A 54,810-nucleotide genomic window follows, 5' to 3' on the forward strand; every position below is an offset into this window, starting at 1 on the left:
GCTGGCGTGGCCAGCACGGCGATGCGGCCGGTCTGGCTATTGGCTGCCGCCGGTTTGATGGCCGGTTCCACACCGACGATGGGAATCGGTAATTCCTTGCGCAGCAGCGAGACCGCAGCGGTGGTGGCGGTGTTACAGGCCACGACCAGAATGCTGGCGCCCTGGCTGACCAGAAAACGGCCGATCTTGAGACTGCGTGCGGCAATTTCGCGTTTGCTGCGGCTGCCGTACGGGCAGTAAGCCTGATCGGCCAGATAGGTTACCGGCCAGTCGGGCAGGGTGGCGGTCACGGCCTGCCAGATGGATAACCCGCCAGGCCGGAGTCGAACATTGCAATCATGTTCTGGTTCTAGTTGTTCTGAATGACGATCTTGGGGAATTTGCTGGAAAAGTCCTGCGCTTTTTCGCCGACACGAATGGCCACGCGGCGGGCAATCGCCTTGTAGAGATCGGCCACTTTGCCTTCCGGTTCGGCCACCACGCTCGGCTTTGTAAGCATCCACGGCCTGACGGATGCCGATATCCAGCGGTAGCGAACCCGAGGACTTCCACGCCATAGTCGGCAGCCATCTTGGTCGCGCCGCCTTCGCCGAAAATGTGTTCGGCATGACCGCAATTCGAGCAGATATGGATCGCCATGTTTTCCACCAGCCCCAGAATGGGCACGCCCACTTTCTGGAACATGGTCACGCCCTTGCGCGCATCCAGCAAGGCAATATCCTGCGGCGTGGTGACGATTACCGCACCGGTGACCGGTACTTTTTGCGCCAGCGTCAGTTGTACGTCACCGGTACCCGGCGGCATGTCGATGACCAGATAATCCAGATTGTCCCACTGGGTATCGTTGAGTAGCTGCTGCAAGGCCTGGCTGACCATCGGGCCACGCCACACCATGGCCTGATCGTTGTCGACCAGATAGCCTATCGACATGGTCTGGATGCCGTAGTTTTCCACCGGTTTCAGATGCTTGCCATCCGGTGTTTCCGGACGTTGGCCTTGCAGTCCCAGCATCAACGGTTGCGAAGGGCCGTAGATATCGGCATCCAGCAAGCCGACCCGCGCGCCTTCGGCGGCCAGCGCCAGCGCCAGGTTGACGGCCGTGGTGGATTTACCGACGCCGCCCTTGCCCGATGCCACGGCGATGATGTTTTTCACGCCCGGCAGCAACGGCACGCCGCGCTGCGCCGCATGGCTGGTGATCTGGCTGCTGACCCGAATCTCCAGTTGGCGACCTTCGGCCAACGGTGTCAGGGCGGTTTCAAAGGCCGTCCGTACCGCGGCGAACTGGCTTTGGGCCGGGTAGGCCAGTACCACGTCCAGCGCCGGGTGTGCTCGCTTATCTGGATGTTCTTGACGTTCTTGGCGGCCACGTAACTCTTGCCGGTATGCGGGTCGGTCAGCGCGTTCAGCGCCGCCAGAATGGAAGTATCGGTCAGTGCCATGATGTCGGATGGGGTATCAGTGTCGGACTTGTTGCCGAACAGTCGGGTCAGTTTGGAAAGCATGCTGGTTGGGGCCGGTGGACATACCCGACTATCTTAATCGATTTTGTCGCCGACCGGCTGGCCCGTTTGCGCACCTCTTGCGGCGGGCCGCCCGCTGTCCACACCGCTTGGACGTTGCCATCGGGCAATGGTTCGCCGCATGTACCCGCCGTTTCGGCCAACCTTGAGCCGATCAAGACGGTAGCCGTGACCGCAAGCGGCCTGAGGCCCTATAATCGTGCGCTTGAGATTGCCAACAGAGATAGACTGATGACCAAACGCAAGATTCTGGTGACGAGCGCGCTGCCTTATGCCAACGGCGCCATTCATCTGGGCCACATGGTGGAGCACATTCAGACCGACGTGTGGGTTCGCTTCCAGAAAATGCGCGGCCATGACTGCCATTACGTTTGTGCCGACGATACCCATGGCACGCCGATCATGCTGGCTGCCGAAAAACAGGGGATTTCGCCTGAGGCGCTGATCGAACGGGTCAAGGCCGAGCATCTGGCCGATTTCACCGGCTTCCATATCGGTTACGACAACTACTACAGCACCAACAGCCCGGAAAACAAACATTTCTCGGCCCACATCTACAACACGCTCAAGGCCAGCGGCAAGATCGTGTCGCGCACCATCGAGCAACTGTACGATCCGGAAAAGCAAATGTTTCTGCCCGACCGTTTCGTCAAGGGCGAATGTCCCAAGTGCGGCGCGGCCGACCAGTACGGCGACAACTGCGAAAAATGTGGCGCCACCTACAGCCCGACCGAACTGAAAAATCCGTACTCCGCCGTTTCTGGCGCCAAGCCGGTACTGAAAACGTCCGAACACTATTTCTTCCGTCTGGGCGACTGCGCCGATTTCCTCAAGGAATGGACGGCAGGCGCCAGCGTGCGCGGCGATGGCGTGACCCAGCAGCACCTGCAACCGGAATCCCTCAACAAGATGAATGAGTGGATCGAAGGCGGTTTGCAGGACTGGGATATCAGCCGCGATGCACCGTACTTCGGCTTTGAAATTCCGGGGGCACCGGGCAAGTATTTCTATGTCTGGCTGGATGCGCCGATCGGCTACATGGCCAGCTTCAAGAACCTGTGTGACCGCATCGGCGTTGATTTTGACGACTATCTGCGGCCGGATTCCGATGCCGAGATGTACCACTTCATCGGCAAGGACATCCTGTACTTCCACGCCCTGTTCTGGCTTAAGCCATGCTGCAATACGCCGGTTATCGCGCCCCGACCGGCGTGTTTGCCCACGGCTTCCTCACCGTCGACGGCCACAAGATGTCCAAGTCGCGCGGCACCTTCATCACCGCCAAGTCCTATCTCGATTGCGGGCTGAACCCGGAATGGATGCGTTATTACATTGCTTAAGCAAACTCAATGCCCGTATCGAAGATATCGACCTGAGTCTGGACGACTTCGTGGCGCGTGTTAACTCCGATCTGGTAGGCAAATTTGTCAACATCGCCAGCCGTGCCGCCGGTTTCATTACCAAACGTTTTGGCGGCCAATTGTCCGAGCGCGTCAGCGAAAGCGCGCTGGCAAGCCCAAGCTGTATGGCCGCACAGTGCGAACATCCGTTGTTGCAGCAGCTCTCCGCCAGCAGCGCCAGCCGGCCGCTGCGTACGAAGCGCGCGAATACGCCAAGGCCCTGCGTGACATCATGGCGTTGGCCGACGAAGTGAACGCCTATGTCGATGCCAACAAGCCGTGGGAACTGGCCAAGCAGGAAGGGCAGGATGCCCGGTTGCAGGACGTCTGCACGGTGCTCATCAACGCCTTCCGTATTCTGGCCATTTACCTCAAGCCGGTATTGCCCAAGTTGGCCGAAAATGTGGAAGCCTTCCTCAATATCGCACCGCTGCAATGGGACGATGCCCAAACGCTGCTGCTGGGACACCGTATCAACGCTTATCAGCACCTGATGCAGCGTATCGACCCGACACTGATTGAAAAACTGATCGAAGCGAACAAGCAAAGCATGGAACAAACTGCACCGGAAACCGCCGCCACCTATGAGCCGCTGGCTGAAACCATCAAGATCGATGACTTTGCCAAGCTCGACCTGCGCATTGGCACCGTGCTGGAGTGCAAGCTGGTAGAAGGCTCCGACAAGCTGCTGCAATTTACTGTCGACCTCGGTTTTGAAACGCGCAACATCTTCTCCGGAATTCGCAAAGCCTATGCCGAACCGGAAAAACTGGTCGGCCGTCAGGTGGTTGTAGTGGCCAATTTGGCCGAACGCAAAATGCGTTTTGGCATCTCGCAAGGCATGATTGTTTGTGCCTCGGGCACCGATGACAGCGCGGGCTTGTTCCTGTTGGACGTGGATGCCGGTGCCAAACCGGGGATGCGTATCAGCTAATAGCTTGATGGCCGTCAAGTTTGGCCGCAAAACAACGCCCCACAAACCGCCATGGCTTGTGGGGCGTTGTTTTTTATGAAATTCTAGCCCGTCATCGACTTGTCATTAACTGTTGCTACAGTAGCGGCCATGACAACGGTTGATATAAATTTTTAGTGCATATTTTTTATAACGTGCTATCTTAATAGATCAAACAGTTATTTTTGATAAAAAGAAAAAGGAAATCGAAAAAATGGAAATCTCTCAATTGAAACCCGGCCATACGGTGCTGGAACATAAAGAATGTGGTGAACAAGTGCATTACGAAGTAGTCAGCATCCGCCGGGTCGGGCGCATGTTCGAAGTCACCTTCAAGTCGGTGATGGGGCTGGCCAGTGCGTTGTATCCGGCCAATGCCTTTATTCCGGTAGCCGCCTGATCGCGCAACATCTTCTGCTTAAGGCTTGCGAGCCTGCCAATCAAATCACCCCGCCATGCTGCGGGGTTCTGTTTTTCTGCGGCAGCTGGTGTGGTTTACCCGGTGGAACGATAGGCAAAAAAATGGGCCGCAAAAAAGCGGCCCGAAGTTCCGTGATGAACACAATGGAGAACGACAACAAAGCACTTGCTAACAACAATCCGTCACGCTAAAAGGAGTGTGGTCTATCCGTCTCGGAAGTTTCCGGTGACGCTGCGATTGGGGTCGATTCAGCGTCGGACGAGATCACGGAATCAAGACTAACCGGACTTTGTTGGCGAGGTGTGTCGCCAGATGGCCGCTCTGTTAATAATTGTGTCGTGGCGCCCGTCCAGAAAACCCGGCTATTGGGTTGACAGCACCAGATCGAGGCGGTATTATCCGCTCCTCCTTACGAAACATCTGTTTCGGCAAGACAAAATTCAGACGCGGGGTGGAGCAGTCTGGTAGCTCGTCGGGCTCATAACCCGAAGGTCGTAGGTTCAAATCCTGCCCCCGCAACCAATAAAGCAAAGGCTTATCGCATGGCGATAAGCCTTTGTTGCATTCCGCCTCGGGTTTTGTGGCTTTAGGTCCGCTCAGTTCGGTTTGATCGCTACCTTCAGCACACCGTCCCGTTGATGGCCAAACAGATCGTAGGCGGCAACGATATCATCCAGCTTGTAGTGATGTGTCACCAGCACGCCCAGATCGACACGGCCGGATTCCACCACATTGAGCAGACGGCGCATGCGTTCCTTGCCGCCGGGACACAGCGCGGTGTTGATCTTGTGATCGCCCAGCCCGGCGGCGAAAGCCGACAGTGGAATGGTCAGATCACTGGAGTACACGCCCGTGCTGGACAAGGTGCCTCCCGGTTTCAGGCTGCGCAGTGCCGATTCAAACGTAGCCTGTGTGCCCAGCGCCTCGATCGCGGCATCCACGCCGCGGCCCCCGGTAATCTTCATGATTTCATCGACTACATCGCAGCTCTTGAAGTTGAGCGTGACATCGGCGCCCATGGTTTTGGCGATTTCCAGACGGTGGTCGTTGCCATCCACGGCAATAATGGTGGTGGCGCCCATTAGCCGCGCGCTTAAGAGTGGCGCACAGGCCGATCGGGCCTTGGGCAAAGATCACGACGATATCGCCAATCTTGATATTGGCATTTTCCGCGCCCTTGAAACCGGTGGACATGATGTCCGGGCACATTAGCACTTGCTCATCGCTCAGGCCGTCGGGGATGGGGGCGAGGTTGGCCTGCGCATCGGGCACCAATACGTATTCGGCTTGCGTGCCATCAATCAGGTTGCCAAACCGCCAGCCAGCGGTGGCCTTGTAGCCGTGGCAGCCGCATTGCCCGCTGGGGACCAGATAGCTGCCGTCTTGCGACGGGTAGCCATCCTGACTGGCGTAGGAGGTGAAACTGGGGCAAATGGCGCTTAGCGATGACGCGCTGGCCTTCGGTGTAACCCTGTACGGCACTGCCCAGCTTTTCGATCACGCCGACCGGTTCGTGGCCAATGGTCAGCCCTTTGGCCACCGGGTATTCGCCCTTCAGAATGTGGATGTCGGTACCGCAAATCGTGGTGGTGGTAATGCGCACCAAGGCGTCATTCGGCCCGACGTCGGGAATGGGTTTGTCGGCTAATTCAATGCGACCGGGTTCAACAAATACGGCAGCTTTCATCATGGCGGACATGAATGTCTCCTCTGCTTAGTGGGCTGGCTGGGATGTTCGGCCAACCTCTGGTTTGCCTTGGCGCTGGCCGTACGCACGCTTGGGCCGCTGCACCGGTATCAAGATGTCACTCCACGTTTTCCTAATATTCTAGATAACTGTAGTTGATAGGTGGCTTGATGTGAGGAGGATTTGGCTGAGGGCTGCCAATTGCTACAGATCTGGCTCTGTGTAGCTGAGTGAGGGAATGGATTTTGTTGGTGATCAAGCCGAATGGCGGTGCGAAGGGTACGGCATGAGTGTGTGTCTATAGTTAAGTGTAATAAACCCGCGTACGCCAGAATAAGCAGGAGACAGCGACATGCCATCATCCAGATTGCCCGTCAGTAGTGACAGTGATGAAGCGATTCGTGAATGGGCGCGGCAGATGGGCAAAGCCAATATGCCCAAGGCTTTTGTTTATCTGGGCGATGCGCCACGCCCGGGGCAGCAGCTGATGGCGGTGATTCACTATGATCGTCCCGGGCAACCGGTGGAAAGGATATGCAAGCCGATCACTGAACTGCCGCCGGGCAAGGGCTAACCGGTTTTCCTTTGCAGTGCTACGGCGACGGCAGAACCGGGCGGGCGCAGCATCTGGTCGACGGTGTTATTCCCAATAGCCCGTGCTGGTATAAACCGAGCGTAGATGCTCGATGAACAGCCGGACCCGGCTGGGCAGGTATTTGCGTTGGGCCACCACGGCATACACCGGGTAATCCGGCGATGAATAGCGATCCAGTACCGTCACCAGTCGTCCTTGGGTTAGGTCGTCCTTCACTTCCCACAACGAGCGCCACGCCAGCCCCAGTCCTTGCAGTGCCCAGTCGTGCAGGACGGCACCGTCGTTGCATTCCAGCGTGCCACGCACTTTCAGGTTGACCAATTGCCCATCCATCTTGAAGGTCCAGCCGCGGCTTTGGCTTTCTCCCAACGACAGGCAATCGTGCTGATCCAGATCGGCCGGGGTTTTGGGCATGCCGTGTTGTGCCAGATAAGCCGGAGATGCCACCACGACGCGGCGGTTTTCGGCCAACCTGACGGCCACCAGCGAGGAGTCTTCCAGATCGGAAATCCGGATGGCGCAGTCGATGCGGTCGCGGGCGAGGTCGACCAGCCGGTCGGATAAGTCCAGCGTGACGCGGATATCCGGATACAGGCGCTGAAAGCTGGCCACGTGTGGTGCCACATGGCGGCGGCCAAAGTAAGCCGGTGCCGACAGCCGCAAGTGGCCGCGTGCACGCGCGCTACCGCTGGCGACCGCCGATTCTGCCTCGCGCAAATCCAGCAAAATGCGCTGGCAATCTTCGTAAAAAGCACTGCCTTCCTGAGTCAGGGCGATACGGCGGGTGGTGCGCACCAGCAGTTTCACCCCCAGCCGGTGCTCCAGACTGTCCAGTCGACGGCCGATGATGGCTTAGCACGACGTTTTCCTGACGGGCCGCCGCTGATAGACTGCCAAGATTAACGACAGAAACAAAAGTTTCCAGCTGCTTCAGGATGTCCATTGGCTAACAAAAAGTAAAAAATGTTATGGCATTTTAGCGCTTTTTCCGCCACATCGACATCAGTAAACTGGCTGCCATACCTTTAGTAAACCGGCGCGCTGTCTGCGCATTGATTAGTGAAGAGAACCACGTTATGACCGCACGTACTCAGAGCCATCGTCTCCAAGTTGCTTCTAACCTGCACGCCTTCATCGAGCAGGAAGTTTTGCCGGGTACCGGCATCGAATCTGCTGCCTTCTGGCAGGGTTTTGATGCGCTGGTGCATGATCTGGCACCGAAAAACCGCGCCCTGTTGGCCGAACGTGACCGTTTGCAAACCGAAATCGATGCCCGGCACCGTCAAAACCCGGGCCCGATCGCTGACATGGCCGCCTACAAGGCATTCCTGACCTCCATCGGCTATCTGCGTCCGGTACCGGCCGACGTCAAGATCGAAACCAGCAACATCGATGTTGAAATTGCAGCACAAGCTGGCCCGCAGTTGGTCGTTCCGGTGATGAATGCCCGTTATGCCCTGAACGCCGCCAACGCGCGCTGGGGTAGCCTGTACGATGCCCTGTACGGTTCCGATGCCATCAGCGAAGACGACGGCGCCACCCGTGCCGGTGGTTATAACTCGGTGCGCGGCGCCAAGGTGATTGCTTTTGGCCGCGACTTCCTCGACCAGTCCGCGCCGCTGGCGCAAGGCTCGCATCACCAGGCTACCGCTTACACCGTGAGCAATGGTCAACTGGTGGTAACGCTGCAAGACGGCAGCAACACCGGTCTGAAACAGCCGGAACTGTTTGTTGGCTATAACGGCGATGCCGCTGCACCGACCTCTCTGTTGCTCAAGCATCACGGCCTGCATTTTGAACTGCAGATCGACAAGAGCAACCCGGTTGGCGCGCAGGATCTGGCTGGTGTCAAAGACATCGTGATGGAAGCTGCCATTACCACCATCATGGACTGCGAAGACTCCGTCGCCGCCGTCGATGCTGACGACAAAGTGATCGTATACCGCAACTGGCTGGGCCTGATGAAGGGCGATCTGGCGGAAGAAGTGTCGAAAAACGGCAAGACTTTCACCCGTCGCATGAACCCGGACCGCCAGTACAAGGCGGCTAATGGTGGCGAATTGTCGCTGCATGGCCGTAGCTTCATGTTTATCCGTAACGTTGGCCACCTGATGACCAACCCGGCGATCTTGGATGGCGAAGGCCGCGAGATTCCGGAAGGCATCATGGATGCCGTCGTGACCACGCTGATCGCCCTGCATGACCAGCAGCGCAAGGGTAACTCGCGCACCGGCTCGATCTACATCGTTAAGCCGAAAATGCATGGCCCGGACGAAGTGGCCTTTGCCAACGAACTGTTCGGCCAAGTAGAAAAACTGCTGGGCCTGCTTAACTTACACCGTCAAGCTGGGCATCATGGACGAAGAACGCCGCACCAGTGTCAACCTGCAAGCGTGTATCGCTGCTGCCCGCCATCGCGTGGCCTTCATCAACACCGGTTTCCTTGACCGTACCGGTGATGAAATGCACACCGCCATGGAAGCCCGATGATCCGCAAGGGCGACATCAAGAAGTCCAAGTGGATTGCCGCCTACGAACGCAGCAACGTACAAGTGGGCCTGAACTGCGGTCTGCGTGGCCACGCCCAGATCGGTAAGGGCATGTGGGCCATGCCGGACCTGATGGCCGAAATGCTGAAGCAGAAGATCGGCCACCCGAAAGCCGGTGCCAACACCGCCCGGGTTCCGTCCCCGACCGCTGCTGTGCTGCACGCGCTGCACTACCATGAAGTCAACGTTGAAGAAGTTCAGCGTAGCCCGGAAGGCCAGACCATTGACGTGCTGGATGATCTGCTGACCATTCCGGTCGCCGCTAACCCGAGCTGGTCGGCCGAAGAAATTCAGGAAGAGCTGGACAACAACGCGCAAGGTATTCTGGGTTATGTGGTGCGCTGGATTGACCAGGGCGTGGGTTGCTCCAAGGTGCCGGACATCCACAACATCGCCTTGATGGAAGACCGCGCTACGCTGCGTATCTCCAGCCAGCACATTGCCAACTGGCTGCGTCACGGTATCGTGACCGAGGCGCAAGTGATGGAAACCATGCAGCGCATGGCCGCTGTGGTGGATCAGCAGAACGCCGGTGATGCTGCTTACAAGAACATGGCTGGCAATTTCGACAGCTCCATCGCCTTCAAGGCAGCGTGCGATCTGGTGTTCAAGGGCTGCGCCCAGCCGTCTGGCTACACCGAACCGTTGCTGCACGCTTGGCGTCAGGTAGCCAAGGCTCAGTAATCCTGCCTTGGATAACCAAGTTGCAAGCGCCCCTGTGGGGGCGCTTTTTTATTGACCGCGAACAGGGCCAGCCGTACTGGTGGAGGGTGAACCCGGGCTGGGCTTGCATGGCACATGGCGGTTTCGGCCAACCCCGGTTGGGTTTCCTGTTTGCATATTTTGATCAAGCGCTTGTCTGATTAATGGTATGGTTACTGTCTGGGCGGTTACACCCGTGGTGTGATGACGCCATGCACAAACGCGAGTTACAGCGTACACAAGAGGGAGCAACTAAATGAGCAATCGTGAAATCGTGGTATTGAGCGCGGTACGTTCTGCCGTGGGGACGTTTGGCGGCGGGCTGAGCCATCTGGAGCTAAGCCGAGCTGGGTGGTCTGGTGATGAAGGAAGCGGTACAGCGCTCCGGCGTGGACCCGCAGCAAATCAACTATGTCACGGTGGGTAACTGTATTCCGACCGAGGCGCGCTATGCCTATGTTGCCCGTCTGGCATCGATTCAGGCCGGTTTGCCGATGGAATCGGTGGCCATGGCGGTGAACCGGTTGTGCAGCTCCGGTTTGCAGGCCATTGTCTCCAGCGCTCAGGCGATCATGCTGGGCGATTGTGATTATGGTATTGGCGGTGGCGTGGAAGTGATGTCGCGCGGTGGCTATTTGCTGCCGCAACTGCGCAACGGCGCCCGCATGGGTGACGTCAAGGCGCTGGACATGATGACCAGCACGCTGACTGACCCGTTTGGCGTTGGCCACATGGGCGTAACGGCAGAAAACCTGGTGGAAAAGTGGGGGCTGACGCGTGAAGAGCAGGATGCTCTGGCGCTGGAATCGCAACGACGTGCCGCCGTGGCCATTGCCGAAGGCCGTTTTGTCTCGCAGATCGTGCCGATCGTGACGCAGACCCGCAAGGGCGAAATGGTCTTCGATACCGATGAGCATCCGCGCGAAACCTCAATGGAAGCACTGGCCAAAATGAAACCGGCCTTCAAGAAAGACGGTTCGGTGACGGCTGGCAACGCCTCCGGCATTAATGATGGCGCTTCGTTCTTTGTGCTGGCGGCGGCCGATGCCGCGGCGCAGGCCGGTTATGCGCCGATGGCGCGGCTGGTGTCGTATGCCGTGGCCGGTGTGCCCAACCACATCATGGGTGAAGGCCCGATCCCGGCCACGCAAATGGCATTGAAACGTGCCGGGCTGTCGCTGGCGCAGATGGATGTGATCGAATCCAACGAAGCCTTTGCGGCTCAGGCGTTGGCCGTGAGCAAGGGGCTGGGGCTGGATCCGGCCAAGACCAACCCGAATGGTGGTGCCATTGCGCTGGGCCATCCGGTGGGCGCGAGCGGGGCGGTGATTGCCACCAAGGCGCTGTACGAGTTGCAGCGTATTCAGGGTCGTTATGCGCTGGTGACCATGTGCATTGGCGGCGGTCAGGGTATTGCCGTGATCTTCGAGCGGCTCTGATCTGCACGTTGGTAGCGTTAAAAAGCGGCCCGGGTGGCCGCTTTTTTCATGCCTGTTCGTCCAGTTGCTGTCGCAGCCGTTGGCGCAGGGTCTCCACGCCCTGATGCAGGCTGGCGACAAAGTGCTCGACCAGCGGTGAGGCCGGGCGGTGCAGCGGGCGGATCATCTGCACGGTAAACGGGATCGACTGGCTCAAGCGCCGCATCACCAAGCCTTGCCCGGCGTAATCCAGCGCGGAGAGCGGGTTGACGATGGCGATGCCGATGCCTTGACGCACCATGGCGCAGACTGAGGCGGCACTATGCGTTTCCAGCACCAGCCGCCGTTGCACGCCATGCCGGGCAAACAGCTCATCCACCTGCTGGCGGTAAATGTCGGTGGCAGACAGGCTGATGAAAGGTTGGCCGAAAAAGTCCTGCGGTTGCAACACGGCATAGGCCGCCAGCGGATGGTCTTGCGGCAGCACGCACACCTCGTCTTCGCAAAACAGCTGGCTGGCGCTGGTGTCGGCTGGCGGATGGCTGCTTTCGGTCAGGCCCAGATCATGGCGTTGGGCTGCCAGCCATTCTTCCAGCAGCGGCGACTCCTGTGGCGTGATGCTGATGCCAACATTGGGATAGCGTTGCAAAAACGGTTGGCACACGGTGGGCAGCAGCGATTGGGAAAACTAAGCAGGCAGGCAATGGCTAACTGGCCCTGTTCATGCAGGCGGATCGACTGCGCCGTGCTGACGATGCGTTCCAACCCAAAATAGGAGCGCTGCACTTCTTCAAACAGCAGCAAAGCCTGTGCCGTGGGGCGCAGCCGCCCGCGCCGCCGCTCAAACAGTACCAAGCCGGAGAGTTGCTCGAACCGCGCCAGTTCACGGCTGATGGTGGGCTGTGAGGTATGCAGCAAGGCGGCGGCGTCGGTAACACCTGCTTAAGCCGTCATGACTGCGCGGAAGATTTCGACATGGCGGAGGGAAATGCTCATTGCCGGGTTGGCCGAAAAGGTAAAGCCATATCATAAATGAAAGAGATGGCGATAAATTGATATTTTATTTTTGTACCCGGCGACGGCATGATGCAGGCTGTTATTCGACGATTCAGGATCTGGTGACATGAACCCGTTCTCTTCCCAGCAGTTGGCCACGTTGGCCGAAAAATATGGTGCCCCGCTGTGGGTATACAGCGCCGAAGTGATCCGTGAGCGCATCAGCCAGCTCAAGGCCTTTGACGTGATCCGCTATGCACAAAAGGCTAACTCCAACACCCACATCCTGCGCCTGATGCGTGAGCAGGGCGTGATGGTGGATGCAGTGTCGCTGGGGGAAATCGAGCGGGCAGCCAAGGCGGGTTATCAACTGGCATCCGGTGAGCCGTCCGAAGTGGTGTTTACCGCCGACGTGCTGGATCGCGCCACGCTGCAACGCGTGGTGGCCGACAACATCGTGGTCAATGCTGGCTCCATCGACATGCTGCACCAGCTGGGCGAATTGTCACCCGGCCATCGCGTGTGGTTGCGCGTGAACCCGGGCTTTGGTCATGGCCACAGCAACAAGACCAATACCGGTGGCGAAAACAGCAAGCATGGTATCTGGCATGGCGATATCCAGCAGGCGCTGACGGTGATCCGCCAGTACGGCCTGAAACTGGTGGGCTTGCACATGCACATCGGTTCCGGCGTGGATTACAGCCATCTGCAGCAGGTGTGCGGGGCCATGGTGCAGTTGGTGGCGAGTCTTGGTGAAGACCTTGAGGCGATTTCTGCCGGTGGTGGCTTGTCGATTCCTTATCGTCAGGGCGAGCCGCGTATCGATATCGATCACTACTTCACGCTGTGGGATGCCGCGCGCAAACAGATCGAACAGCAACTGGGTCATGCGGTACGGCTGGAAATCGAACCGGGTCGTTTCCTGGTGGCCGAATCGGGTGTGCTGCTGACCGAGGTGCGCGCTGCCAAGAACATGGGACGCCAGCATTTTGTGCTGGTGGATGCCTACTTCAATGACCTGATGCGCCCGTCGATGTATGGCAGTTACCACGAGATTTCGGTACTGGGGCATGACGCGCAAGAGCCGTTGCTGCCAACCGTGGTAGCCGGGCCGTTGTGTGAATCCGGTGACGTGTTTACCCAGCAGGAAGGTGGCGTGGTGGAAACCCGACTGCTGCCGGAAGCAAAAGTCGGCGACTTGCTGGTGCTGCATGATGCCGGGGCGTATGGCGCCACCATGTCGTCCAACTACAACAGCCGCCCGCTGTTGGCCGAAGTACTGGTGGACGGAGCGCAGGATCGTCTGATCCGCCGCCGTCAGACCATTGGCGAGCTGCTGTCGCTGGAGGATGTGGCCGCCTGAGCGTTGCCGGGGCCGTGCACACAAAAAAGCCGGGAACATTTCCCGGCTTTTTTTGCGTTTTGTGGCTCCGTATCAGGTGGAGCCATGGCCGCGTGGATTATTTCATCATCATGTTGTTGGTGATGTTGACCACGCCCGGCACGTCCTGTGCAATGGTACCGGCCTTGACCATTTGCTGGTCGTCGGTCATGGTGCCTTCGATCGTGATATCGGCTTTCTTGGCGGTGACTTTCAGGTTCAGCGCCTTCAGTTCCGGATCATTGTCCAGCGCCTGTTTTACTTGGGCGGCCAAGGCTTCACCGGTGGCTGTCGCCGCAGCGGCAGCTTGTTCGGCGTGGGCTACGGTAGCCATGAACGAGCCGGACAGTGCCAGCGTGGCCAGCAGAATGGAACGGACAGCCATGCGTTTCATCGATATCTCCTTAAGTCATTCAAGCAGCGTTTTATTCTGGCGATAGCCAGTGATTGGGTAACTTTGAGCGACATGGTAACGGGCTTTCGTTGCAGATTTGTTGCTGCCCAATGAAACGTCAGCTTTCCGCGTGCTACCACAGAAAAGTGGAGACGAACGCGGCGAGGGCGGCCGATCGCAGTAGAATATCCGCCTTGATCATTGTCGATGCCGTCGCCCCGGGCGGCGGATAGCATGCCCAGAGGCTAAACCCATGCTGAAACGATTGTTGTGGCTGTTGCCGGTGAGCTGGCTGGCCGCCTGTTCCACGACGCCGCTGCATTCCACCGGCGGTGCCTACCCTACCGATTTCTCTCGCTTGCCCGGCTGGCAAAGCAGCGTCATGGGCGATACCTTGCAGGGCTTGCAACAGAGCTGTCGTGCCACCGGCAAACGGCCGCAATGGGCGGCTGTCTGTCAGGAAGCGGCGCGGCTGCCAAACGATGACGCCAATAGTATCCGGCAGTTTTTTGAAACACGTTTCAATGCCGGCAAGTGCGTGATGGCGCCGGGGATAGCGGCCTGATTACCGGCTATTACGAACCGCTGCTCAGCGGCAGCCGGGTGCGTAGCGAGCGCACGCCGTATCCGCTGTATGGGGTACCGGCCGATCTGGTGACGGTGGATTTCCCGGCAGCGGCGCGCGGCAAGGCGCTTCTGGTGGCGCGCCGGGTTTCGGCCAACCGTCTGGCGCTGGTCATGGGGGCTGACAGCGCGGGGCCGGGGCAGGTGGAAATCCATCCGGCGGATTTTGTCGTGGATAACCGCACCAGCTTACCAAGGGCCGCTTGGTTGGCAACCGACTGCTGCCGTATTACCGGCGCGACGAGATTGAACAGGGCAAAGGGGTGGATACGGCGCCGGTTCTCGCCCTGGGTGGAAGACCCGGTCGAGCTGTTTTTCCTGCAGGTGCAAGGCTCCGGTCGCATTCAGCTGGAAGATGGCAGCTTTCTGCATGTGGGCTATGCCGACCAGAATGGTTACGGTTACCAGTCCATCGGCAAATGGCTAGTGGAGCAGGGCGAGCTGACACTGGCCAATGCCTCGATGCAGGGCATTCAGGACTGGATCAAGGCCCATCCGCAGCGCCAGCAGGAGTTGTTCAACGTCAATCCGAGCTATGTGTTCTTCAAGCCGCTGCGTGGCGATGACAGCGGGCCGATCGGTTCGCTCGGGGTACCGCTGACCGGTGGTTACAGTATTGCTGTCGATCCGAAATACATTCCGCTGGGAACGCCGGTGTATCTGGTTACCACCGGCCGTTGTCACAGCAGCCGCTGGCGCGGGTGGTGCATGCGCAAGATACCGGCGGGGCGATTCGTGGCGCGGTGCGTGCCGATTTCTTCTGGGGCTATGGGACCGAAGCGGGCATGTACGCCGGGCGCATGAAACAGTCTGGCAGTTTATGGATGTTGCTGCCCAAGGGGATGACACCGTGCCTTCCGCCAGTTGAGCACGAGGTTGTGCCACAACGAAAACAGGGCCGCTCACGCGCATGACGTGAGCGGCCCTGTTGCTGTCAGGGTTGGCCGAAAGGCTTAGCGGCGTTGCAGCTGCATCAGGATGCGAACCACGTACCAGAACAGCAGCGCTACCGAGGCAAACAGATGCAGGGCCGCACCGGCGGGGCGATCGGCCGGGTAGTCACGGATGATGCGCGAGGTATCGAACAGGATCATGCCGCTTACCAGCAACAGCATCGCACCGGAAAACACAATGCCCGTGGTGAAGCCGAACAGCACGCTGCACACGATCACCCCCAGCGCCACCAGGCTGCCGATGGCTAGAATCGGGGCGAGGAAAGAGAAATCGCTCTTGGTGCTGAAGGCGGTATACGTCAGGCCACCGGTCAGCATCAGTGTCAGCAGGCCAGCGGTAGGGACGATGGTCGGGTCAACCATATAGGCCAGCGTCAGCAGCGGGGCAAAGATCAGCGCCTCCGCCAGCACATACAGCCCCAGACCGATGGCCCGGGTGCTGTTGCTGGCGGCATTTTCCGACAGGTGTGTGGCCAGTTTGGCCACCAGCATGAAAGCGCCCAGTACCAGCAGCCAGCTGTAAGACGTTTTGGACAGCGCCTTGATCATGACCACGCCAAGGCCCGAGGAAACAAAGGCGGCGCAGAGCACGGTAAACAGACCCAAGGCCCCGGCCAGATACAGATAGGTGCGGCGGATGAAGGTGGCGCGATCAACGACCGGCGCCGCCTGTACGCTTAAACGAAGGAAGGTTCAAACGGCATCGTGTGTTCTCCTTGGAAAGGGATCAAGTCCCGTTGCGGCTGACGCTACTCCTGTCTTGCGCCGCTGGCAATCAGGCGCGGGGCGGATGACTGGAGTGGCAGCCCAATGGCCGCGAGTCGCGCCCCTGCCATAAGTTGGCCAAAGCCCCCCAGCGTGTCGCCATGAACAGAGCATGGCCACTGGGGCGCTGATCGGGCTGGCGTGGTTAGCGCATCTTGTGACCACAATGGCCGCAGAATACGTCGTCCGCCTCAGCTGGTGCATGGCAGGCCGGGCAAACCGGCGCAGCCACTTCCGCCGCCGCTTCGGCCGGTGCGCAAGCTGTGGCTGGCGCGCTGCGTTGGGCCACGCGTTCTTCCATGCGCTGGCGTGCTTCGTCCATCTTGCGTCGAGCCTGCTCCACGCGCTGTTTCACCAGCGCATCGCTGGCTTCCAGATTCAGCCCTTCAATGGCGGACAGATAGATCTGGCAAAAGCCCTGTAAACCGATCAGCCCCGGCAGGATAAATGCCACGGCCAGCAACAGTGAGGTGCCGATCATCCCGGCCAGCAGATAGCCGTTACCCTCGCCCATGCCGTTCGCCATCATCAGCAGCGACGTCATCATGCCGCCGCCCATGCCGCCCATACCTCCGGTGTGGCCAAGGCCGAGAATGCCCGAGCGGCCATGCCACCCGTCATGCTCAGGCCGAAGAGCAATACGCCACTGATGATGAAGCTGGTGACGCCAATGATCAGCATCAGCACGATTTCCTGCAGCATCACCGCCAGCAGGCGTTGCCGTACCACTGCCAGCAGGTTGCTGACCACTTGCAGCACGCTGGCGCCATGCCAGACGGCGGAGGCGGCCAGCGGGAAAAACACATAGGCCAGCGCGAAGAAGGTCAGGCCCAGCAGCAGGGTGGTCAGCGGCATGATGAAGGTAAACAGCAGTGGCCCTACGCCGGGAATCTTGCAGATCAGGAACAGGATGGCAACGGCCAGCAGCAAAAGCAGCAGTCCCACGGCCGCCACCAGCGCCACGCCCAGCAGGCGATGGCTACTTAACAGCGAGGCCATGACGGCTTCCAGTGGCGGGCGTGAAACGCCATTACGGCTGGCATCCATCAACATGATCCCCACCGCATTGCTGCCGTAAAACAGGGTGGCCAGCGCCAGCAGTCCGCCCAGCCCGATGGCAAAGCTGCTGTGCATCATGGCGAACAGGCCAAAGATCAGGGTACTGCCGATCAGGGTGCTGGCGTACAGCAAGACGGCACGCCAGTTGCCGACCGCTTCGGTGGCGTTCAACAGTGAACCGGTGGATTTAAGCTGCTCGGACATTCTCATGGAGGACTCCTGTGGTCTTGGGCGGATTATTCCAGGCCCATCTGGCGTTTGAGTTCTTCTTTCTGGCGACGGATGTCATCACGCAACTTGCCGTTGCCATGGCTTTGACGGGCCGGGGCGTGTGCGTTGTCGGCGGTTTCGGTTAAGCATTGGTGGTTCTGGCGCGGGCGCCGCCGCCGTTTTGTGCGCTTGCGAGGGGATGGATTATCCGGGGCAACGTCCTGCGACGGCATCGGCGGTTCCGGATTGGCTGGCACGCGCTTGGCGACTGGCGCCGACGCTACCGCTGGTGCACTGGCTACCGGCGTGGGCAGCGAGGATTTGTCGATAATGTGGGTACCCGGTGCCATTTCCATCGGTTGTCCTGCCGGGGACGATGCCGTGCTCTTGCTATTAGCTGGCTTACTTGGGCTGAGGACGCCACTTAACAGCAGGCCGCCCGCAATGGCGAGCACGGCCAGCAGCACACTACCCCAGAGCAGTAGCGGACGCCGCCGTTTCGGCGCTGGGGTTTCGGCCAACTTGGCGCTGTCCGGGATGTACGATGCCAAACGTTCGGTCTCGGCCGTGGGGACGGAGAGTTTAAGCTCCGGCTCTGCCGCGGGTGCGGGAGGCGCAAGCTCTGCCGGAGTCATGGCCTCGACGGGCGACGTGGCGGCGTCAGTTTGCTGTGTTGGGAGCGGTTCTTTGAGCTCCGATAGCGGCGGCGTCGGGCTTGTTATTGGCTCGACAACAACATCAATCGTCGTTTCCGCTGGCGTTGGCTCGGGTGCGGTGATGACGGCGGCGGCGATAGCCGACGCGCTCTCCGGCTGGGCCGTGGTTTGTTGCTGTGGCTCGGCAGCCTCAGGTTCCGCTATGACGGGGGTTACGTCCAGCGGGTCGTGATGGGCTGGTGCCGCGCTGGCGACTTCGGGTTCGGCCAACGCTGGGGCAATGTCGGCCGGTGTGTTGGGCCGCAGGTCATGACCACATTTTTTGCAAAAATGGCTATCGGCTTTGTTGGCGGTGCCGCAATCCGGGCAAGGTGTGGTGGCGACGGCTGGGCTGGCGGAGAGGGCGGTGCCGCAGCTACGGCAAAAATGCGCATCCTCCCGGTTTTGAGTATGACAGGCTGGGCAAGTGGCCATAATAAGGTCCTTGTGAGCATGGGCCGGGCAGGTGGTGGCTGCCCGGGCGTGCTGGCAGGGGTTAGTTGTTGAACAGTTTCTTGCTGAACTCGACCACGCTGTTGACCAGATCGCCCAGCGGATCGCCGATATTTTCTTTGCGCTCGCCCAGAATGATGATTTCCGTGCGGCGGTTTTGTTGCCGCCCGCTGGCGGTGGCGTTGCTGGCAATCGGGCGGTTCATGCCGTAGCCGACCGCCTTGATGCGGTTTTTCGCCACACCACGATTCACCAGTTCTTTCATCACCGACAGGGCGCGCAGCTCCGACAAGTCCTGATTCAGTTCTGCGCTGCCGGTGTTGTCGGTATGGCCTTCAATCACCACGTTACGGTGGGTTTTGGTCTGCAGAATGTTGGCCACCTTGTCCAGAAACGCCGCGCCACCCGGCTTCAGATCGGCCTTGCCCGGATCAAACAGGATTTTTTCGCTGGAGCGGATTTCCACCCCGCGCCGGGTTTGTGTGACGGTGATGTCTTTTTGTTGTGGCTGCACCGCGCAGGCGCTTAACAGCGTGGCGGTCAAAAGTAGCGGGATCAGGCGCGACCGGGTCATGTCAGGGCTCCATTTCGCGTACGGGTTATGACGGTGGGGCAGTACATTATCATGAAACAGTGACAGTAATGGTGACGCCTGCTGCGGATGGCGGAGTTGATCTAGCCTAAATGTTGTGAAAAAACCGCCACCTGTGTGCCCGGGCTGCGGAAAGACGGTGCCATGACCACGCGTTGACGTGCTTGTCCGGCCTGCGCCTTGCGCCGATAATCGCTTAGCCGTTTGATTGTCTCTGTTGCATCATGACCGTACACACTTTGTCGCATTACTCCCCGCCGCCGGATCGGGGGTTAAGCGTGATCTATGCCGATGACTGCCTGGTGGTGCTGGATAAGCCGTCCGGGCTGTTGTCGGTGCCGGGGCGCGGGGAAGATCGTGCCGATTGTCTGGCCAGCCGCGCCCAGGGCACGTTTTGCCGATGCGCTGATCGTGCACCGGCTGGATATGTCCACGTCCGGCCTGATCGTCATGGGGCGTGGGCCGCAGTGGCAGCGCGCACTGAGCGTGGCGTTTCAGGACCGGCAGGTGCACAAGCGTTATCAGGCCGTGGTAGCGGGGCTGCTGTCACCGGAAAGCGGCGTGGTGGACTTGCCCTTGCTGACCGACTGGCCGAACCGGCCGCGGCAAAAAGTGGATCATGAACTGGGCAAGCGCGCGCAAACCCGTTATCGCCTGCTGGCGCATGACGTGGCCGCGGCTACCAGCCGGGTGGAGCTGGAGCCGATCACTGGCCGCACGCATCAGTTGCGTGTGCACATGCAGCAGTTGGGCCATCCGATTCTGGGTGATGATCTGTATGCCGACGAGGTGGCCTGTTTAGCAGGCGCCGCGGCTGTTGCTACATGCCTGCCTGTTGGAGCTGGCACATCCACGCAGTGGTGAGCGGCTGGTGTTGCAAAGCCCGGTACCGTTTTAACGGCGGAGAGGGTTGGCCGAAAGGTTTTCGGCCAACCTTATATGGCTATGCTATTGGCGGGCGGTGCGCAGATTCGGGCCTGCCACGGCACCACAATTAGTGCGGAACGGATTGATGTCCAACCCGCCACGCCGGGTATAGCGGGCGTATACGGTGAGCTGCTGCGGCTGACACTGACGCAGCACATCGGCAAAGATACGCTCCACGCACTGCTCGTGAAATTCGTTGTGCTGGCGGAAGCCGATCAGGTAACGCAGCAGGCTTTCGCGCTCGATGCGTGGCCCGCGATAACTGATTTGCACGCTGCCCCAGTCCGGCTGGCCGGTGACCAGGCAGTTGGACTTGAGCAGATGGCTGCACAGCGTTTCGCTGACCAGTTCCGCCGGATCGGCACGCAGCACCTCCGGGCAGGGCGCGTAGTGCGCCACTTCAATATCCAGTTCGTCCAGACTCTCGCCAGCCAGTTCGGCCATTTGCAGGCTGGCAAATTGCGCGGGTAGCAACAGGCTGACGCTCACCGGCACGCCGGCGGCCTGACTCAGGTCCGCTGTCAGCCGTTGCTGTAACACCTCAACGCTCTCCAGCCGCGTCTGGTTGAAGCTGTTCAGATACAGCTTGAACGATTTGGATTCGATCAGGTTCGGGCTTTCGGCCGGAATGCGAAATTCGGCAATCGCCACCTGTGGCTTGCCGCGCGCGTTGAGCCACGACAACTCATAGCCGGTCCAGATATCCACGCCACTGAATGGCAGCGTTGCCTCGTCCAAGCCGATTTCCTGACGCTTGAGCTGGCGGGCAATCGGAAACAGCAGCGAGGGATCGTAGGTGTCCCGGTAGCTGACGGTCTTGCCCAGCGGCGAGTGTTCTGGCGTCGTGGCAGCAGGTGTCATGTTCATCTCCGACAGGTTGCAAGGTTGGCCGAAAACCGGGCGCACTCAGTTTTCACGCCGCATGAAATCGCGTGGGCGGAATCCCGTGCCAAACAGCGTGGCAAAATAGGTCAGGGCGCTTACCACGATCAGCAAGGTCAGCCAGCTCGCGCGTTGCCAAGCGTGTCCGTGCCAGTTCACCGGCAGCAGCCATTGCAGCACCAGCAGCGTGGCCACCATGGCAAGGATGGCCAGTACCATCTTGCCCAGAAACCCCGTCCAGCCCGGCTTGGGTTGATAGATGCCGTGCTTGAGCAATGTGGTCAGCAGCAACCCGGCATTCAGGCACGAGCCCAGACCAATCGACAACGACAACCCGGCGTGCTTGAGCGGAAAGATGAACGCCGGGTTCATCAACTGCGTGGCCACCAGCGTGATCACGGCAATGCGCACCGGGGTCTTGATGTTCTGGCGCGCGTAAAACCCCGGCGCCAGCACCTTCACCAGAATCAGCCCCAACAGGCCGATGGCATAGGCCACCAGCGCCTGCTGCGTCATGGCGACATCGTGCATGCCAAATTTTCCATACATGAACAGCGTATACAGCAGCGGCCCGGACAGCACCCCCAGCCCCACCGTCGCTAAACACGGCCAGCAGCAGCGACAGCCGGATACCCCAGTCCAGCAGCGCACTGAACTGTTCGCCCGAATCATTGGCCGCGTGTTTGGACAGCGATGGCAGCAAAATCGTACCCAGCGCCACGCCCAGCACCCCGGTGGGAAACTCCATCAGCCGGTCGGCGTAGTACATCCACGACACGCTGCCTTGCGGCAGAAACGACGCAAAGGTGGAATTGATCAACAGCGAAATCTGGGCAATGGAAACGCCGAAAATCGCCTACCCCATCTGCCGGATCACCCGCCACACCTCGCTATCGCCCCAGACCAGGGCGCGGCCGCGGTAGCATGTTGATCTTCTTCAGATACGGCAACTGCCAGACCAGCTGAATCAGCCCGCCCACAAACACCGCCCAGTGCCAGCACCATCACCGGCGGGTGAAAGTAGTGCACCAGAAACAGCGAGAACAGAATGAACGACAGGTTAAGAAACGTCGGCGTGAAGGCCGGGATCGAAAACTGGTTCCAGCTGTTGAGCAGGCTTAGGCGAGCGACGACAGCGAAATGAAAAAGATATAAGGAAAGGTAATGCGCAACAAATCGATGGTAAGCGCCGCCTTGGCCGGGTCACGGTAAAAGCCCGGCGCGGAAATCCACAAGATCAACGGCGCCGCCAGCATGCCCAAGGCCGTTACCAGCAGCAACACGGCACCGAGCGCACCGGAAACCTTGGCAACAAAGTCGCGGGTTTCTTCCTCGCTGCGTTTGTGTTTGTATTCGCCCAGAATCGGCACAAACGCTTGCGAGAACGCCCCTTCGGCAAAAATCCGTCGCAGCATGTTGGGCAGTTTGAACGCCACAAAAAATGCATCCGTGGCAAGGCCCGCGCCAAATACACGGGCGACGATGGCATCCCGGGCAAAACCCAGAATGCGAGAAATCAGGGTCATGCTGCTGACCGCAGCCAGCGCCTTGAGCAGGTTCATGTATACTTTTCAAGCTAAGAGCGGGTTAGGCAAGCGCGCTAGTTTACGCTGGCCGCTTTGTTGTTGCAAAACCCCCCTTTAGAGATTAGAATCGCGGGTTTCAGATTCCGCTCATCAGGAGAAAGATTCATGGCTAACAGCGCACAAGCTCGCAAGCGTGCACGCCAGGCCCTTAAGCAGCGCGCGCACAACGCCAGTCTGCGTACTGCGTTCCGTACTGCAGTAAAGAAAGTGCTCAAGGCAATTGAAGGTGGCAACAAAGCTGCTGCTAAGGAAGTGTTCCGTGCTTCTGTTAAAGTTATTGACCGCATCGCGGACAAGGGCGTGTTCCACAAAAACAAGGCCGCTCGTCATAAGAGCCGTCTGTCTGCCCAGATCAAGGCTCTTGCCTGATCTAGCATCGCGCGATTAGTCGCAAAGGCTCCGCCAGTGGCGGGGCCTTTTGTTTTTCTGGCGCTGGTGTGGGTTTCGGGCGATCAGCACTACCGCCCGTGGTGGTTGCTGTGTGAAGTTGCAGGCTAGGGTTTTAAGCCGGTGTGGTGCCGGTGTGCCAACAAGTTGGCCACCGCGCTGGAGGCGAGCCGGTCGTAAGCGTTGTCGGCCCGGCTGGTAAGTACAATCGGCACTCTTGCGCCCATGACGATGCTTAAGCACAGGCTGCTGCGGCCAGATAGGTCAGTTGCTTGGCCAGCATGTTGCCCGCTTCCAGACCGGCACCAGCAGGATGTCGGGATCACCCGCTACGGCGGAAACAATCCCCTTACTTTCGGCTGCAACGCGCGAAATGGCGTTATCAAACGCCAACGGCCCATCCAGAATGGCGCCGCGAATTTGCCCCCGGTCTGCCATCTTGCACAACGCCGCGGCGTCCAGCGTCGAGCGCATGTGCGGGTTGATGGTTTCCACGGCGGCCAGAATGGCAACTTTAGGGACGGCAATTCCCAGTGCATGACACAGATCGATGGCGTTCTGGCAAATATCCGCCTTGGCGCTGAGGTCTGGCTCAATGTTGATAGCGGCATCGGTGATATACAAATGCCGCGGGTAGCTGTCGACTTTCATGATGAACACATGGCTGAGGCGCCGTTCGGTGCGGAGGCCACAGCGGCGATCCAGTACCGCGCTCATTAGTTCGTCGGTATGCAGGCTGCCCTTCATCAGCATGGCGGCGCGGCCTTCGCGTACCAGCGCCACCGCCTGTGCGGCGGCGGCGTGGCTGTGTGGTGCGTCGATCAGGGTGTGGTGGCGCAGATCCAGGCCGTGTTGTGCCGCCAGTGTGCGGATCTTGCTTAAGCCGGGCCAACCAGAATGGGGCTGGCAATGCCTTGTTCTGCCGCTTCCAGTGCGCCTTGCAAGGCTTCATGGCTGCACGGGTGGACAACGGCCATTGGCAGCGGCCCATGCTGCTGCGCGGCGGTTAGGAAGTCGGCAAACGCGCCGTCATCGTGCTCCATGCGGTGTCCTCCTGTGGCTGGCGGTCAGTGCAACCGTCTGCGTGACCGCCATGCCGCTGTCAGTATCAGGCCATGATGTTGAATCCGCCATCTACATAAATGACCGGCCGGTGATCGCGCGCGAGATATCGGAAATCAGGAAGGCGCAGGTTTGGCCAACATCTTCGATATCCACCAGCTTGTTTTGTGGCGCACGGGCAATGGCTTCGTCGATCAGTTGATCGAAGTGGGCAATGCCGGACGCAGCGCGGGTTTTCAGCGGGCCGGGCGATACGGCATGCACGCGGATGCCTTTGGGGCCCAGTTCATGGGCAAGGTAGCGCGAGGTGCTTTCCAGCGCCGCTTTGACCGGCCCCATGATGTTATAGTTTTCCACCACCTTGTCTGCACCATAGTAAGTCATGGTGATCAGTGAGCCACCGTCTTTCATCAGCGGTTCGGCCAACTTGGCCATCTCCACGAACGAGAAGCACGACACATGCATGGCTTGCAGGAAACCTTCGCGCGAGCAGTCGACCACGCGGCCGTGCAGGTCGTCCATCGGGCAGAAGGCGATGGAATGGATGAGAAAATCCAGCTTGCCCCAGTGGGCTTCCACGTCGCGGAACACGGCTTCCAGCTGGCCCGGCTCCTCGACGTTCAGCGGCAGCACCAGCGAGGCCTCCAGCTGGTCAGCCAGCGGCCGCACGTATTTCTCGGCTTTGCTGTTGAGATAGGTAACGGCCAGCTCGGCGCCCAGATCGCGCAGTACGCGGGCGCAGCCATAAGCAATGCTGTTGTCGTTGGCGATGCCGACGATCAGGCCTTTTTGCCAGTTAGAGGTGTGTGTGGATGATTCATGTGGACCCCGTCAGTTTATGGTGTGTAATGTGCAATGATTGAGCGTGACAGCAAGATATTGCGTCAACGTGAAAACGGTATTTTTGTAATGCCGGAGCAGTCGGCTATAATCATGAGCTTGTCGGCAACCCTCTTGAGGATTTGTGCGGTTGTCCGCATCTGTCACGTAAGGCTAGGCAGTTGCTTAACGTAGCAATAATTATGCCTTTATGTTGTTGTCAATTGTGACGCGAGAGTAAATCCATGCCAATTTACGAATATCATTGTGATTCCTGTGGTGTTGCCAAGGAACACTTGCAAAAGATGAGCGACGAGCCGATTGCGGTTTGTCCGGAATGTGGTAGCCATGATTACCATAAATTGGTGTCCGCCGCCGGTTTTCAGCTGAAAGGTTCCGGCTGGTATGTCACCGATTTCAAAAATGGCAATTCCGGCGGTTCGTCCGGCGGCGGCCATAACTGCGGTTCTGGCTCCTGTGGGTGTGCGTAACCCTTCATGAAACCACTCAACATGACCCTCAAGGGTTATCTGGTGGCTTAGCCTGCTGATCTGGCTGCCGCTGGCGGTAACCCTGTGGGTGCTCAATCTGATTATCAGTACGCTGGATCAGACGCTCAATCTGCTGCCGGTAGAATTGCGCCCGGAAAGCCTGTTTGGTTTTCACATTCCCGGTCTGGGGGTGGTGTTCGCGCTGTTGCTGTTGCTTGGCTCCGGCATGCTGGGGGCCAATGTGCTGGGGCAGCGGCTGATCCGCTTCTGGCACGGCCTGCTGTCGCGCACGCCGGTGGTCAAGTCCATCTATAACAGCGTCAAGCAGGTGAGCGATACCCTGCTGTCTGATTCTGGCCGAGGCGTTCAAGAAAGCGTTGCTGGTGCAGTTTCCGCATCAGGGCATGTGGACCGTAGCGTTTCAGACCGGCCAGTTGCTTAAGCGTCCGTTCAGCTCAGTTTGCAGCCGGAGTGTCCGGATGACGAGATGGTAGGGGTGTATGTTCCGACCATCCCCAACCCCACCTCCGGCTATTTTGTCATGGTACCGAAGAAGGCCACCCGCGAGTTGGACATGACCGTGGATGACGCCCTGAAGTACGCCATTTCCATGGGGATGGTGGTGCCGAGTGTGCCGGGCCGTGAGCCGGTTGAGCCTCACCATGCTGTGCGCAGTCTCCGGAACTAGGCGTCACCCTGCCGGTTCCCCATGTTTTTACCATTTAGAACGACCAGATACCGAATCCAAGAAAAGGGTTAACCCAATGCGCACCGATTATTGCGGACTCATTGACAAAAAATTTCTCGGCCAGACCGTTACCGTCAAAGGCTGGGCACACCGTCGTCGTGACCATGGCGGCGTGATCTTCATCGACCTGCGTGACCGTGAAGGTCTGGTGCAGGTTGTCATTGATCCGGATACCCCGGAAGCGTTCAAGACCGCCGATTCCACCCGCAACGAATACGTGTTGTCGGTGACCGGTATCGTGCGCGAACGTCCGGCTGGTACCACCAACAGCAATCTGATCTCCGGCGAGATCGAAATCCGCCAAAGAGATCGAGATTCTCAACAGTGCCGCGACCCCGCCGTTCCAGATCGACGACGAAAACATTTCGGAAAACGTGCGTTTGCTGAACCGTGTGATCGACCTGCGTCGTGCGCCGATGCAGCGTAACCTGCGCCTGCGTTATCGCGTGGCAATGAACGTGCGTAATTATCTGGACAAGCAGGGTTTCATCGACATCGAAACGCCGATGCTGACCCGTTCCACGCCGGAAGGTGCCCGCGACTATCTGGTGCCGTCGCGCGTGCATCCGGGCGAATTCTTCGCCTTGCCGCAGTCGCCGCAGCTGTTCAAGCAATTGTTGATGGTGGCCGGTTTCGACCGCTACTACCAGATCACCAAATGCTTCCGTGACGAGGACTTGCGTGCCGACCGTCAGCCGGAATTCACCCAGATCGACACGGAAACCTCGTTCCTCAACGAGAACGAGATCATGGACATCACTGAAGGCATGGCTCGCCATATCTTCAAGGACGTGCTGGATGTGGAACTGTCCGAGTTCCCGCGCATGACCTACAACGATGCCATGTTCTACTACGGTTCCGACAAGCCGGATCTGCGCGTATCGCTCAAGTTCACCGAACTGACCGATCTGATGAAGACTGAGGAGTTCAAGGTGTTCCGTGCTGCCGCCGACATGCCCAACGGCCGCGTGGTGGCACTGCGCGTACCGGGCGGTGCCAAGCTGTCACGCAAGGACATCGATGCTTACACCCAGTTCGTTGGCATCTACGGCGCCAAGGGCCTCGCGTACATCAAGGTCAACGACAAGAGCAAGATCAGCAACGACGAAAACAGCGGCTTGCAGTCGCCGATCGTCAAATTCCTGTCGGTCAATGCGCTGAACGAAATCATGGCGCGTACCGGTGCCGATAACGGCGACCTGATCTTCTTTGGCGCGGACAAGGCCAAGGTGGTGAACGAAGCCATCGGCGCATTGCGCATCAAGATCGGCCACGAACACGGCTTGCAGGATGGCTATTTCGTCAAGGAATGGCGCCCGCTGTGGGTGGTGGATTTCCCGATGTTCGAATACGACGAAGACGACGATCGCTGGACCGCGTGTCACCATCCGTTCACCAGCCCGAAACCGGGGCATGAGGACCTGATGGAAAGCGATCCGGCCAACTGTCTGGCGCGTGCTTACGACATGGTGCTCAATGGTTGGGAAATCGGTGGCGGTTCCATTCGTATCCACCGTGCCGACGTGCAGGAAAAAGTGTTCGCCGCGCTGAAGATCAGCCCGGCCGAGCAACAGAACAAGTTTGGCTTCCTGCTCGACAACCTGAAATTTGGCGCTCCGCCGCATGGTGGTCTGGCCTTTGGTCTGGATCGTCTGGTTACGCTGATGGCCGGTGCCGATTCCATCCGTGACGTGATTGCCTTCCCGAAAACGCAACGCGCCCAGTGTCTGCTGACCAACGCGCCGAACGCCGTGGACGACAAGCAGCTGAAGGAATTGAACCTGCGTCTGCGCCAGAAGGCCGAACAGCCGTCTGCCTAATTGTCAGGTTGGCCGAAAGTACCCAACGGGCTCCCTTTGCGGAGCCCGTTTTTATTTGGCGATACGCCAGTGCTTGCTTGAAATTGGCGGTTAGCGACCTAACCTGAGTAGAGTATGCCGATGCGCTGGCGCACATTGCCAATCTTTATTGTCATGATATGGATTTACAATTGGCGCAATCGTGCCGACTTGTTTTAAATCGTCGCTTGTTCGACACGCTCCTGTGCCCGACAGGTGCCTGTTGTTATCTTGAATACCCGATTAAGGAGATGTCCATGGCCGTACTCGTTGCAAAAAAAGCCCCGTTCTTTGATGGCGAAAAATCCTTCTCCGCCGTGCTGGGCGATGGTCAGATCGTCGACAACTTCAACTTCAAGCAAGCCACTGCTTAAAAGTATGCCGTGGTGTTTTTCTACCCGCTGGATTTCACCTTTGTCTGCCCGTCCGAACTGATCGCCTTTGATCATCGTCTGGAAGAATTCAAGAAGCGCAATGTGGAAGTAATCGGCGTGTCCATCGACAGCCAGTTCACCCACAACGCCTGGCGCAATACCCCGGTAGAAAAGGGCGGTATCGGTGCGGTTGGTTACACCCGGTGGGCGACCGGGCCATGATCTGGTCAAGGCCTATGATGTGGAAAGCGAAGGCGGTGTGGCCTTCCGCGGTTCCTTCCTGATCGACAAGGACGGCGTGGTACAACACCGGGTAGTGAACAACCTGCCGCTGGGCCGCAATATCGACGAAATGCTGCGTATGATTGACGCGCTGCAGTTTGTTGAAGAAAACGGCGAAGTTTGCCCGGCTGGCTGGAGCAAAGGCAAAAAAGGCATGAAGGCCGACACCGCTGGTGTGGCTGCTTATCTGGCTGAGAACGCCAAAGAATTGTAAGCCTGCTGTTGGCCGGAAATGTCCGGTCATCTCGCCAAAAAGCCGTACCTTGAAGGGTACGGCTTTTTTGTGGTGTAAACAGGGCGCAGGAATGCTCCAGACTTCGGTGCGGTCTAGTGTAGTGGCAACTTGGCCTTGACCGTGCGCATCATGTCGGCCTGACGTTCGGCCTTGGGGTGAATGCCATCGGGCTGGAACTGGTTAAGGTTTTTTTCGAAGCTTACCACCAGCAGCGGCACATAGGCCGGGCGGTTACGGCGCGCCAGTGTATCGTAGACGGCGCGGAACTCTGCGGTATATTGCGGGCCATAATTAGGCGGCAGCGCCATGCCAACCAGCAGCACCTTGGCATGGGCCTGCCGGGATAGCGTTACCATTTTTTGCAGGTTGCTGGCGATACGAGCCGTGGGCAGGCCACGCAGCCCATCGTTGCCGCCCAGTTCCAGTACCACGACGTCGGGTTTATGCTGACGCAGGGCTTGCGGCAGACGAGTCAGACCACCATCGGTGGTTTCGCCGGACTGGCTGGCGTTGATGACGCGATGGCGCGCCGCAAGATCGCGTTGCAGCAATGTGACCCAGCCCTGTCCCGGCTGCAGACCATACCCCGCCGACAGGCTGTCGCCAAATACCAGAATGGTGGCTGCCCCTGCTGGCGCAATGGCCAACAGTGCGGTCAGTAATCCGATGCGTACACTAACTGAAAGCATATGAGTCCTATCGATAACAAGGCGATATTGTCCGCCGTAGAGTTGGCCAAGGAAATACATTATCAGGGCGAGCCGCTGACGATTTTGCGTTCGGCCAGCCTGACGCTGTACGAAGGGGGAGAGCGTGGCCATTCTGGGAGCGTCTGGCTCCGGCAAGTCCACCTTGCTGTCCTTGCTGGCCGGGCTGGATCACGCCAGTTGCCGCGAAGTTTCGTTGTTCGGCCAACCCTTGTCTGGTCTCAACGAAGATCAGCGCGCGTTGCTGCGCCGGGACAAGGTCGGCTTTGTGTTCCAGAATTTCCAGTTGATGCCGCAACTGACCGCGCTGGAAAACGTCATGCTGCCGCTGGAGCTGGCTTAGCCGCAAGGATGCGCGCGAAGCGGCACAGCACATGCTGGAGCGCGTGGGGCTATCGCACCGGCTGCAACATTATCCACGTCACCTCTCGGGCGGCGAGCAGCAGCGCGTGGCACTGGCTCGCGCGTTTGTCATCCAGCCGGGCATTCTGTTTGCCGACGAACCCACCGGTAATCTCGATCCGCATTCCGGGCGTCAGATCATTGATCTGCTGTTTCAGCTCAACGCCGAAGAAGCCACCGCGCTGGTGCTGGTGACGCATGATAACGAATTGGCCAGCCGCTGCGATGCCATTTACCGTCTGGTGGACGGCAAGCTGGTTGGAGCGCGGGCATGACGTTCTGGGGGCGACTGTTGCTGGCCCTGCGCTTTGCCCGGCGCGAACTGCTGGCCGGTGAACTGACGGTCTTGGCGCTGGCTCTGGTGGTGGCCGTGACGGCGATGACCAGTGTGGGGTTTTTCTCCGATCGCGTCGCCCGCGGCCTGACCACGCAGGCGACACAATTATTGGCGGCTGATCTGGTGCTCAGCAGTAATGCGCGTTAACGCCGGTCCGGCTGCGTCAGGAAGCTGTCCGGCGCGGGCTGGCGGTGGCCGAACAGATTACCTTTCCCTCCATGGTGTTTGCCAATGGTCAGGCGACTCTGGCCACCTACAAGGCCGTCAGCGATCACTACCCGCTGCGCGGACAGGTGACGATCGAGCTGGCAGGCAATGGGCAGCAAAGCGGAGCCTTGCACCCGGCACCCGGCACGGCCTGGGTGGACCTGCGTCTGGCCCAACGACTCAAATTGCAGATCGGCGACACCCTCACGGTGGGGAACGCGCAGCTGCGTCTGGTAAGCTTAAAATCATCCGTGAACCGGACGGCAGCATGGATGTGTACAACTTCATCCCGCGCCTGATGTTCAACCGCGCCGATCTGCCCGCCACCGGCCTGATTCAGGAAGGGACGCGCGCACGCTGGCGGCTGATGCTGGCTGGTGAGGACCGTCAGGTGGATGCGATCCGCCAATGGCTGGCACCCCATCTACCTGCCGGTGCACGGCTGGAAAATGTGGAAGATGCCCGGCCGGAGGTGCGCACCGCACTGGAGCGGGCACGACGTTTTCTTGGCCTGACGGCCATGCTGACGGTTTCTCTGGCGGCGGCTGCGGTGACATTGGCCGTGCGACGCTATCTGGCACGCCACTGGCAATCGGTGGCGGTGTTGCGCTGCATGGGGCTGACCTCGCGTGAGGTGGGCGGGCTGTTTGTCAGCGTGTTTGTGCTGCTGGGGCTGTGTCTTAGCCGTGATCGGCGCCGTGCTGGGCTACGCGGTGCAGGCGGGCCTGATGCAGTTGGCCATCAGTTGGGTGGGCGAGGTACTGCCGCAGCCGGGGATACTGACCTGGTTGCTGGGGCCACTGGCGGCCCGGCGTTGCTGGGCGGATTGGCCTTGCCGCCATTGTTGGCCATTCGTCAGGTGACGCCGCTGGCGGTCTTGCGCGATGAGCGTCCGGCCCGACGCCCGGGCTGGCTGGCCCCGCTCTTGGCCATGCTGGCCTTGTTGGCGCTGGCGGCCTGGCAGGTGGGCGATGCCCGCTTGGCGGGCTGGCTGCTGGCGGCAATGTTGCTGTTCTTTGCGGCGGTGGGCGTGTTGGCCCGTGCCGTGGTGGCCTTGTTGCGGCGCCTGCCATCGGGCGGCACGGTGGGCTGGCGTTTTGGTCTGGCCAACATGGCGCGCCGTCCCCGGTTGGCGGTGGTGCAGATGGTGGCGTTGGCGGTGGGGTTGATGGCGCTGTTGACCCTGACCGTGGTGCGTGGCGACCTGATTGATGCCCGGCAGCGCAGTATTCCCGCCGATGCGCCCAACAAGTTTGTGATCAATATCCAGCCACCGCAAAAAGCGGCGTTGCAGCAAGCGTTTGTGCAGAGCGGACGACGGGCACCGGAATTGTCGCCCATGGTACGGGCGCGGCTGTTGGCGATCAACGAGGTGCCGGTGCATCCGGCAGCGTACGGCGACGAGCGGGCGCGCAGGTTGGCCGAACGGGAATTCAACCTGTCCTGGCGTGATACCCTGCCGCCGGGCAACCAGCTGGCCGCCTACCAGTGGTGGTCGGGGCACCGGCCGCCGCCGCAGTTTTCCGTCGAGCGCGGGCTGGCGGAAACGCTGGGGATTCGGCTGGGCGACACACTGGCGTTTGACATAGCCGGTACCACCTATCGGGCGCGGGTAACCAGCCTGCGCGAGGTGCCGTGGGACAGTTTTCGCGTCAATTTCTTTGTGCTGGCGCCGCCCTCCTTGTTTGCCAATCAGCTTAGCCAGCTGGATTACCAGTTTCCGCCTGCGCCCGGATGGCGAGCCATTCATCAACCAGCTGGTGGAACAGTTTCCCAACCTCACCGTGATTGATGTTACCGATATTCTGGAGCAGGTGCGGGCGGTGGTGGACAAACTGAGCCGGGCCGTGGAGGCGATGTTTGTGCTGGCGCTGGCTGCGGGTGTGTTGGTGTTGTGGGCCGCTCTGGCGGCCACGCGCGACGAGCGGCTGTTTGATGTCGGGCTGATGCGTGCGCTGGGCGCCTCGCGTCAGCAGGTGACCCGTGTCGTGTTGGCCGAGCTGCTGTGGCTAGGGGCGCTGGCCGGTTTGCTGGCAGCATTGGGCGCCATGGGCATTGGTGCGTTGGCGGCTGCCAAATTGTTCAACCTGCCGTGGAGCCTGAACCCGTGGCTGCTGCCCTTAGCATGGCTAGTGGCATGGTGGTAGTGGCTGCGGCGGGCTGGCCGCTGGTACGCAAGGTGACGCACACATCGCCGATCAGCGTGCTGCGCAGCATGTAGCGGCCGCATCGGGCGCTGGTGTTAACAAGGTTGGCCGAAACACGAGCCAGCAAGGGGATTGAGATGGATGAACAAGTGTTGGCTGCTCTGGTGAAATGGCCGAATGTGCTTAAGCGGTATTTGGCTGGTTGCGGCTGGATGGTCGCGGCCAATGGTGGCTACGCGAGCAGCGGCTGGCGCATCCGGCCATGGTCGAGTTTTTTCACCGCAATTACAGCCGTGATGCAGCGGGGTGCTATTACGTCCAGAACGGCCCGCAAAAAGTGTATGTCAGTCTGGAGGTGGCGCCCTTCGTGGTGCGTCGTGCGGCCGATGGCTGGAGTGTGTTGCCCTATAACCAGCAATTGGTGCCGCGTACTGCCTACATGACGCCGGAAGGACAGCTGTTGCTGGAAATTGGCGGCGAACTGGCATTGCTGGACGACCGAGATCTGGTCTGGCTGGTGGAGGAGGCGCTGTCTGATTGGGATGGCGAGCTGGCGACGTTACCCGCGCAGTTGCGGTTGCCTGAAGGGGGGCTGCCGCTACAGTCGGCGCCGCTCGCGGCGCTGTTGGCCGACTACGGCATCGTGTCACAGCCCGTGCCCTGATTGCGGTGTACTCGAGCAAACAGCCCGTACCCAGCCTTGTCAGCGGCCGGATACGGGCTGTTTGGATAAGGTCAGCGTGAGGCTGATTATTTGGCGCTACTGTCTTTCACGCACTTCTTGACGAAGCTGGTCTTGGCGGCACCGGCCAGTTTCTTTTCGGCCGCTTTGGCATCGCAGCTGGCCTGGGCATTGTTGGCCTTGGCATCCTTTTCGCACTTCTTGATGAAGCTGGCTTTGGCGGCACCGGCCAGTTTCTTTTCGGCCGCCTTGGCTTCGCAGGTGGCATCGGCCGCCGACGCTACGTTGGCCGAAAACAGGGTAAGCAGAGCCAGCAGGGCAATGTTGCGCATCGTCGTTTTCCTTTTCAAAGTGGGCATTGAGTGATCCATGCGGTAAGCTGGTGCAGCCGTTTGGTGCGAATCACCGTGTCAGACAATAGCATAGAACATCTGGCCGCCAGTAGGCAGGGCTTCTTCAGACGACCGCACCGTTGGCCAGCACCTGTGCCAGCCGCAAGGCATTTTGCCGGTTCCACTGATCAATGCGTTGTTGCAGGCTGGCATTGGCCGGTTCGGCGTTGGCAATGCTGTTGGCGCCGCTGTCGGCCAGATCCGCTTCACCGGCCAGCAGTTTGCCAGTAAGCGCATCTTCCAGTTGTCCCATGGCGAGAATTTCCAGCAGATAGGCATCCATGCCGGTGCCTCTGTGTGCCAGCGCCACCACCTTGTCGATGGCGTGCGTGGCGTCGTTGTCCAGCAATGAACCATCGCGCTTGAGGCGGCTGACTGCCAGCCGCAAGCGTGCCACGCCCGGTGCGGGATGGTCGGTAATGCTTTGCTGATGTTGTGCCAGTGCCCGGCTCAGGCTGCGACGGTAATACTGGTTGAGCGGATGGCTGGCTTCGGTTTCCAGTAGCTGCCAACGACCTTGTGGGCTGCGATCGAGGATGGCCAGTGGCGCAATGATCAGGCTGTGGTAGCGTTTCAGGTCGGTCCCCGGCGTGAGGTAAACCATTTGACCGGGCGTATGCAGTGAATGCTGAAAGGCGCCTGGCGGCAGCGATAGCAGTCTGGCCGACTGGTTTAGCTTGCGCCAGACTGGCCAGTGAGCTCCGAGGCCATCAGCGCACAAGCCAGGTTGTGAAGCGGTTTCATGGTGCGTTCCGGTTTGGGAAATGGGGGATTGACCGGGCCGAGTCGTCGTCGTTCCCGAAATTTTATGCCAAACGCAATAATTAACAATTTGTAAAGAAAAAGCCAGTGCGCGTGACCGTGGCGATGTCGGCTGCTGGCGCTTGCTGGTATCATTCCACCTTATTCTTCCGTGGTTTCTGCCCGGTACAACCAGCCTGTTTCTAGCTCTCCGATGAAAATGTTTTCCCGTTTCCTGATGGCCCTTGTTGCCGCTGCCCTGTTGTGGCTGGGCTGGGTCGTGGTCGTTCCTGTCACCGTGCCTCACGCTCCTTACAAGCTGACGGTGGGCCCTAATCGCACGTTGAACCAGGTTGCACATGAACTGGAAAAAGAAGGGGTCATTCGCAATCGTCAGGTGATGGTGTTGCTGGCGCGCCTGAGTGGCGCGGATCGCAAGATCAAGGCGGGCCTGTACCTGTTCAACGATAGCGTCTCGATGCTGGATGTGCTCAAACGCCCGGCCGAAGGCCATCCGGATGAAGCCAGCCTGACCATCATTGAAGGCTGGACCTTCCACCAGTTCCGTCAGGCGGTGGACAAGAGCCCGGACTTGCAGCATCTGGCGCGCGGCTGGTCCGATGCGCAATTGATGCAGGAACTGGGCGTGACGGCCGATCACCCGGAAGGGCTGTTCTTCCCCAGTACCTATCTGTTTACCGCTTACCCAGTGATATCGAACTGTATCGACGCGCCTATCGCACCATGCAAACCCAGCTGGATGAGGCTTGGGCCGGGCGACGGGGCGATTTGCCATACAAGACGCCGTATGAGCTGTTGACCATGGCCAGCCTGATCGAGAAAGAAACCGCGCGCGAGGCCGATCGGCCCATGGTGGCGGCGGTATTTGTCAACCGGCTGGTGAGCGGTATGCGCTTGCAGACAGACCCGGCCGTCATCTATGGCATGGGGCGCAGCTATCGCGGCAATATCAGCAAGTCTGATCTGCGCCGTGACACCCCTTACAACACCTATACCCGTGGCGGCCTGACGCCCACGCCGATTTCGCTGCCGGGCAAAGCCTCGCTCGATGCCGCCGCTCATCCTGCCGACTCGCGCGCACTGTATTTTGTGGCCCGCGGCGATGGCAGCTCGCATTTTTCCGAAACACTGGATCAGCATAATCAGGCTGTGCGCAAATACATTTTGAAGAAAGAGCGCTGATGAGTGCCACGCATAATCCAATCCAGCCGCGCGGCCGCTTCATTACGCTGGAAGGCATCGACGGCGCGGGCAAAAGCACCCATCTGGCGTTTATCCGCCAATGGTTGGCCGAACAGCGGATCGACGCGGTGTTTACCCGCGAACCGGGCGGTACGCCGATTGGCGAAAAGCTGCGCGGCTTGTTGCTGGATGTCGACACCGCCGTCACGCTGGATACCGAAACCCTGCTGGTGTTTGCCGCGCGTCAGGAACATATCGCCCGGGTGATTCGCCCGGCGCTGGCAGCCGGTCAGTGGGTGGTGTCCGATCGCTTTACCGACGCCACCTTTGCCTATCAGGGCGGCGGGCGCGGTGTACCGCTGGCGCGCATTGCCCAACTGGAAGACTGGGTGCAGCAAGGACTGCAACCGGATTTGACCTTGCTGTTTGATGTGCCGCTGGAGGTGGCCGCGCAGCGCATGGCCGACAGCCGGGTGCTGGATCGTTTCGAGCAGGAACAGGCCGATTTCCACGCCCGCGTGCGTGCTGCCTATCTGCAACGGGCCGAAGGTTGCGCCCGCTTTGCCGTGCTGGATGCCAGTCGTGCGCTGGCGCCGATCCAGCAGGATATTGCTGCGCGGCTGCAGCAACTGGTGGGGCAGGTCTGATGCTGTACCCCCGGCAGCAGGACGACTGGCGACGGCTCAACGCCGAGCGTGAGCGTTTGCCCAATGCCCGGCTGTTTACCGGCCCGGGCGGCACCGGCAAGCTGGAGTTTGCCGAGCATCTGGCGCAATCGTTGCTGTGCGAACAGCCGCAGGCCGACCATCAGCCATGTGGCCAGTGTGAAGCCTGTCGCTGGTTTGCCCATGGCTCGCATCCGGATTTTCGTCGCCTGACGCCACATGGCGAGGACGAGGCGCCCAGCAAAGACAGCAAGCCGACGCGCAAGCTGCCGGTGATCAAGATCGAGGCGGTGCGTGAGGTGATCGACTTTGCCCATCTGACCGCGCACCGTGCCGGTCGCCGGGTGGTGCTGGTCGAGCTTACGAGGCACTTAATCCGGCCGCCGCCAATGCCTTGCTCAAGATTCTGGAAGAACCGCCTGAGCAAGTGCTGTTTCTGCTGGTGGCGCAGGCGCCGCAACGTTTGCTGCCCACCATCCGCAGCCGTTGTCGCCAGTTTCCGCTGTCGCATCCGGATCATCGCCAAGCGCTGGCCTGGGTTGAATCGCAGCAGATTGCCAACCCGGCCATCGAACTTGCACGCCACGGCGGTGCGCCGCTATTTGATCACGACCCGGCGCTGGCCAAACTGCGCGGCCAGTTCATTGATGGCCTGGCATTGCCCACCTTTGGTACGGTGCTGACGTTGGCCGAAGCGGTGGACAAGGCCAAATTGCCGCTGGCGCTGCCCATTACCCGGCTGCTGAAATGGCTGCATGACCTAGCCGGTTTGAGGCTGGCAGGGCATATCCGTTATCATCCCGACCAGAAGGCGGTGCTGGCCGATCTGGCGCAGCGGGCCGATCTTGCCCAGTTGATGCGTTGCCAGCAGGCGCTGCTGCAGTTGGCGCCATTTGGCCAGCACACGCTGAATACGCGATTGCAACTGGAAGCACTGTTGATGGAATACCTCAAGGTGTTCAATCCGGGACGACCCGGTTGACTGCCGTTTTGCCGGGGGCGAAGCACGTATGGAGAGCACGACCACTCGTCAGGAAAACCGTCCCGGTGTGCTGTCACTGCACATCAAGGAACGCAGCGCACTGTTTGCCGCCTATATGCCGTTTCTGCGTAACGGTGGCATTTTCATTCCCACCAACAAGGAAATGCAGTTGGGGGAGGAGGTGTTCCTGCTGTTGACGCTGATGGACGATCCGCAAAAAATCGCCGTGCAGGCCCGTGTGGTGTGGATTACTCCCGCCGGTGCCAACAACAGCCGCACGCAAGGGATAGGCGTCGAGTTTGTCGCCAGCGATGTCGGCAAGCAGGCCAAGGACAAGATCGAAACCTTGCTGGGCGGCGTCTTGCATTCCAGCTTACCAACCCACACCATGTAACCGTTACCCGCTTTCTCCATTGTTTCACCCCGGTCCGCACTGTGACCGGGGCGTCTTGTCAGGTATTGCCCCATGCTTGTTGATTCACACTGCCATATCAACTTTCCCGATCTGGCGGCACGCCTGCCGGATGTGCTGACCAACATGCAGCACAACGGCGTCAGCCATGCGCTGGTGATCAGCGTCAGCCGCGACACGGCGGCCGAGGTGTTAGGGTTGGCCGAACAACATGCCAACCTGTATGCCACGGTCGGCGTACATCCGGATGATCCGGAAAATGCCGAATTCAGCGAGGATGAATTGGTAGCGCATGCCGCCCATCCGCGAGTGGTGGGCATTGGCGAAACCGGGCTGGATTATCACTGGTGTGAGGGTGACCTCACCGGCAGCATGAGCGTTTTCGCACTCACATCCGCGCCGCGCGCCGCGCTTGCCGCTGATTATCCACACCCGTGATTCGGCGCAGGATACCTTGCGCCTCTTGCGCGAAGAACAGGCACAGGAGTGTGGCGGGGTGATGCACTGCTTTACCGAAAACTGGGAGATTGCCCGAGGCCGCGCTGGACTTGGGTTTTTACATTTCGTTTTCCGGTATCGTCACCTTCAAGAACGCCGCGCAGATCAAGGACGTGGCGCAGCGTGTGCCGCTGGAGCGCATGCTGGTGGAAACCGATTCGCCTTATCTCGCGCCAGTGCCGTTCCGTGGCAAGACCAATGAACCCGCGTATGTGAAGCATGTGGCCGAACACATTGCCGAATTGCGCGGCGTGTCGTTTGACTCCATTGCGCAAGCCACCACCGACAACTTCTTCCGGCTGTTTGCCAAGATTCCTCGCCCATGACCGGTTCTCTTGTCCCCGCTGTCAGCGACCATCTGGAGCTGACCATTCTGGGCTGTGGCTCCAGTTCCGGCAGCCCGGCGATCGGTTGTCACTGCCCGACCTGCGCCTCGGACAACCCGAAAAATACCCGTAGCCGCTGCAGCGCCTATGTGCGGTTGGGCGAGCAGGCACTGGTGATCGACACCGGGCCGGATTTGCGGCAGCAAGCCCTGCGCGAGGGGCTGTCCCGCATCGATGCGGTGCTGTATACCCACCCGCACGCCGACCACCTCAACGGCATTGATGATCTGCGCGCCTTTTGCTATGTGAAAAAAGGGCCGATTACGCTGTACGGCAACGCCTTTACGCTGGACAACATCCGCAGCCGCTTTCATTACGCCCTGATGCCGCCGTCACCGGTGTGGGACAAGCCGGTATTGGTGCTGGAAGAAGTGGCACAGCGCTTCGATTTTCATGGTGTTGCCGTTACGCCCATCCCGCTACAGCATGGCAAGTGGCCGTGTCTGGGCTGGCGCATAGGCAACGTGGCGTGGCTGACGGATCTGTCGCACATTCCCGACGACAGCCTCGCGCTACTGGAAGGGCTGGACGTGTTGTTCCTCGACTGCCTGCGTCACGATCCCTACCCGTCGCATCTGGGCGTGCAGCAGTCGTTTGAGTGGGCGCAGCGCATCGCCGCCCGCCGCACCATTCTCATCCACATGACGCATCAGCTGGAATACCGGGCCTTGACCGCCGAATGCCCGCCGGGCATTGAGGTCGGCTACGATGGTTTGACCATCCGCGTGCCGCTGTCGGCTGGCGCAGAGTAAGGTTGGCCGAACCACTGCGTGCCGGTTCGGCCAACTTGCACGGTTTCCCGTTGTTTGGCGCTTAGTAGTAATTCAACCCCATGGCGGCTTTCACTTGCGCCAGAGTTTGCGCCGCTGCCTCACGCGCCTTGTGGGTGCCATTTTTCAGAATTTGCATGATGGCATCCGGGTCGCGCGCCAGCAGCTCGCGTCGCGTGCGGATCGGCTCCGTGGTTTCTTGCAGACGCTGTTCCAGCTGCTGCTTGATCACGCTATCGCCCAGCCCACCGCGCTGGTAACGCTGTTTCAGATCTGCCACCAGCTCGGTATCCGGTTCAAACGCATCCAGATAGGTGAATACCACGTTGCCCTCCACCTGTCCCGGATCGCTCACGTGCAGGTGGTTGGGGTCGGTATACATCATCTTCACCGCATGGCGAATCTGGTCAGGGTTGGCCGAAAGCGGCAGGGCATTGCCCAGCGACTTCGACATCTTGGATTTGCCATCAATGCCCGGCAAACGGGCGCTACTTTGTGGTACCAGCGCGCGGGCTTCCACCAGCACCTCACCGTCCACGCTGCCATTGAAACGACGCACGATTTCGTTGGTTTGCTCGATCATCGGAATCTGGTCGGCCCCCACGGGCACGATGGTGGCCTTGAACGCGGTGATATCAGCCGCCTGCGCTGCAGGATAAGTCAGGAAACCGGCCGGAATGTCGCGTTCGTAACCGCGTTGCTTGATCTCGTCCTTGATGGTTGGGTTGCGTTCCAGCCGCGAAACGGTGACCAGATTGAGGTAGTAGGATGCCAGTTCCGACAATTCCGGCACCAGACTCTGAATGAAGATGGTGCTTTTGTCCGGGTCAATGCCAACCGCCAGATAATCCAGCGCCACCTGCAGCACGTTATCGCGCACTTTCAGATAGTTGCCCATGTTGTCGGTCAGTGCCCGGGCATCGGCCAGCAACAGAAACTGGCGGCAGTGGTCTTGTAGCAGGACACGGTTTTTCAGCGAGCCGACGTAGTGGCCAAGATGCAGCTGGCCGGTGGTTCGGTCACCGGTCAGGATGATGTCGTCGGGCTTGATGGTGTCAAGAATACTCATGTCAGTCTCCGCAAAAAATAATGGCTAGAGACTGTCGGTAAGGCGGAACAAACAAAAAACCCGGTGCCGCCTTATCGGCAGCCTCCGGGTTGATGATGCGCAACCGCCGGTGCCGCCTAGTGAAGGCGCCACCACCAAAACAGGAATACGGTTGCGGATGCAGATTTCATGCCGGTTATCTGACCACGTGACGGGCCATGGCGTCAAGCGCTGGCCGTATCAGAAGCGGCGCGTGAGCATTGCCTTGTGCATGATGGTGGTGGCAATTTCTTCCACCGACTTGTGCGTGGTGCTGATGAACGCCAGACCATGATGGCGGAACATCGCCTCCGCTTCATTGACCTCCACCCGGCAATTGTCGACGCTGGCATATTTGGAGTCCGGACGGCGTTCCGAACGGATGTAGTGCAGACGCGCCGGGTCGATGGTCAGGCCAAACAGCTTGTGGCGGTACGGAAGCAGCATCTTGGGCAGCGTCGGGCTGTCCAGGTCTTCCGGCGTGAGCGGGTAATTGGCTGCCTTGATACCGTATTGCAGCGCCAGATACAGGCAGGTCGGGGTTTTACCCGAACGGGAAACGCCCACCAGAATCACATCCGCTTCATCCAGATCCTTGAGTTTGACGCCGTCGTCATGGTTGAGCGAGAAGTTTACCGCCGCCATGCGGTGGTCATAGCGCTCTTCATTGAGCATGCCGTGTACGCGGCCGACGGTGAGCGAAGCACGCTGCCCCAGTTCCTGCTCCAGTTCGCCGATGAAGGTTTCGAAGAAGTCGACGATCTGTGCATTGTGGATTTTCAGCGCACGGCGCACGTCCGGGTTGATGATGCTGGTGAATACCAGCGGGCGCAACGCATCCTGATCGGCCACTTGCTGGATACGCGCCGCCAGTTCTTCGGCCTTTTCCGGCGTATCGATAAAGGGCACGGTTTCGCGCTTGAATTCCACCGTGTCAAACTGGGTGAGCAAGGTGTTACCCAACAGCTCGGCGGTGATGCCGGTGCGGTCAGAAATGAAAAAAGCGGAACGGAGGTGTGGCATGAATGCACCTGTCTATAAAAATAACGACGATTTTTTCCAGCAGTATACCGGCGCCGGGGCGGTAAAGTCTTGCCTATCCTTGGTGGCGGGACGAGTGGCAGGAATCGGCCGTTGACCCCCGGTTTTCATGCGCTTGTAGCATTTTGCTGCTAGGTCATCCACGCACCAAATGGCCGCCAATCCGGTCGGAACATGCCGGTCAAAACCGTGTCCAAGGGCAACCCCTCGGGTGTTGCAACGCAAAAGTGGCTACGCAAACAGTGAGTTATTCGGCTAGAATACCGGCTTTCTATCGTCCCAATCCAACACAGGAAGTGAAGTGATGGCAGACAACTACGTCATCTGGTTCGAGAAGCTGCGTATGACCGACGTTGAGCAGGTTGGTGGTAAAAACGCCTCGCTCGGTGAAATGATTAGTCAGTTGGCCAATTCCGGCGTCCGTGTTCCCGGTGGTTTTGCAACAACCGCACAAGCGTATCGGGATTTCTTGCAACACGAAGGCCCGGCCGACCGGATCAACGCTGCGCTGTCGAACCTTGATGTCGACGACGTAAACGAACTGGCCCGGGTAGGCAAGGAAATCCGTCAATGGATCATTGATATTCCATTTCCGGCCAAGCTGGACGCAGATATCAAGGAAGCATGGGACAAAATGGTGGCAGATCTTAAGCGGTGCCGACATTTGTGTAGCCGTTCGCTCCTCTGCGACCGCGGAAGACCTGCCGGATGCCTCGTTTGCTTAAGCCAGCAGGAAACCTTCCTCAACATCCGTGGCCCGGATAACGTCAAAGACGCCATCAAGCACGTCTTTGCTTCCCTCTATAACGACCGCGCCATTTCCTACCGCGTACACAAAGGCTTTGCCCACGACGTTGTGGCATTGTCTGCCGGTATCCAGCGTATGGTGCGCTCCGACATGGGCGCCGCCGGTGTGATGTTTACCATCGACACCGAATCGGGCTTTGAAGACGTGGTGTTTGTTACCGCTTCTTACGGTCTGGGCGAAACCGTGGTGCAAGGCGCCGTGAACCCGGATGAATTCTACGTTCACAAGCCGACCCTGCAGGCTGGCCGCCCGGCCATTCTGCGCAAGAACATGGGCTCCAAGCTGATCAAGATGGAGTTTACCGATGCGTCCCGTGCGGGCCGTTCGGTAAAAACCATCGATGTGGCTGAAGCCGAGCGCAAACAGTTCGCCATTACCGATGCGGAAGTGGAAGAACTGGCCCAGTACGCGCTGATCATCGAAAAACACTACGGCCGCCCGATGGATATCGAGTGGGGCCGTGACGGTATCGACGGCAAGCTGTACATCCTGCAAGCCCGTCCGGAAACCGTTAAGTCGCAAGAAGACCGCAAGGACACCCTGCGTCGTTATCGCCTGAACAGCAAGTCGGCTGTCCTGTGCGAAGGCCGTGCCATTGGTCAGAAGATTGGCCGTGGTACCGTACGTACCATCAAGGACGCTTCCGAAATGGATCGCGTGCTGCCGGGTGACGTGCTGGTAACTGACATGACCGACCCGGACTGGGAACCGGTCATGAAGCGTGCTTCTGCCATCGTCACCAACCGTGGCGGCCGTACCTGTCACGCGGCCATTATCGCCCGCGAACTGGGTATCCCGGCGGTGGTTGGCTGTGGTAACGCTACCGACGTACTGAGCGAAGGCATGCAGGTGACCGTATCCTGCGCCGAAGGCGACACCGGTAACATCTACGACGGTCTGCTGGATGTGGAAATCATCGATCTGGAACTGGACAAGATGCCGCAGTCTCCGGTCAAGATCATGATGAACGTCGGCAACCCGGAACTGGCTTTCGACTTTGCCCAGCTGCCGAACGAAGGTGTGGGCCTGGCTCGCATGGAGTTCGTGATCAACCGTCAGATCGGTATCCACCCGAAAGCACTGCTGGAATTCGATACCCTGCTAGCTGACCTGAAAGCCACGATTGCTGACCGCATTGCCGGTTACGCCAGCCCGGTTGACTTCTATGTCGACAAGATTGCTGAAGGCGTTTCCACGCTGGCAGCCGCCTTCTCGCCGAAGAAAGTCATTGTGCGTATGTCCGACTTCAAGTCGAACGAATACGCCAACCTGATCGGTGGCCAGCTGTACGAACCGCACGAAGAAAACCCGATGATCGGTTTCCGCGGTGCGGCCCGTTATGTGGCTGAATCGTTCCGCGATTGCTTCGAGCTGGAATGCCGCGCAATCAAGAAAGTGCGCGACGTGATGGGCCTGACCAACGTGGAAGTGATGATCCCGTTTGTCCGCACCCTGAAGGAAGCCGAAGACGTTATCGCCATTCTGGCTGCCAACGGCCTGAAGCGCGGTGAAAACGGCCTGCGCCTGATCATGATGTGCGAAGTGCCGAGCAACGCCGTACTGGCTGAGAAGTTCCTGCAGCATTTCGATGGCTTCTCCATCGGCTCCAACGACATGACCCAGCTGACCACGGGTGTTGACCGCGACAGCGGTGGCCCGATCGCCAGCACCTTTGACGAACGTAACGAAGCCGTCAAAGCCATGCTGCACATGGCGATTCAGGCATGTCGCAAGCTGGACAAGTATGTCGGCATCTGCGGCCAAGGCCCGTCGGACCATGCTGATTTCGCCAAGTGGCTGGTGGAAGAAGGCATTGCCACCATCTCCCTGAACCCGGACACCGTGGTGGAAACCTGGTTGTACCGGCCAAGGAACTGAACGCCTGATTTTCTGACGTTCAACCATGAAAAACCGCCCGTTTACCGGGCGGTTTTTTTATGTTCGGCCAACCTTGGCAAGTGGCGTCAGGTTGGCCGAAAGCGCGGTGTCGTTCAGCGCCGCTCCAGCATCGGCAAGCCCAGCGCGTAACGGATGACTTCGCGCTTGATGGGGCCCGCCTTGCCAGCCAGTTTCAGGCCCAGATTACGCACGGCCTTGAGCGGGCCGATGTCGTTGGCAAAGCCGTAGCAGAAGGCGTCCATGGCGCGCTGCATGGCGATGTTGGCATAACGGCGCTGTTTTTCGTAGCGCTTGAGCACGTTGAGCGAGGCTAGGTCTTCGCCTTTGGCGTGGGCAGCCAGCAGGACTTCGGCCAGTGCCGCAGCATCCTGAAAGCCCAGATTGACGCCTTGTCCGGCCAATGGATGGATGGTGTGCGCCGCATCGTTAACCAGCACCACGCCATCCTTGGCATAGCAGTTGGCATGGCGGCGGGTGAGCGGGAAGAAGCCGCGCGAGACAATTTCACGGATGCCGCCCAGTTTGGTCGGGAAGGCGGCACAGAAAGCGGAAATCAGTTCGTCATCCGGCAGCGCCATCAGCCGTTTTACATCGGTCGGGGTGTGATACCACACCAGCGAGGCGTAATGGTCGTTGAGCGGCAGGAAGGCTTGCGGCCCGGTGGGGGTGAAGCGTTGCCGGTGATGTCTTGCTGGCCATACGGCATCAGGCAGGTGGCGACCATGGCGTGCATCGGGTAATCGCGGCTGCTGATGCCGATGCTTAGGCCGCTTCGCGTACTTGCGACAGGGCGCCATCGGCGGCCACCAGCAGGCGCGCCACCAGCACGCCGCCGTCCGCCAGCGTCACGCGTGAGGCCAGTGGCTGGTAGTCGATACGGGTGATTTGTGCCGGGCAACGGTAGTCGATGTCCTGCCGCTCCAGCATGCTGCTGGTGGTGGCCAGCTGCACCAGCCGGTTTTCCACGATATGGCCCAGTTCGTTGACGTTGGCATCGCTGGCACTGAACAAGGTGCCTTGGTCCTCGTTGGCTTCCCACACCTGCATGCGGGTGTACGGCGTGGCCCGCATGGCCAGAATGCGCGACCAGGCGCCCAGTTTGTCGAGGAAGTTGGCCGAAGCCGGGCTGAGGGCGGAGACGCGCAAGTCTGGCGCCTGATTCGGGTCGAAGGGCTGTGGCGGCGTGCGTTCCAGAACGGTGATTTTCAGGCCGTGACCACTGAGGGCCGCGGCCGGGCTGTGCCAACCATGCCGCCGCCGACGATCAGAATGTCTACATGTTCCATGCTGTACTCCTTGTTGCTGCCCATGCCCCGCAGGGATCGGGCTGCGGCGGGGGCTGTCGTTCGTGGCGGTTTATCGTGGCACACGCCACGACCGCACCGTGAAGGATAAATGGGGCTGATTGTGACAAAGGCGGCGCTGAAGTGTCTTGGTCTGGATCAAGTCTAACCAACAGCAGGTTTAGCCCGGCGTGATGACGGGGTTGCTTAAGCCAGCATGGCGCGCAACCGTGGCGTGACGTGCTGGATCAGGACGTCGTATTTTCTCGGCAAGGGCTGGCGGTAGGGGAAGACCAGATAAACCGGCCAGCTGCGTTTAAGCGCGCCAGCCGGGCAGGACTTCCTGCATCTGGCCGTTGACCAGATATTGCTGTGCCACGTAGTGCGGCAGCAGCGCCACGCCTTGCGCGGCGGTGACGGCGGAAACCAGCGAGGCGTATTGGTCGCAGGTCAGGGTCGGGCGCAGGGGGATGGTGCGCTGTTCGCCATCTTTGGCCAGTTGCCATTCCTGACCGTGCGGGTTGTAGCGGTTACACAGCAGGCGCTGGTGGCCGAGGTCTTCCGGCTGTGTCAGCCGTGGCGCATCGGCCAGATAGCGCGGGCTGGCATACAGCCGTTCCCAGACGAAGCCGAGCGGCTTGGCCACCAGCCGGTCGTCGTGGATGTGGCCGGTGCGGATGCAGAAATCCAGTTGATCATCCACCGGGTCCTGCAGACGGTTTTCGGCCAACAGCTGGATTTCCAGCCCCGGATGCTGAATGGCCAGTTCGGCCAGCATGGGCGCCAGCAAATACTGAGCAAATGACGCGGTGGTACTGACCCGTAGCGGCCCTTCGATCAGTTGCTGGGCTTCGGCAATATCCGGTTTGACCTGTTCCAGCATCTCGCGCAACTGGCGGGCATGTTGCGCCAGACGCAGCCCGGCTTCGGTCAGCGCGACGCGGCGGGTATTGCGCAGCACCAGTACCGTGCCCAATTCCTGCTCCAGTTCCTTGACGCGCTGGCTGATGCGGCTTTTGGCACAGCCGATGCTGTCGGCGGCAGCGGTAAAACTGCCGGTACGGGCGAGGGCATCGAAGGCCAGCAGGGCATCGGGCGACGGAGGGTGCGAGGTTTTCATGAGCCGGGCCACAAGGTGGGCAAAGTGGCTATTCTACCGTCGCTGCTCTGGTGGGGGCAGCGCCCGCTGGCCAGTGGTGCGATGAATATTTTGACCGCGAGAGAGTTTATTTCTGTCTACAACATCGGCATGATGGCGGGCTACGCTGTTTTTGCCGGATGTTGCATGCTGCCTTATCTTGCCTTGACCACCGCCATGTTGCTGTGGGCCAGTTCTTTTATTGCGTTGAAGTACGTGTTTGCCGTGTTCGATCCGCTGGTGGTGCTGTTTGCCCGCATGGTGATTGCCAGCCTGTGTCTGCTGCCGTTGCTGTGGCGTGCTTCATTGGCGCTGGCAGTATCGGCGCGGCGACTGGAAATGGCTGTTGGCCCCGGGTTGGCCGAACCGTGTGTGTATTTCCTGTGTGAAGCCAAAGCGCTGCAATACACCAGCGTGTCGCAGGCCGGGATCATTACCGCCACGTTGCCGTTACTGGTGGCGGTGAGCGCCATGCTGTTTCTCAAGGAGCGGCAAGGGCGGCAGATGTGGCTGGGGATTGCCGTGTCGTTTGCCGGGGTGGCGTGGCTGAGCCTGAGCGGCGAGTCCAGTCAGAGCGCGCCCAATCCGCTGTTGGGGAACGCGCTGGAATTCATGGCCATGCTCTGCGCCGCGGCCTATGTGTTGATTACCAAGAAGCTGTCGGCGCGTTATTCTGCCCTCAGCATTACCGGCATCCAGAGCCTGCTGGGCAGCCTGTGGTTTGGCGCTTGGGTGGCGACGCCGTGGGTGTCGCTGCCAACCTCCTTGCCGTTCTGGCCCAGCCTGTGGGTGGTGTATCTGGGCGCGGGCATTACGCTCGGGGCATATGGCTTATATTCCTGGTCGGTGAGCAAGGTGCCGGTATCTATGGCGGCGGCCTTCATCAACCTGATCCCGGTGTTTACCATCATCCTGGCCGGGGCTTGCTGGGCGAGCACCTGACGTTGTTACAGGGGCTGGCGTGTGTGCTGGTGTTTGGCGTGCTGATCAGCCAGAAAAAACCGGCAACGCTTACCGCTTGAAACGGTCATTCAGTTTTGCCGGTTTGAGCCGATATAACGACTGATAACAGTCTTGGTGTGCCTTGCCGCCAGACGCATACTAATCGTGATGAAGGAGCAGGACATGCAGCGTTTGGCTGTACAACAGGGGATGGCCGCGTGTTGGCTGCTGCTGGCGGGGCAGGTCTGGGCAAGTGGCGGTGCCGAATCGCTCGGCGAAGGTGGCGCCGCTGCCGGTGGCTACGCCAGCGACCGCTACGGCGTCGGGCACCATTGTTAGCAAGAAGATAACACCGGAAAAACTGGCGCCCTCGGTGCGCCAGTCACCGCCGCCGGAGGCCAAGTTGCCCACCGGACTGAGCCCGGTGGTGCGCCCGCCGGAAGGGACCGTAGCGGCACCGGTCAAGGCGGCCAAAAAGCCGGTGCACGCCGCGCGAGTGCTACGCAGCAAACCCAAACCGGCGCCACGCATGGTGGTGGCGCACGCGCACGAGAGCGAACACGGCTCGGAACAGCGTCAGGTGCATGGCATGCTGAATACGCTGCTGAGTGCCAATGCCCGCTACATGAGCCAGCATTCCGCCGGTTATTACCAGAAATTTGCCAACAAGCAATCGCCGTGGGCCACGGTGGTGACTTGTTCCGATTCGCGGGTGCAGACGCTGGCGTTACATGGCGATGCCACCAACCAGCTGTTCATGGTGCGTGATATCGGCAACCAGCTGGCGACGGCGGAAGGGTCGGTCGAATATGGCGTGCGCCATCTGCATACGCCGTTCCTGATCTTTATCGGCCACTCGGTGTGTGGCGCGGTGACGGCGGCGGCGGGCGATTATGGCAAGCTGGAACCGGCCATCCGCAAGGAGCTGGCTTAAGCATCAATATTCCCAAGGGCATCGACGTGACCGATGGTGCGTTGCTCAACGTCAACAATCAGGTGGAAGGTGCCATCCTCAAGTTCTCCGGTGAAGTGGAGGCGGGCCATCTGGCGGTGATTGGTGCCTACTACGATTTCCGCAACGATCTGCATCAGGGCGCCGGACGGCTGGTAATTACCAATATCAATGGCGAAACCGGTAAGCGAGGATTCGGGCGTTGCTGCACAAGGGCGAGCTGTTCAAATACCGCTTCATGGATGCCGCACACTAGCGTGCCGTAGACTGTTCGAGCCTGACCCCAACCGGTGCCACCATGTGGTGCCGGTTTTTTCATGTCTGGGGTTGGCCGAATGTGCGTTTCAGCTAGCTTACCGGACGCCGTGTTGCGCGTGCCAGCACCGGGCGGCCACACAACGCCACGATACCAACGGCGATGGCCACCACGCCCAGCCCCAGACGCAACTGGGTCAGGTGTGCCACGCTGCCGATCATCACCGGTCCCAGCAGCATGCCGACATACGCCGCGCGCGATACGCTGGCGATGCCTTCGGCCGCGCTGATGCCTTGCAGGCGCGAGGCGGCGACAAAGAACACCGGGATCATGTTGGCCATGCCCAGCCCCATCATGGCAAAGCCGAGCAGGGCCGCCGCCGGTACCGGCCAGAGGATGGCCAGCAGGATGCCGGTGAAGCCGAGCCAGGCGCTCATCACCAGTAACGACACGGCGCCAAAGCGTGCGCGTAGCCGGTCGCCTGCAAAGCGCCCCAGCGCCATGCCGCCGGAAAAGGCTGCGTAACCGGCACTGGCAGTGGCGGCGGCGCTGGCCGTGACATCGCGCATGTAGACCGTGGTCCAGTCATACATGGCGCCTTCGCCCACCATGCCAAGAAACGCCAGCCCGCCCAGCCACCACAGGGTGGTGTGGCTATGGTGACGCTGGGGCGGGGCGGCGGTTGCCGTTGTCGAGGCTTCGGCCAACAGCCGCGGTGCGGCCAGTTGCGTGGTCAGCACGATGATGGCCGCCATGCCCAGACCGTGTAGCCGGGGCGGCACGTGCCAGCCCAGCAGCAGCCCGCCGATCGCCGCGCCGACCATGCCGCCCAGACTATACATGCCGTGCAGGCTGGACATGACCGGGCGTGGTGCTTTGGCTTCCACCGTTGCCGCCTGCGCATTCATCGCCACGTCAAACGCCGCCATGCTAGCCCCAAACGCCAGTAACAGCGGTAAGAGCAGCCAGAACGACGGCGTCAGCAGCAGTAACGCCGTGGTCAGCGCGAATGGTACGGTCGCCTGACGGCAGGCGGTGGCGCTGCCACGCCGCGCCACCCAGCGTCCCAGCGGCCCCATTACCAGAATCGCGCCGATGGCGATGGCAAACAGCGCCAGCGACAGCACCGCGTCGGACAAGGCAAAACGCGCCTTGATGGTGGGTATGTGCACGCCCCGGTGGCCATGGTGGCCCCGGCGACAAAAAACAGCGCCATGGTGGCATGGCGGGCAGGCAGAAAACGGCGAACAGGCATGGTGGTTGGCGGTGGCCCACAGCGGGCCGTGAGTGGTGGGAGACAGGTCGGGTAGTCGGTAACAAGGTTGGCCGAACTTCGGCCAACCTTGTCGGGGGGAGCTTATTGCAATTCGCGCAGCAGTTCCTTGACCCGCACCGTGCGCAGGCCAACGTCCTCGATGTGCGATTCCACGCGCAGCTTGTCCTGCCCGGCCAGCTTGTAGTTCCGCTTGTTCTGGATCAGCTGGATGATCTTCATCGGGTCGATCGGCGGATTGTCGATGAACTGCAACTGGATGGCCACTTCGCTGGCGTCCAGTTTTTGCACGCCCAGCGGTTTGGCCAGCAGGCGCAGCCGGTGGCTGTCGATCAGTGTTTTCACCGTTTGCGGCGGCAGGCCAAAGCGGTCGATCAGTTCCTCGTGGATGTCGTCGATCTCCTGCTCGCTCTCGCAGGTGGCCAGCCGTTTATACAGCACCAGCCGTTCGTGCACGTCCGGGCAATAGCCGTCCGGCAGCAGCGCCGGGCTGTGCAGATTGATTTCGGTGGTCACGCCCAGCGGCGCATCCAGATCCGGTGTCCGGCCTTTTTCAGGTCGCGCACCGCCTGCTTGAGCATTTCGGTAAACAGGCTGAAGCCCACTTCCTGCATCTCGCCGGATTGCCCCTCGCCCAGCACCTCGCCCGCGCCGCGAATTTCCATGTCGTGCATGGCCAGATAGAAACCGGCGCCCAGCTCGCCGGAGAGCTGGATGGCTTCCAGCCGCTTCTGCGCGTCACGCGTCATGCCATCCGGGGTCAGCAGATAGGCATAGGCCTGATGGTGGCTACGGCCCACCCGGCCGCGCAACTGGTGCAACTGCGCCAGACCAAACTTGTCGGCGCGGTTGATCAGGATGGTGTTGGCATTGGGAATGTCGATACCGGTTTCGATGATGGTGGAACACAGCAGCAGGTTGAAGCGCTGTTGCAGGAAATCACGCATCACCTGTTCCAGCTCGCGTTCGCGCAGCTGGCCGTGGGCCACGCCGATGCGCGCTTCCGGGATCAGTTCGGTCAGCTTCTCGCGCATGTTCTCGATGGTGTCGACTTCGTTATGCAGGAAGAACACCGGCCGCCGCGTTTCAGTTCGCGCAGTACCGCCTCGCGTATCACGCCGTCATTCATCGGGCTGACAAAGGTTTTTACCGCCAAGCGGCGCGACGGCGCGGTGGTGATGGCGGAGAAGTCGCGCAGTCCCTCCAGTGCCATCGACAGCGTGCGCGGAATCGGCGTGGCGGTGAGGGTGAGCACGTCGACGTTGGCTCGCAGGCGTTTGAGCTGTTCTTTTTGCCGCACGCCAAAGCGGTGTTCCTCGTCGATGATCACCAGCCCGAGGTTCTTGAACGCGACATCCGGCTGCACCAGCTTGTGCGTGCCGATGACGATATCCACCGTGCCTTCGGCCAACCCTTGCAGCGCGGCCTTGGTTTCCTTGCCGCTGCGAAAGCGCGACAGCTCGGCAATCTTCACCGGCCAGTCGGCAAAGCGGTCGGCAAAATTCTGGTAGTGCTGTTCGGCCAACAGCGTGGTAGGCACCAGCACCGCCACCTGCTTGCCGCCCATGACGGCAACAAAAGCGGCGCGCAATGCCACTTCGGTCTTGCCAAAGCCGACATCGCCACACACCAGCCGGTCCATCGGCTTGCCGGAGCACATGTCTTCAATCACCGCTTCGATCGCGCTGGCCTGATCCGGCGTTTCCTCAAAGCCAAAGCGGCAAAGGCGTCGTAATCCTGATGCGACAGGGTAAAACGGTGGCCTTCGCGCGCGGCACGCTGGGCATAGAGATTAAGCAGTTCCGCCGCCGTGTCGCGCGCTTTTTCCGCCGCTTTTTTCTTGGCCTTGTCCCGGTGCCGGGCTGCCCAGCCGGTGCAGTGGCGCCTGTTCCGGCGTGCCGCCGGCGTAGCGCGAGATCAGGTGCAACTGGCTGACCGGCACATAGAGCTTGGCGTCGTCGGCGTACTCCAGCTGCATCAGTTCGGTTTCGCCTTCGCCCAGATCCATGCTGATCAGGCCGATGAAGCGGCCGATGCCGTGCTGCTCGTGCACCACCGGGTCGCCCGGCTTGATTTCGGCCAGATCGCGCAACATGGCGTCGGAGCTGGCGCGCGTGCTCTTGCGCCGGGTGTGGCTGCGCGCCACATGCTGGTACAGCTCGGCTTCGGTAATGATGGCCACGGCTTAGCTGGCGCAGGGCAAAGCCGCTATACAGCGGTGCCACGGTCAGCGCCAACGGCATGTCGCCGTGCAGGAACTCCGCCCAGCTATCCACCGGTTGTGGCTTCAGGCCGTGTTCCTGCATGAATTGCAGCATGGTTTCGCGGCGACCCAGCCCTTCGGCACTGACTAGCAGGCGGTGCTGGCCGCTAGCCAGATAATCGGCCAGACGGTACAGCGGGTTGTCGGCACGGCGCTCCACCGCCAGCGGCGGCAAGGGCTCGCTGCTTCGGCTTCCGGCTCGCCATCGGCTGGCAGTTCCAGTCGTGGATGCGGCTTGATGCGCTGCATCAGTTCGTCCGGGCGCAGGAACAGTTCGGACGGTGGCAACACCGGGCGGTCGAGATCGCCGCGCGCCATGTCGTGGCGGCTGATGACATCGCGCCAGAAGCCTTCGGCCGCGCCCAGTACGTCGCGGTGCAGGGTGATCAGCACATTGTCGTGGCTGAGGTAGTCAAACAGCGTGGCGGTTTCGTCAAAGAACAGTGGCAGGTAATACTCGATTCCAGCCGGAAACAGGTTGGCCGAAACGTCCTTGTAAATACGGCTGCGCGACGGGTCGCCTTCCATGCGCTCGCGGTAGTGCTGGCGAAACGCGGTGACCCCGGCTTCGTCTGCCGGATATTCCCGCGCTTAAGAGCAGGCGTACTTCATTGACCGGATAGAGCGTGCGCTGGGTATCCGGGTCGAAGCTGCGCAGGGTGTCGATTTCGTCATCGAACAGGTCGATGCGGTAGGGCAGGGCCGAGCCCATGGCAAACAGATCGACCAGCCCGCCGCGAATCGAAAATTCGCCCGGTGCCATCACCTGCGTGACGTGTTGATAGTAAGCCGTGGTGATCAGGTCGCCGCGCAGCTTTTCCACATCCAGCTTCTGCCCGGTTTTGAGCAGGAAGGTGCGGCCGACCAGATAGCTCACCGGCGCCAGCCGCGTCATGGCCGTGGTCACCGGGGCGATCAGCACCTGACATTCGCCCGGCGCAGTTGCCACAGCGTGGCCAGCCGCTCGCTCACCAGCTCGCCATGTGGCGAAAAGTGGTCATAGGGCAGCGTTTCCCAGTCGGGCAGCAGGGCGACTTTAAGCTCTGGCGCGAAGAAGGGAATTTCCACCTTTAAGCGTTGCGCGGCCTGAGCGTCGGCCGTGAGGATGACCAGCTTGCCTTGCTGTTCGGCCAACTGGGCTAAAACGGCGGCATCCAGCCCGTCTGGGAGCATGCCGTAGCGGGTCTTCTGACCGGCGGAGGGAAGGCGGGGTAGGCTATCCAACATTGTGCTTCACATTCATGGTTCTCACGGTATTATACCAGCGGGTATTACACCGGTATGGTGTTCCCCCTTGCCACAATTCAAGAGGCCGTCAACGGCCCGCTAATCTGCCCGGGTGCCTTGGCACCTCATCCATCTTTCCAGTCCTGCCATGGCGGGGCGACATGCCGTCCTGATGGCGGCATCGTCACGGCGCCCGGCTTGCCCGCGAACAGCGTGGCGGCGAGCGCAAGATGGCAGCAAGGCAGCAGGAGAATCGGAGAGTGACTCTTAACCGCTGGCCGTCATCGGTCATCATGTTTCTCGCTTTTGCCGCCAGCCTGGTGTTCTGGCCACAGCAGCCTTTGGCGCCGCTGACGCTGGCCAGTTTCCTGCCGCACGGGCTGTGGGCGTGGTGGAGCCTGACTCGTGGCGGTCGCTTTAGCTGGGTCTGGCCGCTGCTGGTAAGCGCGTTGCTGTGGCGCGTCATGCCGCTACCGTGGCTGACCGCCCTGATCCTGTCGCTCTACGTATTGATGCCGGGGCTGCGCGCGCTGCGGCAGCGTGACGACTATACGCTCTCTTCGCCCTACGCGCTGTGGCGCCTGCTGATGGTTCTGCTGGGCTATGTCGCCGTGCTTAAGCCGGGCTGGCGCTGGCGCTATTCATGCCGTTCCAGAACGCCAATCATCAGGCCGTGCTCTGGTTGCTGCAAACCCGGGGCACGCTGGCCCGGCCCTGATGCTGTTGCTGCCGCTGCGCTTCTGGCCCAACCGGCCGCGCGCCTACCAACTGCTGGAGCTGGCGCTGATTGCGCTGGTGACCATCGTGGTCTGGGGGGCGCTGGCTTCCAGCAGTATGCCCGGCCAGGTGCCCTCGCAGATCATGCTGTTTCCCATGCTGTTGTGGGCGGCGTACCGTGGCGGGTTGCTGGGAACCAGCCTGATCAGCCTGCTGATAACCATCATGCTGTCGCTGTCTGGCCTGCATCCGCGTCTGGCGGTATTGGCTGGCACCGGTGATTTTTCCATTGATGTGGCGTTATCGCTGATGTTTGTTGCGGCGGGCCAGCTGGTGGCCATTCTTAGCGACAGCCAGCGCCGTCACGAACGGCTGGCGCAGGAGTTCCGCTAT

At 60.1% G+C, this 54,810-nt stretch carries 60 protein-coding genes, 1 tRNA gene and 9 pseudogenes (1 of these 70 cut by a window edge); 40 read left to right on the plus strand and 30 right to left on the minus strand.

Annotated elements, in window-relative coordinates:
* The 3 genes in view from GKE73_RS13320 to GKE73_RS24835 are tightly spaced (at most 46 nt apart) and all read right to left on the minus strand, a layout consistent with a single transcriptional unit that may run on beyond the window.
* On the minus strand, positions 1-290 hold the 5' portion of the coding sequence (locus tag GKE73_RS13320; RefSeq protein ID WP_230370387.1) for a glutamate racemase. Its footprint begins 106 nt before the window's first position; only the first 290 of its 396 coding nucleotides appear in the window; its start codon is at positions 288-290; the stop codon falls past the left edge of the window.
* A 46-nt stretch (positions 291-336) separates the two neighbouring features.
* Entirely contained in the window at positions 337-1,314 is a 978-nt protein-coding gene (gene apbC / locus GKE73_RS13325; protein ID WP_312854446.1) for an iron-sulfur cluster carrier protein ApbC, read from the minus strand.
* Positions 1,248-1,505, minus strand: a complete 258-nt coding sequence (locus GKE73_RS24835) for an iron-sulfur cluster assembly protein (protein ID WP_312854447.1) — start codon at positions 1,503-1,505, stop codon at positions 1,248-1,250. Before GKE73_RS24835 ends, apbC begins: the two co-directional genes overlap by 67 nt.
* Positions 1,506-1,754: 249 nt before the next feature.
* Between GKE73_RS24835 and metG the strand changes: the two are divergent.
* From metG to GKE73_RS13345, 3 genes and pseudogenes are all read left to right on the plus strand, one after another.
* A pseudogene (gene metG, locus GKE73_RS23580) lies at positions 1,755-3,857 on the plus strand (methionine--tRNA ligase).
* A gap of 232 nt (positions 3,858-4,089) precedes the next feature.
* The gene (locus tag GKE73_RS13340; protein WP_230370389.1) at positions 4,090-4,275 is read left to right on the plus strand and encodes a hypothetical protein; all 186 of its coding nucleotides are present in this window, start codon (positions 4,090-4,092) and stop codon (positions 4,273-4,275) included.
* Positions 4,276-4,741: 466 nt separating this feature from the next.
* Positions 4,742-4,818: transfer RNA gene (locus GKE73_RS13345), tRNA-Met, on the plus strand.
* Positions 4,819-4,892: 74 nt separating this feature from the next.
* Here GKE73_RS13345 and GKE73_RS13350 read toward each other — a convergent pair.
* Positions 4,893-5,378 (minus strand): zinc-binding dehydrogenase, encoded by a 486-nt coding sequence (locus GKE73_RS13350; RefSeq protein ID WP_230370390.1) that lies wholly within the window; start codon positions 5,376-5,378, stop codon positions 4,893-4,895.
* On the opposite strand from GKE73_RS13350, the gene GKE73_RS13355 reads away from it, so the two are divergent.
* Positions 5,368-5,508, plus strand: coding sequence for a hypothetical protein (locus GKE73_RS13355; RefSeq protein WP_230370391.1), 141 nt, complete (start codon positions 5,368-5,370; stop codon positions 5,506-5,508). The two genes, GKE73_RS13350 and GKE73_RS13355, sit on opposite strands and share 11 nt — an antisense overlap.
* Before the next feature lie 85 nt (positions 5,509-5,593).
* Here the strand turns inward: GKE73_RS13355 and GKE73_RS13360 are convergent, their stop codons facing one another.
* Positions 5,594-5,995 carry an alcohol dehydrogenase catalytic domain-containing protein gene (locus tag GKE73_RS13360; RefSeq protein ID WP_230370392.1) on the minus strand — a complete coding sequence of 134 codons (402 nt, stop codon included), beginning with the start codon at positions 5,993-5,995 and terminating at the stop codon, positions 5,594-5,596.
* Between the two features lie 340 nt (positions 5,996-6,335).
* On the opposite strand from GKE73_RS13360, the gene GKE73_RS13365 reads away from it, so the two are divergent.
* On the plus strand, positions 6,336-6,557 hold the full coding sequence (locus GKE73_RS13365) for a hypothetical protein (protein WP_230370393.1): 222 nt from the start codon (positions 6,336-6,338) through the stop codon (positions 6,555-6,557).
* A 66-nt stretch (positions 6,558-6,623) separates the two neighbouring features.
* Here GKE73_RS13365 and GKE73_RS13370 read toward each other — a convergent pair whose 3' ends face one another.
* On the minus strand, positions 6,624-7,385 hold the full coding sequence (locus GKE73_RS13370; protein ID WP_312854448.1) for a LysR family transcriptional regulator: 762 nt from the start codon (positions 7,383-7,385) through the stop codon (positions 6,624-6,626).
* A 269-nt stretch (positions 7,386-7,654) separates the two neighbouring features.
* Between GKE73_RS13370 and GKE73_RS13375 the strand changes: the two are divergent.
* Positions 7,655-9,811: pseudogene (locus GKE73_RS13375) on the plus strand (malate synthase G).
* Between the two features lie 380 nt (positions 9,812-10,191).
* Entirely contained in the window at positions 10,192-11,268 is a 1,077-nt protein-coding gene (gene bktB, locus GKE73_RS13380; protein ID WP_230370394.1) for a beta-ketothiolase BktB, read from the plus strand.
* Positions 11,269-11,314: 46 nt separating this feature from the next.
* Here the strand turns inward: bktB and GKE73_RS23585 are convergent, their stop codons facing one another.
* Entirely contained in the window at positions 11,315-11,911 is a 597-nt protein-coding gene (locus tag GKE73_RS23585) for a LysR family transcriptional regulator (RefSeq protein WP_312854449.1), read from the minus strand.
* A complete protein-coding gene (locus GKE73_RS23590) occupies positions 11,800-12,165 on the minus strand; it encodes a LysR family transcriptional regulator (protein WP_280954929.1) in 366 nt (121 codons plus the stop codon). The genes GKE73_RS23585 and GKE73_RS23590 overlap by 112 nt, the downstream gene beginning before the upstream one ends.
* 205 nt (positions 12,166-12,370) lie before the next feature.
* On the opposite strand from GKE73_RS23590, the gene lysA reads away from it, so the two are divergent.
* Positions 12,371-13,606: a diaminopimelate decarboxylase gene (gene lysA, locus GKE73_RS13390; protein ID WP_230370395.1), complete on the plus strand. Its 1,236-nt coding sequence runs from the start codon at positions 12,371-12,373 to the stop codon at positions 13,604-13,606.
* A 97-nt stretch (positions 13,607-13,703) separates the two neighbouring features.
* Here the strand turns inward: lysA and GKE73_RS13395 are convergent, their stop codons facing one another.
* The gene (locus GKE73_RS13395) at positions 13,704-14,018 is read right to left on the minus strand and encodes a BON domain-containing protein (RefSeq protein WP_230370396.1); all 315 of its coding nucleotides are present in this window, start codon (positions 14,016-14,018) and stop codon (positions 13,704-13,706) included.
* 253 nt (positions 14,019-14,271) lie between these two features.
* Between GKE73_RS13395 and GKE73_RS13400 the strand changes: the two genes are divergently transcribed.
* Genes GKE73_RS13400 through GKE73_RS13410 form a run of 3 tightly spaced genes read left to right on the plus strand, consistent with a single transcriptional unit; the run spans position 14,272 to position 15,556 of the window.
* The gene (locus tag GKE73_RS13400) at positions 14,272-14,583 is read left to right on the plus strand and encodes a murein transglycosylase A family protein (protein WP_230370397.1); all 312 of its coding nucleotides are present in this window, start codon (positions 14,272-14,274) and stop codon (positions 14,581-14,583) included.
* Positions 14,553-15,446, plus strand: a complete 894-nt coding sequence (locus tag GKE73_RS24840) for an MltA domain-containing protein (RefSeq protein WP_230370398.1) — start codon at positions 14,553-14,555, stop codon at positions 15,444-15,446. The genes GKE73_RS13400 and GKE73_RS24840 overlap by 31 nt, the downstream gene beginning before the upstream one ends.
* Positions 15,347-15,556: a 3D domain-containing protein gene (locus tag GKE73_RS13410; RefSeq protein WP_230370399.1), complete on the plus strand. Its 210-nt coding sequence runs from the start codon at positions 15,347-15,349 to the stop codon at positions 15,554-15,556. The genes GKE73_RS24840 and GKE73_RS13410 overlap by 100 nt, the downstream gene beginning before the upstream one ends.
* Before the next feature lie 39 nt (positions 15,557-15,595).
* Here the strand turns inward: GKE73_RS13410 and GKE73_RS13415 are convergent, their stop codons facing one another.
* From GKE73_RS13415 to GKE73_RS13435, 5 genes are all read right to left on the minus strand, one after another.
* Entirely contained in the window at positions 15,596-16,234 is a 639-nt protein-coding gene (locus GKE73_RS13415; RefSeq protein WP_312854573.1) for a Bax inhibitor-1/YccA family protein, read from the minus strand.
* A 271-nt stretch (positions 16,235-16,505) separates the two neighbouring features.
* Complete coding sequence (locus GKE73_RS13420) at positions 16,506-16,907, minus strand: zinc ribbon domain-containing protein (RefSeq protein ID WP_230370401.1); 402 nt, start codon at positions 16,905-16,907, stop codon at positions 16,506-16,508.
* Complete coding sequence (locus GKE73_RS13425; protein WP_230370402.1) at positions 16,904-17,629, minus strand: hypothetical protein; 726 nt, start codon at positions 17,627-17,629, stop codon at positions 16,904-16,906. Before GKE73_RS13425 ends, GKE73_RS13420 begins: the two co-directional genes overlap by 4 nt.
* 26 nt (positions 17,630-17,655) lie before the next feature.
* Positions 17,656-18,759: a zinc ribbon domain-containing protein gene (locus GKE73_RS13430; protein WP_230370403.1), complete on the minus strand. Its 1,104-nt coding sequence runs from the start codon at positions 18,757-18,759 to the stop codon at positions 17,656-17,658.
* A gap of 61 nt (positions 18,760-18,820) precedes the next feature.
* Positions 18,821-19,351 carry an OmpA family protein gene (locus GKE73_RS13435; protein WP_230370404.1) on the minus strand — a complete coding sequence of 177 codons (531 nt, stop codon included), beginning with the start codon at positions 19,349-19,351 and terminating at the stop codon, positions 18,821-18,823.
* Positions 19,352-19,654: 303 nt separating this feature from the next.
* On the opposite strand from GKE73_RS13435, the gene GKE73_RS13440 reads away from it, so the two are divergent.
* A complete protein-coding gene (locus GKE73_RS13440) occupies positions 19,655-20,233 on the plus strand; it encodes an RluA family pseudouridine synthase (RefSeq protein ID WP_230370405.1) in 579 nt (192 codons plus the stop codon).
* An 84-nt stretch (positions 20,234-20,317) separates the two neighbouring features.
* Here GKE73_RS13440 and queF read toward each other — a convergent pair whose 3' ends face one another.
* A complete protein-coding gene (gene queF, locus GKE73_RS13445) occupies positions 20,318-21,157 on the minus strand; it encodes an NADPH-dependent 7-cyano-7-deazaguanine reductase QueF (protein ID WP_230370406.1) in 840 nt (279 codons plus the stop codon).
* A gap of 45 nt (positions 21,158-21,202) precedes the next feature.
* Positions 21,203-22,740 (minus strand): annotated as a pseudogene (gene murJ / locus GKE73_RS13450) (murein biosynthesis integral membrane protein MurJ).
* 129 nt (positions 22,741-22,869) lie between these two features.
* On the opposite strand from murJ, the gene rpsT reads away from it, so the two are divergent.
* On the plus strand, positions 22,870-23,133 hold the full coding sequence (rpsT, locus tag GKE73_RS13455; protein ID WP_230370407.1) for a 30S ribosomal protein S20: 264 nt from the start codon (positions 22,870-22,872) through the stop codon (positions 23,131-23,133).
* A gap of 282 nt (positions 23,134-23,415) precedes the next feature.
* Here rpsT and GKE73_RS13460 read toward each other — a convergent pair whose 3' ends face one another.
* The 3 genes from GKE73_RS13460 to fabI form a co-directional block, all read right to left on the minus strand.
* Entirely contained in the window at positions 23,416-24,024 is a 609-nt protein-coding gene (locus tag GKE73_RS13460; RefSeq protein WP_312854574.1) for a bifunctional enoyl-CoA hydratase/phosphate acetyltransferase, read from the minus strand.
* Between the two features lie 5 nt (positions 24,025-24,029).
* Entirely contained in the window at positions 24,030-24,194 is a 165-nt protein-coding gene (locus GKE73_RS13465; RefSeq protein ID WP_230370408.1) for a hypothetical protein, read from the minus strand.
* Positions 24,195-24,285: 91 nt separating this feature from the next.
* Positions 24,286-24,996: an enoyl-ACP reductase FabI gene (gene fabI / locus GKE73_RS13470; protein WP_245394064.1), complete on the minus strand. Its 711-nt coding sequence runs from the start codon at positions 24,994-24,996 to the stop codon at positions 24,286-24,288.
* 281 nt (positions 24,997-25,277) lie between these two features.
* Here fabI and GKE73_RS13475 point away from each other — a divergent pair, with 281 nt between their 5' ends.
* The 7 genes and pseudogenes from GKE73_RS13475 (at position 25,278) to GKE73_RS26595 (ending at position 28,979) form a co-directional block, all read left to right on the plus strand.
* Positions 25,278-25,523 (plus strand): FmdB family zinc ribbon protein, encoded by a 246-nt coding sequence (locus GKE73_RS13475; RefSeq protein WP_230370409.1) that lies wholly within the window; start codon positions 25,278-25,280, stop codon positions 25,521-25,523.
* Positions 25,524-25,749: 226 nt separating this feature from the next.
* Positions 25,750-25,821 (plus strand): annotated as a pseudogene (locus tag GKE73_RS23595) (DUF502 domain-containing protein); the annotation flags it as partial.
* A gap of 85 nt (positions 25,822-25,906) precedes the next feature.
* Complete coding sequence (locus GKE73_RS23600) at positions 25,907-26,017, plus strand: hypothetical protein (RefSeq protein WP_312854450.1); 111 nt, start codon at positions 25,907-25,909, stop codon at positions 26,015-26,017.
* Positions 25,984-26,211, plus strand: coding sequence for a DUF502 domain-containing protein (locus tag GKE73_RS13485; RefSeq protein WP_230371561.1), 228 nt, complete (start codon positions 25,984-25,986; stop codon positions 26,209-26,211). The genes GKE73_RS23600 and GKE73_RS13485 overlap by 34 nt, the downstream gene beginning before the upstream one ends.
* Positions 26,212-26,287: 76 nt before the next feature.
* Positions 26,288-28,091, plus strand: a pseudogene (gene aspS, locus GKE73_RS13490) (aspartate--tRNA ligase).
* Positions 28,092-28,492: 401 nt separating this feature from the next.
* Positions 28,493-28,705, plus strand: a complete 213-nt coding sequence (locus tag GKE73_RS26590; RefSeq protein ID WP_230370410.1) for a redoxin domain-containing protein — start codon at positions 28,493-28,495, stop codon at positions 28,703-28,705.
* The gene (locus GKE73_RS26595) at positions 28,668-28,979 is read left to right on the plus strand and encodes a thioredoxin domain-containing protein (RefSeq protein WP_230370411.1); all 312 of its coding nucleotides are present in this window, start codon (positions 28,668-28,670) and stop codon (positions 28,977-28,979) included. Before GKE73_RS26590 ends, GKE73_RS26595 begins: the two co-directional genes overlap by 38 nt.
* A 113-nt stretch (positions 28,980-29,092) precedes the next feature.
* Here GKE73_RS26595 and GKE73_RS13505 read toward each other — a convergent pair whose 3' ends face one another.
* Positions 29,093-29,689: an arylesterase gene (locus tag GKE73_RS13505; RefSeq protein WP_230370412.1), complete on the minus strand. Its 597-nt coding sequence runs from the start codon at positions 29,687-29,689 to the stop codon at positions 29,093-29,095.
* A gap of 124 nt (positions 29,690-29,813) precedes the next feature.
* Here GKE73_RS13505 and GKE73_RS26600 point away from each other — a divergent pair, with 124 nt between their 5' ends.
* The 7 genes from GKE73_RS26600 (at position 29,814) to GKE73_RS13535 (ending at position 33,464) form a co-directional block, all read left to right on the plus strand.
* A complete protein-coding gene (locus GKE73_RS26600; protein ID WP_312854451.1) occupies positions 29,814-30,050 on the plus strand; it encodes an ATP-binding cassette domain-containing protein in 237 nt (78 codons plus the stop codon).
* A 31-nt stretch (positions 30,051-30,081) separates the two neighbouring features.
* Positions 30,082-30,384 (plus strand): ATP-binding cassette domain-containing protein, encoded by a 303-nt coding sequence (locus GKE73_RS26605; RefSeq protein WP_312854452.1) that lies wholly within the window; start codon positions 30,082-30,084, stop codon positions 30,382-30,384.
* Positions 30,381-30,593, plus strand: a complete 213-nt coding sequence (locus tag GKE73_RS13515; protein WP_230370413.1) for a hypothetical protein — start codon at positions 30,381-30,383, stop codon at positions 30,591-30,593. Before GKE73_RS26605 ends, GKE73_RS13515 begins: the two co-directional genes overlap by 4 nt.
* A 44-nt stretch (positions 30,594-30,637) precedes the next feature.
* Positions 30,638-30,952, plus strand: a complete 315-nt coding sequence (locus tag GKE73_RS13520) for a hypothetical protein (protein ID WP_230370414.1) — start codon at positions 30,638-30,640, stop codon at positions 30,950-30,952.
* A complete protein-coding gene (locus GKE73_RS23605) occupies positions 30,922-32,445 on the plus strand; it encodes an ABC transporter permease (protein WP_280954931.1) in 1,524 nt (507 codons plus the stop codon). Before GKE73_RS13520 ends, GKE73_RS23605 begins: the two co-directional genes overlap by 31 nt.
* A complete protein-coding gene (locus GKE73_RS13530; protein WP_230370415.1) occupies positions 32,414-32,800 on the plus strand; it encodes an FtsX-like permease family protein in 387 nt (128 codons plus the stop codon). Before GKE73_RS23605 ends, GKE73_RS13530 begins: the two co-directional genes overlap by 32 nt.
* A gap of 202 nt (positions 32,801-33,002) precedes the next feature.
* The gene (locus tag GKE73_RS13535; RefSeq protein ID WP_230370416.1) at positions 33,003-33,464 is read left to right on the plus strand and encodes a DUF2946 family protein; all 462 of its coding nucleotides are present in this window, start codon (positions 33,003-33,005) and stop codon (positions 33,462-33,464) included.
* Positions 33,465-33,550: 86 nt separating this feature from the next.
* Here GKE73_RS13535 and GKE73_RS13540 read toward each other — a convergent pair whose 3' ends face one another.
* Positions 33,551-33,814, minus strand: coding sequence for a hypothetical protein (locus GKE73_RS13540; RefSeq protein WP_230370417.1), 264 nt, complete (start codon positions 33,812-33,814; stop codon positions 33,551-33,553).
* Positions 33,815-33,938: 124 nt separating this feature from the next.
* Positions 33,939-34,478, minus strand: a complete 540-nt coding sequence (locus GKE73_RS13545) for a DUF3313 family protein (protein WP_230370418.1) — start codon at positions 34,476-34,478, stop codon at positions 33,939-33,941.
* A gap of 351 nt (positions 34,479-34,829) precedes the next feature.
* Between GKE73_RS13545 and mltG the strand changes: the two are divergent.
* From mltG to GKE73_RS13580, 7 genes and pseudogenes are all read left to right on the plus strand, one after another.
* Positions 34,830-35,818: pseudogene (mltG, locus tag GKE73_RS13550) on the plus strand (endolytic transglycosylase MltG).
* Positions 35,818-36,465, plus strand: coding sequence for a dTMP kinase (gene tmk / locus GKE73_RS13555; protein ID WP_230370419.1), 648 nt, complete (start codon positions 35,818-35,820; stop codon positions 36,463-36,465). The pseudogene mltG and the gene tmk overlap by 1 nt, the downstream one beginning before the upstream one ends.
* A pseudogene (locus GKE73_RS13560) lies at positions 36,465-36,934 on the plus strand (DNA polymerase III delta subunit-related protein); the annotation flags it as partial. The gene tmk and the pseudogene GKE73_RS13560, both read left to right, overlap by 1 nt.
* Positions 36,935-37,141: 207 nt before the next feature.
* Positions 37,142-37,465 (plus strand): hypothetical protein, encoded by a 324-nt coding sequence (locus GKE73_RS13565; protein ID WP_230371562.1) that lies wholly within the window; start codon positions 37,142-37,144, stop codon positions 37,463-37,465.
* Positions 37,466-37,493: 28 nt separating this feature from the next.
* A complete protein-coding gene (locus GKE73_RS13570) occupies positions 37,494-37,859 on the plus strand; it encodes a PilZ domain-containing protein (RefSeq protein WP_230370420.1) in 366 nt (121 codons plus the stop codon).
* A gap of 72 nt (positions 37,860-37,931) precedes the next feature.
* Positions 37,932-38,701: pseudogene (locus tag GKE73_RS13575) on the plus strand (TatD family hydrolase).
* Positions 38,698-39,513 carry an MBL fold metallo-hydrolase gene (locus GKE73_RS13580; protein ID WP_230370421.1) on the plus strand — a complete coding sequence of 272 codons (816 nt, stop codon included), beginning with the start codon at positions 38,698-38,700 and terminating at the stop codon, positions 39,511-39,513. Before GKE73_RS13575 ends, GKE73_RS13580 begins: the two are co-directional and overlap by 4 nt.
* 61 nt (positions 39,514-39,574) lie before the next feature.
* Here the strand turns inward: GKE73_RS13580 and trpS are convergent, their stop codons facing one another.
* Both trpS and ppsR read right to left on the minus strand, forming a co-directional pair.
* Positions 39,575-40,600 (minus strand): tryptophan--tRNA ligase, encoded by a 1,026-nt coding sequence (gene trpS, locus GKE73_RS13585; protein WP_230370422.1) that lies wholly within the window; start codon positions 40,598-40,600, stop codon positions 39,575-39,577.
* A gap of 219 nt (positions 40,601-40,819) precedes the next feature.
* Positions 40,820-41,641: a posphoenolpyruvate synthetase regulatory kinase/phosphorylase PpsR gene (gene ppsR / locus GKE73_RS13590; RefSeq protein ID WP_230370423.1), complete on the minus strand. Its 822-nt coding sequence runs from the start codon at positions 41,639-41,641 to the stop codon at positions 40,820-40,822.
* A gap of 322 nt (positions 41,642-41,963) precedes the next feature.
* Here ppsR and ppsA point away from each other — a divergent pair, with 322 nt between their 5' ends.
* Entirely contained in the window at positions 41,964-44,345 is a 2,382-nt protein-coding gene (ppsA, locus tag GKE73_RS13595) for a phosphoenolpyruvate synthase (protein WP_230370424.1), read from the plus strand.
* 113 nt (positions 44,346-44,458) lie between these two features.
* Here the strand turns inward: ppsA and GKE73_RS13600 are convergent, their stop codons facing one another.
* The 3 genes from GKE73_RS13600 to GKE73_RS13610 form a co-directional block, all read right to left on the minus strand.
* A complete protein-coding gene (locus GKE73_RS13600) occupies positions 44,459-45,163 on the minus strand; it encodes an FAD-dependent monooxygenase (protein ID WP_230370425.1) in 705 nt (234 codons plus the stop codon).
* On the minus strand, positions 45,129-45,512 hold the full coding sequence (locus GKE73_RS13605; protein ID WP_230370426.1) for a Rossmann-fold NAD(P)-binding domain-containing protein: 384 nt from the start codon (positions 45,510-45,512) through the stop codon (positions 45,129-45,131). The genes GKE73_RS13600 and GKE73_RS13605 overlap by 35 nt, the downstream gene beginning before the upstream one ends.
* A gap of 453 nt (positions 45,513-45,965) precedes the next feature.
* Positions 45,966-46,769 carry a LysR family transcriptional regulator gene (locus GKE73_RS13610; protein WP_230370427.1) on the minus strand — a complete coding sequence of 268 codons (804 nt, stop codon included), beginning with the start codon at positions 46,767-46,769 and terminating at the stop codon, positions 45,966-45,968.
* Between the two features lie 24 nt (positions 46,770-46,793).
* On the opposite strand from GKE73_RS13610, the gene GKE73_RS13615 reads away from it, so the two are divergent.
* The 4 genes from GKE73_RS13615 (at position 46,794) to GKE73_RS13630 (ending at position 48,947) form a co-directional block, all read left to right on the plus strand.
* On the plus strand, positions 46,794-47,729 hold the full coding sequence (locus GKE73_RS13615; RefSeq protein WP_230370428.1) for a DMT family transporter: 936 nt from the start codon (positions 46,794-46,796) through the stop codon (positions 47,727-47,729).
* 183 nt (positions 47,730-47,912) lie between these two features.
* The gene (locus GKE73_RS13620; RefSeq protein ID WP_230370429.1) at positions 47,913-48,068 is read left to right on the plus strand and encodes a hypothetical protein; all 156 of its coding nucleotides are present in this window, start codon (positions 47,913-47,915) and stop codon (positions 48,066-48,068) included.
* On the plus strand, positions 48,025-48,663 hold the full coding sequence (locus tag GKE73_RS24855; RefSeq protein ID WP_230370430.1) for a carbonic anhydrase: 639 nt from the start codon (positions 48,025-48,027) through the stop codon (positions 48,661-48,663). Before GKE73_RS13620 ends, GKE73_RS24855 begins: the two co-directional genes overlap by 44 nt.
* A 26-nt stretch (positions 48,664-48,689) precedes the next feature.
* Complete coding sequence (locus GKE73_RS13630) at positions 48,690-48,947, plus strand: hypothetical protein (protein ID WP_230370431.1); 258 nt, start codon at positions 48,690-48,692, stop codon at positions 48,945-48,947.
* An 82-nt stretch (positions 48,948-49,029) separates the two neighbouring features.
* Here the strand turns inward: GKE73_RS13630 and GKE73_RS13635 are convergent, their stop codons facing one another.
* The 3 genes and pseudogenes from GKE73_RS13635 to GKE73_RS25915 all read right to left on the minus strand — a co-directional run bounded on the left by GKE73_RS13635 (position 49,030) and on the right by GKE73_RS25915 (position 53,697).
* The gene (locus tag GKE73_RS13635; RefSeq protein WP_230370432.1) at positions 49,030-50,109 is read right to left on the minus strand and encodes an MFS transporter; all 1,080 of its coding nucleotides are present in this window, start codon (positions 50,107-50,109) and stop codon (positions 49,030-49,032) included.
* 185 nt (positions 50,110-50,294) lie between these two features.
* Positions 50,295-53,383, minus strand: a pseudogene (gene mfd / locus GKE73_RS13640) (transcription-repair coupling factor); the annotation flags it as partial.
* A gap of 5 nt (positions 53,384-53,388) precedes the next feature.
* Complete coding sequence (locus GKE73_RS25915) at positions 53,389-53,697, minus strand: hypothetical protein (RefSeq protein ID WP_376767358.1); 309 nt, start codon at positions 53,695-53,697, stop codon at positions 53,389-53,391.
* A gap of 263 nt (positions 53,698-53,960) precedes the next feature.
* On the opposite strand from GKE73_RS25915, the gene GKE73_RS24860 reads away from it, so the two are divergent.
* Positions 53,961-54,698: a hypothetical protein gene (locus GKE73_RS24860; protein ID WP_230370433.1), complete on the plus strand. Its 738-nt coding sequence runs from the start codon at positions 53,961-53,963 to the stop codon at positions 54,696-54,698.
* Positions 54,699-54,810 lie beyond the last annotated feature (112 nt).

It is taken from the genome of Paludibacterium denitrificans (assembly GCF_009707705.1).
GTDB lineage: Bacteria > Pseudomonadota > Gammaproteobacteria > Burkholderiales > Chromobacteriaceae > Paludibacterium_A > Paludibacterium_A denitrificans.

What these genes read in the sequence shown, in the direction of transcription:
- GKE73_RS24835 (WP_312854447.1), bottom strand. Translation starts at nt 1,505, where the DNA reads ATGCTTTCCAAACTGACCCGACTGTTCGGCAACAAGTCCGACACTGAT.
- GKE73_RS13340 (WP_230370389.1), top strand. Translation starts at nt 4,090, where the DNA reads ATGGAAATCTCTCAATTGAAACCCGGCCATACGGTGCTGGAACATAAA.
- GKE73_RS13350 (WP_230370390.1), bottom strand. Translation starts at nt 5,378, where the DNA reads ATGGGCGCCACCACCATTATTGCCGTGGATGGCAACGACCACCGTCTG.
- GKE73_RS13360 (WP_230370392.1), bottom strand. Translation starts at nt 5,995, where the DNA reads ATGTCCGCCATGATGAAAGCTGCCGTATTTGTTGAACCCGGTCGCATT.
- GKE73_RS13365 (WP_230370393.1), top strand. Translation starts at nt 6,336, where the DNA reads ATGCCATCATCCAGATTGCCCGTCAGTAGTGACAGTGATGAAGCGATT.
- bktB (WP_230370394.1), top strand. Translation starts at nt 10,192, where the DNA reads ATGAAGGAAGCGGTACAGCGCTCCGGCGTGGACCCGCAGCAAATCAAC.
- lysA (WP_230370395.1), top strand. Translation starts at nt 12,371, where the DNA reads ATGAACCCGTTCTCTTCCCAGCAGTTGGCCACGTTGGCCGAAAAATAT.
- GKE73_RS13395 (WP_230370396.1), bottom strand. Translation starts at nt 14,018, where the DNA reads ATGAAACGCATGGCTGTCCGTTCCATTCTGCTGGCCACGCTGGCACTG.
- GKE73_RS13400 (WP_230370397.1), top strand. Translation starts at nt 14,272, where the DNA reads ATGCTGAAACGATTGTTGTGGCTGTTGCCGGTGAGCTGGCTGGCCGCC.
- GKE73_RS13420 (WP_230370401.1), bottom strand. Translation starts at nt 16,907, where the DNA reads ATGATGACGTCGCTGCTGATGATGGCGAACGGCATGGGCGAGGGTAAC.
- GKE73_RS13425 (WP_230370402.1), bottom strand. Translation starts at nt 17,629, where the DNA reads ATGAGAATGTCCGAGCAGCTTAAATCCACCGGTTCACTGTTGAACGCC.
- GKE73_RS13430 (WP_230370403.1), bottom strand. Translation starts at nt 18,759, where the DNA reads ATGGCCACTTGCCCAGCCTGTCATACTCAAAACCGGGAGGATGCGCAT.
- GKE73_RS13435 (WP_230370404.1), bottom strand. Translation starts at nt 19,351, where the DNA reads ATGACCCGGTCGCGCCTGATCCCGCTACTTTTGACCGCCACGCTGTTA.
- GKE73_RS13440 (WP_230370405.1), top strand. Translation starts at nt 19,655, where the DNA reads ATGCCGATGACTGCCTGGTGGTGCTGGATAAGCCGTCCGGGCTGTTGT.
- queF (WP_230370406.1), bottom strand. Translation starts at nt 21,157, where the DNA reads ATGACACCTGCTGCCACGACGCCAGAACACTCGCCGCTGGGCAAGACC.
- rpsT (WP_230370407.1), top strand. Translation starts at nt 22,870, where the DNA reads ATGGCTAACAGCGCACAAGCTCGCAAGCGTGCACGCCAGGCCCTTAAG.
- GKE73_RS13465 (WP_230370408.1), bottom strand. Translation starts at nt 24,194, where the DNA reads ATGGAGCACGATGACGGCGCGTTTGCCGACTTCCTAACCGCCGCGCAG.
- GKE73_RS13475 (WP_230370409.1), top strand. Translation starts at nt 25,278, where the DNA reads ATGCCAATTTACGAATATCATTGTGATTCCTGTGGTGTTGCCAAGGAA.
- GKE73_RS13505 (WP_230370412.1), bottom strand. Translation starts at nt 29,689, where the DNA reads ATGCTTTCAGTTAGTGTACGCATCGGATTACTGACCGCACTGTTGGCC.
- GKE73_RS26605 (WP_312854452.1), top strand. Translation starts at nt 30,082, where the DNA reads ATGCTGGAGCGCGTGGGGCTATCGCACCGGCTGCAACATTATCCACGT.
- GKE73_RS13515 (WP_230370413.1), top strand. Translation starts at nt 30,381, where the DNA reads ATGACGTTCTGGGGGCGACTGTTGCTGGCCCTGCGCTTTGCCCGGCGC.
- GKE73_RS23605 (WP_280954931.1), top strand. Translation starts at nt 30,922, where the DNA reads ATGGATGTGTACAACTTCATCCCGCGCCTGATGTTCAACCGCGCCGAT.
- GKE73_RS13540 (WP_230370417.1), bottom strand. Translation starts at nt 33,814, where the DNA reads ATGCGCAACATTGCCCTGCTGGCTCTGCTTACCCTGTTTTCGGCCAAC.
- GKE73_RS13545 (WP_230370418.1), bottom strand. Translation starts at nt 34,478, where the DNA reads ATGGTTTACCTCACGCCGGGGACCGACCTGAAACGCTACCACAGCCTG.
- tmk (WP_230370419.1), top strand. Translation starts at nt 35,818, where the DNA reads ATGAGTGCCACGCATAATCCAATCCAGCCGCGCGGCCGCTTCATTACG.
- GKE73_RS13570 (WP_230370420.1), top strand. Translation starts at nt 37,494, where the DNA reads ATGGAGAGCACGACCACTCGTCAGGAAAACCGTCCCGGTGTGCTGTCA.
- GKE73_RS13580 (WP_230370421.1), top strand. Translation starts at nt 38,698, where the DNA reads ATGACCGGTTCTCTTGTCCCCGCTGTCAGCGACCATCTGGAGCTGACC.
- trpS (WP_230370422.1), bottom strand. Translation starts at nt 40,600, where the DNA reads ATGAGTATTCTTGACACCATCAAGCCCGACGACATCATCCTGACCGGT.
- ppsR (WP_230370423.1), bottom strand. Translation starts at nt 41,641, where the DNA reads ATGCCACACCTCCGTTCCGCTTTTTTCATTTCTGACCGCACCGGCATC.
- ppsA (WP_230370424.1), top strand. Translation starts at nt 41,964, where the DNA reads ATGGCAGACAACTACGTCATCTGGTTCGAGAAGCTGCGTATGACCGAC.
- GKE73_RS13600 (WP_230370425.1), bottom strand. Translation starts at nt 45,163, where the DNA reads ATGGCGCCCTGTCGCAAGTACGCGAAGCGGCCTAAGCATCGGCATCAG.
- GKE73_RS13610 (WP_230370427.1), bottom strand. Translation starts at nt 46,769, where the DNA reads ATGAAAACCTCGCACCCTCCGTCGCCCGATGCCCTGCTGGCCTTCGAT.
- GKE73_RS13620 (WP_230370429.1), top strand. Translation starts at nt 47,913, where the DNA reads ATGCAGCGTTTGGCTGTACAACAGGGGATGGCCGCGTGTTGGCTGCTG.